General features: G+C 45.2%; 50 protein-coding genes and 1 tRNA gene (2 of these 51 cut by a window edge). 18 read left to right on the top strand and 33 right to left on the bottom strand.

Annotation, left to right across the window (positions count from 1 at the left end):
* Together LI091_RS04790 and LI091_RS04785 are read left to right on the top strand one after the other, a co-directional pair.
* Positions 1-305: the 3' portion of an RNA polymerase sigma factor gene (locus tag LI091_RS04790; protein ID WP_005333389.1), read on the top strand. 289 nt of this gene lie to the left of the window's left edge; only the last 305 of its 594 coding nucleotides appear in the window; its start codon lies beyond the left edge, outside the window; its stop codon occupies positions 303-305.
* Positions 277-1,083, top strand: a complete 807-nt coding sequence (locus LI091_RS04785; protein ID WP_005333388.1) for a hypothetical protein — start codon at positions 277-279, stop codon at positions 1,081-1,083. Before LI091_RS04790 ends, LI091_RS04785 begins: the two co-directional genes overlap by 29 nt.
* 577 nt (positions 1,084-1,660) lie before the next feature.
* On the opposite strand, the gene LI091_RS04780 is transcribed toward LI091_RS04785, so the two are convergent.
* The 8 genes from LI091_RS04780 to LI091_RS04745 form a co-directional block, all read right to left on the bottom strand.
* Positions 1,661-2,077, bottom strand: coding sequence for a hypothetical protein (locus tag LI091_RS04780; protein ID WP_265190898.1), 417 nt, complete (start codon positions 2,075-2,077; stop codon positions 1,661-1,663).
* A 62-nt stretch (positions 2,078-2,139) separates the two neighbouring features.
* Entirely contained in the window at positions 2,140-2,922 is a 783-nt protein-coding gene (srtB, locus tag LI091_RS04775; RefSeq protein ID WP_265190897.1) for a class B sortase, read from the bottom strand.
* The gene (locus LI091_RS04770) at positions 2,919-4,139 is read right to left on the bottom strand and encodes a CHC2 zinc finger domain-containing protein (protein ID WP_117537025.1); all 1,221 of its coding nucleotides are present in this window, start codon (positions 4,137-4,139) and stop codon (positions 2,919-2,921) included. The genes srtB and LI091_RS04770 overlap by 4 nt, the downstream gene beginning before the upstream one ends.
* Before the next feature lie 54 nt (positions 4,140-4,193).
* Complete coding sequence (locus LI091_RS04765) at positions 4,194-5,141, bottom strand: hypothetical protein (RefSeq protein WP_117470434.1); 948 nt, start codon at positions 5,139-5,141, stop codon at positions 4,194-4,196.
* 83 nt (positions 5,142-5,224) lie between these two features.
* On the bottom strand, positions 5,225-7,462 hold the full coding sequence (gene recD2 / locus LI091_RS04760; RefSeq protein ID WP_265190896.1) for an SF1B family DNA helicase RecD2: 2,238 nt from the start codon (positions 7,460-7,462) through the stop codon (positions 5,225-5,227).
* Between the two features lie 51 nt (positions 7,463-7,513).
* The gene (locus tag LI091_RS04755) at positions 7,514-8,572 is read right to left on the bottom strand and encodes a lambda-exonuclease family protein (RefSeq protein WP_265190895.1); all 1,059 of its coding nucleotides are present in this window, start codon (positions 8,570-8,572) and stop codon (positions 7,514-7,516) included.
* A complete protein-coding gene (locus LI091_RS04750) occupies positions 8,566-9,705 on the bottom strand; it encodes a hypothetical protein (RefSeq protein WP_005333353.1) in 1,140 nt (379 codons plus the stop codon). Before LI091_RS04750 ends, LI091_RS04755 begins: the two co-directional genes overlap by 7 nt.
* Before the next feature lie 397 nt (positions 9,706-10,102).
* Complete coding sequence (locus tag LI091_RS04745; RefSeq protein WP_425458801.1) at positions 10,103-10,291, bottom strand: 2-ketoisovalerate ferredoxin oxidoreductase; 189 nt, start codon at positions 10,289-10,291, stop codon at positions 10,103-10,105.
* Positions 10,292-10,483: 192 nt separating this feature from the next.
* Between LI091_RS04745 and LI091_RS04740 the strand changes: the two genes are divergently transcribed.
* The 3 genes from LI091_RS04740 to LI091_RS04730 all read left to right on the top strand — a co-directional run bounded on the left by LI091_RS04740 (position 10,484) and on the right by LI091_RS04730 (position 12,593).
* A complete protein-coding gene (locus tag LI091_RS04740; protein ID WP_005333350.1) occupies positions 10,484-10,801 on the top strand; it encodes a helix-turn-helix domain-containing protein in 318 nt (105 codons plus the stop codon).
* Positions 10,802-11,182: 381 nt separating this feature from the next.
* Positions 11,183-11,377: a DUF3173 domain-containing protein gene (locus tag LI091_RS04735; RefSeq protein ID WP_005333349.1), complete on the top strand. Its 195-nt coding sequence runs from the start codon at positions 11,183-11,185 to the stop codon at positions 11,375-11,377.
* 34 nt (positions 11,378-11,411) lie between these two features.
* A complete protein-coding gene (locus LI091_RS04730; RefSeq protein ID WP_265190894.1) occupies positions 11,412-12,593 on the top strand; it encodes a site-specific integrase in 1,182 nt (393 codons plus the stop codon).
* A gap of 77 nt (positions 12,594-12,670) precedes the next feature.
* On the opposite strand, the gene guaA is transcribed toward LI091_RS04730, so the two are convergent.
* From guaA to trmB, 6 genes are all read right to left on the bottom strand, one after another.
* Positions 12,671-14,248, bottom strand: coding sequence for a glutamine-hydrolyzing GMP synthase (gene guaA, locus LI091_RS04725; RefSeq protein ID WP_021652384.1), 1,578 nt, complete (start codon positions 14,246-14,248; stop codon positions 12,671-12,673).
* A gap of 100 nt (positions 14,249-14,348) precedes the next feature.
* The gene (locus LI091_RS04720; protein ID WP_044962034.1) at positions 14,349-15,911 is read right to left on the bottom strand and encodes an alanine/glycine:cation symporter family protein; all 1,563 of its coding nucleotides are present in this window, start codon (positions 15,909-15,911) and stop codon (positions 14,349-14,351) included.
* Between the two features lie 812 nt (positions 15,912-16,723).
* Positions 16,724-16,796: transfer RNA gene (locus LI091_RS04715), tRNA-Lys, on the bottom strand.
* Positions 16,797-16,890: 94 nt separating this feature from the next.
* Positions 16,891-17,064, bottom strand: coding sequence for a hypothetical protein (locus LI091_RS04710; RefSeq protein ID WP_156906934.1), 174 nt, complete (start codon positions 17,062-17,064; stop codon positions 16,891-16,893).
* A gap of 114 nt (positions 17,065-17,178) precedes the next feature.
* Entirely contained in the window at positions 17,179-18,507 is a 1,329-nt protein-coding gene (locus LI091_RS04705) for an MATE family efflux transporter (protein WP_022426539.1), read from the bottom strand.
* Between the two features lie 10 nt (positions 18,508-18,517).
* A complete protein-coding gene (gene trmB, locus LI091_RS04700) occupies positions 18,518-19,174 on the bottom strand; it encodes a tRNA (guanosine(46)-N7)-methyltransferase TrmB (RefSeq protein WP_021652379.1) in 657 nt (218 codons plus the stop codon).
* 612 nt (positions 19,175-19,786) lie between these two features.
* On the opposite strand from trmB, the gene LI091_RS04695 reads away from it, so the two are divergent.
* The 10 genes from LI091_RS04695 (at position 19,787) to LI091_RS04650 (ending at position 30,496) form a co-directional block, all read left to right on the top strand.
* Complete coding sequence (locus LI091_RS04695) at positions 19,787-20,107, top strand: hypothetical protein (RefSeq protein ID WP_021653134.1); 321 nt, start codon at positions 19,787-19,789, stop codon at positions 20,105-20,107.
* A 19-nt stretch (positions 20,108-20,126) separates the two neighbouring features.
* Positions 20,127-21,170, top strand: coding sequence for a V0D/AC39 family V-type ATPase subunit (locus LI091_RS04690; RefSeq protein WP_021653135.1), 1,044 nt, complete (start codon positions 20,127-20,129; stop codon positions 21,168-21,170).
* 18 nt (positions 21,171-21,188) lie between these two features.
* Complete coding sequence (locus tag LI091_RS04685) at positions 21,189-23,129, top strand: V-type ATP synthase subunit I (protein ID WP_265190893.1); 1,941 nt, start codon at positions 21,189-21,191, stop codon at positions 23,127-23,129.
* A 67-nt stretch (positions 23,130-23,196) separates the two neighbouring features.
* A complete protein-coding gene (locus LI091_RS04680) occupies positions 23,197-23,628 on the top strand; it encodes an ATP synthase subunit C (RefSeq protein ID WP_015525392.1) in 432 nt (143 codons plus the stop codon).
* 1 nt (position 23,629) lies between these two features.
* The gene (locus tag LI091_RS04675; RefSeq protein ID WP_021653137.1) at positions 23,630-23,938 is read left to right on the top strand and encodes a V-type ATP synthase subunit F; all 309 of its coding nucleotides are present in this window, start codon (positions 23,630-23,632) and stop codon (positions 23,936-23,938) included.
* 12 nt (positions 23,939-23,950) lie between these two features.
* Positions 23,951-24,538 (top strand): V-type ATP synthase subunit E, encoded by a 588-nt coding sequence (locus LI091_RS04670; protein WP_092072620.1) that lies wholly within the window; start codon positions 23,951-23,953, stop codon positions 24,536-24,538.
* A complete protein-coding gene (locus tag LI091_RS04665) occupies positions 24,531-26,300 on the top strand; it encodes a V-type ATP synthase subunit A (RefSeq protein ID WP_265190892.1) in 1,770 nt (589 codons plus the stop codon). The genes LI091_RS04670 and LI091_RS04665 overlap by 8 nt, the downstream gene beginning before the upstream one ends.
* A gap of 15 nt (positions 26,301-26,315) precedes the next feature.
* Positions 26,316-27,698, top strand: coding sequence for a V-type ATP synthase subunit B (locus LI091_RS04660; protein ID WP_015525388.1), 1,383 nt, complete (start codon positions 26,316-26,318; stop codon positions 27,696-27,698).
* Positions 27,699-27,710: 12 nt separating this feature from the next.
* Positions 27,711-28,334, top strand: a complete 624-nt coding sequence (locus tag LI091_RS04655; protein ID WP_173741135.1) for a V-type ATP synthase subunit D — start codon at positions 27,711-27,713, stop codon at positions 28,332-28,334.
* An 830-nt stretch (positions 28,335-29,164) separates the two neighbouring features.
* Entirely contained in the window at positions 29,165-30,496 is a 1,332-nt protein-coding gene (locus LI091_RS04650) for an MATE family efflux transporter (protein WP_173732888.1), read from the top strand.
* 237 nt (positions 30,497-30,733) lie between these two features.
* Here LI091_RS04650 and nagB read toward each other — a convergent pair whose 3' ends face one another.
* The 6 genes from nagB to LI091_RS04620 form a co-directional block, all read right to left on the bottom strand.
* The gene (nagB, locus tag LI091_RS04645) at positions 30,734-31,477 is read right to left on the bottom strand and encodes a glucosamine-6-phosphate deaminase (protein ID WP_015525385.1); all 744 of its coding nucleotides are present in this window, start codon (positions 31,475-31,477) and stop codon (positions 30,734-30,736) included.
* Positions 31,478-31,580: 103 nt separating this feature from the next.
* A complete protein-coding gene (locus tag LI091_RS04640) occupies positions 31,581-32,891 on the bottom strand; it encodes an alpha-L-fucosidase (RefSeq protein ID WP_265190891.1) in 1,311 nt (436 codons plus the stop codon).
* Positions 32,892-32,921: 30 nt separating this feature from the next.
* The gene (locus LI091_RS04635; protein ID WP_243004449.1) at positions 32,922-33,767 is read right to left on the bottom strand and encodes a carbohydrate ABC transporter permease; all 846 of its coding nucleotides are present in this window, start codon (positions 33,765-33,767) and stop codon (positions 32,922-32,924) included.
* A 20-nt stretch (positions 33,768-33,787) separates the two neighbouring features.
* Complete coding sequence (locus LI091_RS04630) at positions 33,788-34,708, bottom strand: carbohydrate ABC transporter permease (protein ID WP_265190890.1); 921 nt, start codon at positions 34,706-34,708, stop codon at positions 33,788-33,790.
* A 90-nt stretch (positions 34,709-34,798) separates the two neighbouring features.
* Positions 34,799-36,154 (bottom strand): ABC transporter substrate-binding protein, encoded by a 1,356-nt coding sequence (locus LI091_RS04625; RefSeq protein WP_021653147.1) that lies wholly within the window; start codon positions 36,152-36,154, stop codon positions 34,799-34,801.
* A 64-nt stretch (positions 36,155-36,218) separates the two neighbouring features.
* Positions 36,219-37,583, bottom strand: a complete 1,365-nt coding sequence (locus LI091_RS04620) for an alpha-L-fucosidase (RefSeq protein ID WP_265190889.1) — start codon at positions 37,581-37,583, stop codon at positions 36,219-36,221.
* A 243-nt stretch (positions 37,584-37,826) separates the two neighbouring features.
* On the opposite strand from LI091_RS04620, the gene LI091_RS04615 reads away from it, so the two are divergent.
* On the top strand, positions 37,827-38,891 hold the full coding sequence (locus LI091_RS04615) for a LacI family DNA-binding transcriptional regulator (protein WP_265190888.1): 1,065 nt from the start codon (positions 37,827-37,829) through the stop codon (positions 38,889-38,891).
* Between the two features lie 3 nt (positions 38,892-38,894).
* Complete coding sequence (locus tag LI091_RS04610) at positions 38,895-39,911, top strand: LacI family DNA-binding transcriptional regulator (protein ID WP_015525383.1); 1,017 nt, start codon at positions 38,895-38,897, stop codon at positions 39,909-39,911.
* Positions 39,912-40,096: 185 nt separating this feature from the next.
* Here LI091_RS04610 and LI091_RS04605 read toward each other — a convergent pair whose 3' ends face one another.
* The 13 genes from LI091_RS04605 to trxB form a co-directional block, all read right to left on the bottom strand.
* The gene (locus tag LI091_RS04605; RefSeq protein WP_265190887.1) at positions 40,097-42,580 is read right to left on the bottom strand and encodes a transglutaminase domain-containing protein; all 2,484 of its coding nucleotides are present in this window, start codon (positions 42,578-42,580) and stop codon (positions 40,097-40,099) included.
* Entirely contained in the window at positions 42,580-43,326 is a 747-nt protein-coding gene (locus tag LI091_RS04600) for a copper homeostasis protein CutC (RefSeq protein WP_015525380.1), read from the bottom strand. The genes LI091_RS04605 and LI091_RS04600 overlap by 1 nt, the downstream gene beginning before the upstream one ends.
* Before the next feature lie 28 nt (positions 43,327-43,354).
* A complete protein-coding gene (locus tag LI091_RS04595; RefSeq protein WP_015525379.1) occupies positions 43,355-44,116 on the bottom strand; it encodes a DeoR/GlpR family DNA-binding transcription regulator in 762 nt (253 codons plus the stop codon).
* A gap of 420 nt (positions 44,117-44,536) precedes the next feature.
* The gene (locus LI091_RS04590; protein WP_265190886.1) at positions 44,537-45,850 is read right to left on the bottom strand and encodes a M28 family metallopeptidase; all 1,314 of its coding nucleotides are present in this window, start codon (positions 45,848-45,850) and stop codon (positions 44,537-44,539) included.
* Positions 45,851-46,057: 207 nt separating this feature from the next.
* Positions 46,058-46,747: a C40 family peptidase gene (locus LI091_RS04585; protein WP_265190885.1), complete on the bottom strand. Its 690-nt coding sequence runs from the start codon at positions 46,745-46,747 to the stop codon at positions 46,058-46,060.
* A 964-nt stretch (positions 46,748-47,711) separates the two neighbouring features.
* On the bottom strand, positions 47,712-48,569 hold the full coding sequence (locus tag LI091_RS04580; RefSeq protein WP_265190884.1) for a YitT family protein: 858 nt from the start codon (positions 48,567-48,569) through the stop codon (positions 47,712-47,714).
* Positions 48,570-48,747: 178 nt separating this feature from the next.
* Positions 48,748-49,590 (bottom strand): Cof-type HAD-IIB family hydrolase, encoded by an 843-nt coding sequence (locus tag LI091_RS04575; RefSeq protein WP_022426921.1) that lies wholly within the window; start codon positions 49,588-49,590, stop codon positions 48,748-48,750.
* Between the two features lie 160 nt (positions 49,591-49,750).
* The gene (locus tag LI091_RS04570) at positions 49,751-51,430 is read right to left on the bottom strand and encodes a glycoside hydrolase family 13 protein (RefSeq protein ID WP_265190883.1); all 1,680 of its coding nucleotides are present in this window, start codon (positions 51,428-51,430) and stop codon (positions 49,751-49,753) included.
* A 199-nt stretch (positions 51,431-51,629) separates the two neighbouring features.
* On the bottom strand, positions 51,630-52,460 hold the full coding sequence (locus LI091_RS04565; protein WP_118607943.1) for a PTS system mannose/fructose/sorbose family transporter subunit IID: 831 nt from the start codon (positions 52,458-52,460) through the stop codon (positions 51,630-51,632).
* Positions 52,457-53,272, bottom strand: a complete 816-nt coding sequence (locus LI091_RS04560) for a PTS mannose/fructose/sorbose/N-acetylgalactosamine transporter subunit IIC (RefSeq protein WP_021976997.1) — start codon at positions 53,270-53,272, stop codon at positions 52,457-52,459. Before LI091_RS04560 ends, LI091_RS04565 begins: the two co-directional genes overlap by 4 nt.
* A 104-nt stretch (positions 53,273-53,376) precedes the next feature.
* Positions 53,377-54,408 carry a PTS mannose/fructose/sorbose transporter subunit IIAB gene (locus LI091_RS04555; RefSeq protein WP_265190882.1) on the bottom strand — a complete coding sequence of 344 codons (1,032 nt, stop codon included), beginning with the start codon at positions 54,406-54,408 and terminating at the stop codon, positions 53,377-53,379.
* A 420-nt stretch (positions 54,409-54,828) separates the two neighbouring features.
* Positions 54,829-55,866, bottom strand: coding sequence for a LacI family DNA-binding transcriptional regulator (locus tag LI091_RS04550; RefSeq protein WP_265190881.1), 1,038 nt, complete (start codon positions 55,864-55,866; stop codon positions 54,829-54,831).
* On the bottom strand, positions 55,853-56,791 hold the full coding sequence (gene trxB, locus LI091_RS04545) for a thioredoxin-disulfide reductase (protein ID WP_265190880.1): 939 nt from the start codon (positions 56,789-56,791) through the stop codon (positions 55,853-55,855). The genes LI091_RS04550 and trxB overlap by 14 nt, the downstream gene beginning before the upstream one ends.
* 168 nt (positions 56,792-56,959) lie before the next feature.
* Here trxB and LI091_RS04540 point away from each other — a divergent pair, with 168 nt between their 5' ends.
* Positions 56,960-57,671, top strand: partial view of a DUF885 domain-containing protein gene (locus tag LI091_RS04540; RefSeq protein ID WP_244094823.1) — the 5' end (the start) only. The gene runs 1,061 nt beyond the window's last position; only the first 712 of its 1,773 coding nucleotides appear in the window; it begins with the start codon at positions 56,960-56,962; its stop codon lies off the right edge, out of view.

Genomic DNA, 57,671 nt, shown 5'->3' with positions numbered 1-57,671 from the left:
AGATGCATTTTGAAAATTACGAAGATGCGTTTCAGGTTGGAACGAACGAACATATTGAATACGGGCCGTTAAAAGAAGAAGTAATCAAATGCTTAAAAGAAAGCATATATGAACTATCAGTTGACGAAAGAAAATGTTTTATCTCGTACTACTATTACACTAAGACAATCGCTGTAATAGCAGAAGAAACCGGATTAAAAGAATCTACAGTAAAATCCAAACTGTTACGCGGACGTAAAAAATTAAAACTAAAAATGGAAAAGAAGGGATTTAGATATGAAGACTGTAAAATTTTCTTTGAATGAGTTAATGAGTGAAATTGATGAATCTTTTATTGAGGAAGTGTATTTTCATGATTGCAATAAAATACTGAAAAAATATTCCAAACAAAAGATACGTCAAAATGTATTTTGTAAAACAGCTTCAAAACATAAGCCTTTAAAGTTCACTTATAGAACTGCAATTATTGTAACTGTGGTTTCAGTGTTTTTGTGTATGCCTGTATATGCTGCAATCAGTCATCTGTTAACATCGGCTTTAATTGATGACAGCAATCGACATTTAATCGGGACAGAAACCAATGATAGAAGCTACATCATATTAAAAGACGGTGTATATACCAATGAAAAGGGGAAAGTTGTTGATATTGAGGAATTAGCCAAATCTTCATCAGAATTTCCTGAAAGCAGAATTGTTAAAAGCAGTCTGATGCCTAATTTCATACCATCATCAATAGTAGAGATTCCTACTGATAAATCAGATGAAATGTATATCATTCCAGAAATAATTCTAATCAACAATTCACTTTGTGTACTTACACAAGACAATGGAAAGGGATGGGAACTAACTGATAAAGATAATATAGTCATTTCGTTTGATAAATATAAATCAGACATTACAGTATCCCAAGATTTGATTATCGGTTATGTAAAAGACGGGATAATGTATGAAGGAGAAGTGTTCGATGAACTGAGTGGAAAATATAGTTTCTCACCAGATGAAAAAGGGGAATATTTTTTCTATCTGCTTAGCGGAAGTTCCGATTATCTATCTCTTAAAAGCGGTAATCTGGAGGTAAATTAAATGTTGCTTTTGCGGGACTTCAGCATACCAATTAACTTTAGTATAAGGACAGGAAGACCTCTTCCGTACAGGAATAGGTCTTCTTGCTGTCTCCGTGCATGCTTTAAAGTATAAATAGGCTTTAATCTGGATACAATTTCAACTGCATCGTTGATACACGCTGTGTTTATCTCGTTTACTGTATCATTCATAAGAATTTAATTGGTTATGTTTATTGTGATGATAGAGTAGCCTTTGTTTTGAACATCTTCCTTGAAAGATTTGTAAACGATACTGTAGATTATCATATTCATTATGTCGGCGTAGATTCTTTAGATGAAGAATGTATTGAATGCAGAAAATACTCTGATTATTGTGAACATATTTTACCTGCTTTCTGGATAGATGACGATTTTTGTGAATAATGAAACACTGGTGTTTGGTTATTCAAAATTTAAGCTGATAGATACTGGTGTTAAGTATATTAATCCGAAGCATTTTTCCGTAAAAAACTTTGTAAAGTATTGCAGATTCAATAAAGAGTGAAATTACAGTAAAATAAAAGATAGTTTTTTCGTTCCTTTGTTATGCCATTGTTCTACGCCGGAATCTTTTCTGCCATCTCCGGCAGGCACTTCTCAAATAATTCCCGATATCTTCGATACCCTTCATCCCGGAGTGGACCTTGCAGTGATGTCAGAGGCCAAAGGAGAAGCTCTTCCTCTTCCACAGCATACGGAGAGGTATAGACAAATTTTTTCCCGTCAAAATGCGGTTTTGATAACTTCAGTATTTCCGTAATCTCTCCTTTTGTTTCCGCCTGCATAATCATTTCCACTTTCTTCCGATGGAACTCGCAGACGATGCTCTCCAGAAATCCCTGCTTCAGATAAAATTCCGCCCTTCTATAAAGTTTTACAAGAGCCTCCACTCTTTCATCAAATAACTTGTCCTTTTCACTGACTATCATCTGTGCCAGTGCGTTTGCATGTTCCATAACCAATGCTGTTCCCATTACATTTCCTCCCATAATAAAAGCTGGCATAAGAAATTTCTTCTCACACCAGCACGATTCTTTTATTCCTCTGTGATGATCTCACTGCTTAATTTTCCATGTACCAGATAGCGATAATTCCGTCTGGAATTGACACAGGTAGACAGCGTAACTATCCGATCCGTTACCGACAGCTCGGTGCCGGTATCATAATCCCCATAAGAAGACACCGTATCCAGAAATATCTGAAAATCTTCCTCTTCCGGGAAATGATACCTATATCCCTCACTCCCGGTTCTTCCCGCATAGCAGGAAAAGATTTGATACTTGAGGATCTTTCCCGGCAAATAGAGATAAAACTCCGGATGTTGTTCAAATAGCTCTTGGTCTTGGTACTTATCCAGAGTTCCGAACATGCTCCCGTTTTTCATATTATGCCCGTACACAATCGTATTCTGATCCGTAAAGTCCGGCTGATTATGACAGTCCACAAAGATACTCCCATTGATATTGGATTCTCCTGAAAAAAGGTGATGGAGATAATATGCATTATCTTTCCCCTGTACCACCGGATAACTAATGTCCAGTGCCGGAATCTGAATCCACGCTATAACATCCGGATTAACCGCTTTTAAACCTGCAAAGTCAATTTCCAGATACCTGCTCTGAGGTTCCTCCTTCTCTTTCTCAGGCTCCGGTGATTCTTCTTCCTCTGGTTTCTGAACATATTCCTGCAGTTTCTCGTAACTTACGTCCCCTTTCTGATACTTCAGATAAGCACCAAAGAGTTTTCCTGCCGCTGCGAGAAAAACAAACAACAGGCAGATAATGAGTCCTGCAAGCACCGTATTTCCTTTTTTTCTCATGATTGTTCTCCTTTCGGAAGAGCCGAAGTCTGTGCTCCGGCTCCTTCCTTCTGTTTGATGGCAGCTAAATAGTCATCAATCCCCTTGAGTTTCCCGTTCCACTCCCCGTTCTCGTCCATATCCCAGACCATCCGGTTCATCGGCAGGGAAAGCTCCCGGCAGATTTCATAGACCTTATTGCAGCCGTTCTGGATAATCCTCCGCTTCTCCGCCTTATGCCGGCAGATAACAGGAGAACGCTCAAAACAGACCGCACACTTACTGTCATGGTGATTACAGGTTACTTTCATCTTCTTATCCATGTCATACGCCTCCAAAAGCTGTTTCATCCCATATCCTTTCATCCGCTCCAGCACCGGTTTCAGATTCCGGTACTGGTTCACTCCGGCAACGCACACAAAGGTAGCGCCGGACAGATAATGGGCTATGGTCCCTTTTAAGGCTCCTTCGGTCAGATAGACACGTTCTGCAGCAAGATCACCGATCACATGTACCGGACTTCCGGAGGAAACTCCCTGGTCATAATTGACACTGGACAGCCAGATATATTTTTTCGTGTCAGTCACATGATCTACCCGGATCTGAAAACCCTGGATGAACCCGTCCAAAGAAACTATGGGAATCAGGATTCCTGAGTTTTCTGCTTTGAAGTTAATCGTCCAGTTTCCGTCTGTATCCCGGTAGAATCCCGGCACGCCTTTCACCATATATCCTTCTTCTGCCAGCCTTTTGACCAGCTTCTTCATTCCAAACAGCGGGACACTCCGGTAACGCTGTGCTTCGATCTGTTCCGGTTTTAATCCCCGTCTTTGCAGATCCTCCTGATGCTTCCTGTTAAGCGTGAGCATGGACAGCATTCTCTGATACGTCCGATGGATTTCCTCTATGGGTGCAAGCTCTGCCGTTGCCTTTTCTTCCTGTACCGGCGTTGCTTTGATATAATCCGTCCGGTATTCTCCTTTTCCTAATGCTTCCCGGATCTGCTGATTTGCTTCGGAGAGTGTAACATTGTGCAAATCCGCATAAAGCTTCAGCATCCCCCCGGACGCATCACAGCGGTTGCACCGGAATACATTCTTTTCCACATTGATATTGAGTTTTCCATGCGTCTCTCCACAAAACGGGCAGTCATAATAGTTTCCCCGCCGCTTTCTGAGATGCAGCACCTGCACCACATCCAGTATTCCATAATCAAACCCAGACATATCATAATACATCCCGGTATATTCCTCCTTTCCCCCGCAGAAAAAAGCTCTCTGCGGGGTTCTTCCTTAACCAGCCATCGGCATTGCTTTTTGTAAAATTACCTTTGCTGCCGCCGGAACCAGATTGTTCGGTCCGGAATATTGCTCGGCAAACCACTGGATCGTTGACGGGCTTTCAACTGCCACCTGTCCCATGGTCTTTCCGCCGTATTTTCCCTTTCCCGGAATCACAGTCCCGACTGCCATTTCATAGTTCATGCGTTTCATCAGTTCTTCTACCGGAAGGGACGTATCCAGATTCTGTAATGCTCCCTGCAACATCTGTCCGGTCTTTGGCGGCGTAGGGGCAGCCGGAGCAGAATCGTAACCAGGCATTTGTCCACTGCCATGGTAAATGGTGCTTCCAGCCGCCTGTGCCTGCTGATAGAACTGATTCATCATCTGCTGGCCTGCATATTCCGACTGGCCTGGCATCTCTCCATAAGTTGGCATAGGGGCATTTGGCATGACACCCGAATCCGGCATGGCAGCATTTTCCATAACACCTGTATCTGGCATCTGTGGGTTCTGATATGGAATTCCGGCATCTACCTGTGCAGGATCATTTTCCTCTCCCACATCCGCAAACTGCACACCATATCCGGCATCCGATAATGCCCTTCCTACAGCTGCTGTTTCCGCCATTTCCAAAAATTTGTCTCCAAACTTCGGATCATCGCTCCGGAATTTCTGCGAAAAGGAATTGGCTACATAATTGTCTTCCTGATCACATTTATCCAAATAGATACGTGCTTCCACAACTGCCATGTTCTCTGTGAAAGTGATAATCCGGCTGATAATCTTTCCTGCCGGATTGACCAGACGAAACCAGAGCTTCCGGTATTTCACATCCAGATAAAGCTGCTCCTCCTGCCCTTCTTCTCCAATCTTTCTTGCCAGTTCCATCGGATGGAAGCCATCCACACGGTTTAAAGCGGCAACTGCCTCTGATTTCTTATACAATAATTCTTTCATTCTCTGCTCCTTTCATTTAGAAAAGCAGACGTTCCCCTATATAAGAGTAATAGTCCGCTTATTTCAAAAGTTGAAAAATATTTTTAAACAACAAGTTTTAACTGCTCCATTTCCGGTTTCTGTTCACTCTGATACTGATCGTAATACTGTACGATCCGCTCACTCAGAATGGTGTTCCTTGTCCCGCTGTCATCCGTATGGATTGCCTGACAGACTGCAGCCCATTCCCCTACCAGATAAACCTTGCTTTTCGCTCTGGTCACTCCGGTATAGAGAATATTGCGCTTCAGCATCATGTAAAAGGCTTTCACCCAAGGGATGATGACAACCGGACATTCGGAACCCTGTGCCTTATGGATGGTTGTTGCGTTTGCATGTTCGATCATTTCCATCTGGTCAGCTTCATATTGCACCTGCCGCCCGTCCGAGAATCCGATCACTGCCCTGGCATTTCCATCCTCATCCGTGATACAGTCCAGTATCCTGCCCAGATCGCCGTTACTCGCCATCTCGGTATTTTTATTCTGTAAAATCTTATCGCCAACCCGGAACACCTGACTGCCGATATGCAGTTCCTTCTTCCCTGCGATCGGCGGATTTACAAAATCCTCCAGAGATTTGTTCAATTCATCCACTCCGGCAGCACTGCGTTTCCGATACGGAGTCAGGATCTGTACCTGATCCATGCCGTTTTTTGCAATCTCGTCCAGATAAATCCTCCGGACAATTTCTGCCGCTTTATCTGCTCCTTTACAGGCAATGAACTGAAAATCCTCCCCAAAGCTCAGATTAGTCTTATTCTCCTGCATCAGTTTTGCATTATAAGGGATGCTGCTCAAAGCGCCCTGCCGGTAAACCAGATCCAGTACCGTGACCGGAATCAGCCCGCAGGCAATCAGTTGCCGGAACACATCCCCGGCTCCTACGGATGGGAGCTGGTTCTTATCCCCGACTAAAAGGACTCTGGCATGTCTGCTAACCCGCCGGAAAAATTCATAGGCAAGATGCATGTCCACCATGGACACCTCATCTACATTTAGAAATCCGGCAGACAGGTACTCAAAATCCGGTTCAAAATCCGTATCATCTCCCAAAAGCCCCAGGGCCAGATGCATCGTGGATGCATTTTCACAGCCGGTACTCTCCACCATACGTCTTGCCGCACGTCCGGTCGGAGCCATAAGCTGTACCTCTGACCTGCATAACGCCTGATGGATATAGAGAATCACCTTGAGAACCGTTGTCTTTCCGGTTCCGGGACCTCCGGTAATAATACTGATGGGATGTGCAAACACCATTCGCACTGCCTGTTTCTGTGTTTCTGACAGCGTGATCCCCAGTGTCTTCTGTGCCTTTTCCAGCTCCGGTTCAATGGACAGCAAAACCGGCTTCTCCAAAAGCCGTCTGGCTATCATGGAAGCGGTCTGTGTTTCTTCTTCATACTGCCGGATAGAATAGATCCGTTCTTCCTCCACAACAATGCTTTTTTGCAGCACCAGCCGGTAAAGCACCTGACTGACATCCTGCTCCGATACTGCCATGACCTGCAGATCCCGGTTCAGCATTTCCAGAGCTTCCTTCATAACCTCCTGACGCTGCTTAAACAGATGTCCTTCTTTCATTGCCTGATTCATGATATGTCCGATGCACCCGGATATCCGCATGGGATCATTGAGTGCACAGCAGCACTGTCTTCCGATCGCATCCACAGTCAGAAACCCGAAGCCTTTGACTGCACTCAGCATGTAAGGGCGGTGCCGGATAATATCCACCGATTCATTTCCGAATTTCTTCAGAATCATATTCACTTTTTTGGGTGTTACCTTAAAAGGCGCCAGAAACGTCATCAGTTCCCGGAACACCTGGTTTTTTCCATAGGACTCCACAATAGCAGCCAGCTTCTTCTCGGAAATTCCACGGATCTTCAAGAGTTCCTGCGGGTTGTTTCCCATGATTTCCAGTGTCTGAAGCCCAAACTTCCGGAAAATAGTATCTGCCATCTTGGGACCGATACCTTTGACTGCACCGGAAGAAAGGTATCCTAAGATACCCTCCTTTGTCCGTGGTACAACCTCCATGAAATTTTCCACCTGATACTGAGTTCCATGCTCTCCGCTCTCCCATCTGCCTTCCATCTCAAGCTCAATCTCGTCTGTAAGCGGAAGACCGAATCCAATCGCTGAGAAGCCGATGATATTCCGGGATGCCAGATATTTGTCTCTGGCTGACAGGGGGACAGACGTATCCTGTGTGGTGAATATGGCAATCGTATACCCATTCTCCTCATTCTGGAAAATCTTATGTTTAAATCTGCACCTCATTGTTTATATCCCTCCAGCTTTTTATCCGCATCCGTTCATTTGGTTTTCTCATTACGCCGCCTCCTTCTTAATTCGGAAAGTACGGCTCTCCGTTGTTTTTGTATATTCCTCATAGATATCCGGATGCTGGTTTTTCAGCTTCTCCATCTGGTCTTTCCCAACCGAAGTACGTCTGGTCGGATTATAGGTAATACGGTAACGGTTCGTACCGTCCTCCAGCACTGCCTTGCAGCCCTGCCCCAGCTGTTCCACAAAAGGAACACTGATTGCCCGCTGTTCTGCTTCGATTTCCTTTTTCCGTTTTTCCAACTGTGACTTTTCCTCCGAAAGGGTAAGATACTTCTCAAGATTTTTTGATTCCAGACCGGAAAGCACAATTTCTGGAATAGATTTGTCTGCAAAACCACCATAATTACGGATATTTGCCAGAACCAGATCGGAATTCCCGTTATGCGGCGGTACTACATTTTTCAATACATGTTCCTGCCAGAAATACGTTTCCTGATCAATGATGTCTTCTTCCTCAATCAGATCACGCTCAATGGTGCGATACACAAACTCATTCTCGTTATTTCCATACAGGCATGCGATAAAGGCTTTCTGCATATTCATCACAGACAGATAATGCCTTACCTGCAGCACATAATGAGCTGGAATACCCTCATCAGCCCACTTATCTTTCGCATTATAATTGCAGGTTTTACATTCCAGAATCGAAAATTTCCCATCCGGCATACGAACAAAAAAATCCACATCTGCAAGCATGAACGGATATAATGGATGCCGGAACATGACACGTACCGGAAATACTTCCAGTCCGGTCTTTTTGGAAAAGATTTCTGCCACCAGATCTTCCAGCCGGTGTCCGACTTCCTTGGCAACCCAGTTGCTTTCCTCTTCCTCCTGAATGACCGGCTGCACACCTGTTTTGTTGTAAAACAGATCCCGGATAGTGGCAAATGGAGAGATCCCCATGATTGCCGCTACATCACTGCCGCCGATTCCTTTTTTGCGGTATTCCAACCAGTCTTCTCTTGACAGGTTACTGATATCCACAACCTTTTCCGGTGTATACTCTGCTTTGTTATTCATTCCAATTCCTCCTAACATTTGACTGCTCCATAAACGTCATATTTTTTCCAGTCTTTTATAAGCGCCTTCGTAATATCCTCCTCCAGCTTCAGGATGCCCTGTCCGGACATTCCTTCACAGGCTGCAAAAAAGGAGGCTTCATTCATGGCATAATAAAGATCATGTGCCGTACAGGCACCTTCCCCGTTCTGGGATACAAATAGCTCCACCACCTCATTCCGGATCTTCTGTTTAATGCCAAGTTCCTTCATCAGCAGCTTCAGGCAGTTCACCGGATTACGGATCTCAATGTCCATAAGCTGAGTAAGATTCTTCATCGCATCCACATAGCGGGCGCATACCTGCTCCAGATTTTTCCGGAAGTCCAGAATCGTTGCCCCTTTATCGTGAGCCAGCTTGATTGGACTTCCCAGACTGATAACGCCGTTTGGTCCGTCTGTCAAAAGCATCGGATACAGATTTGCACCGCTCGCTGCCACGTCAGATGTGGTAAAACGAAGTGCCGGTGACAGGATCTTCTCATCCATTCCGTGTGCATCCAGTGCTTTTCGGTAAGTATCCAGAAGTTCCTGACTTCCTCCGAGCTTCCACATGGCAGATACAATGGAATGGTCATAGATACCAGAGCCCTCCATGTAAACACTGCCTTTGAAATTCAGATTCAGATATTCGCAAGTTGTCTCAAACATGGCTTTCATATCAAGGATGCAATAATCATGTTTATCCCCGCCATGTACTGCGGAAACCTTTCCGTCCGCAATCTTAATCAGGGCATCCCCTTTTGCAACCCGCAGGCAGTAATTGACTACCTTCGCATATGTTGCCTTATCCAGCTTGCGAAGCCCGTCTCCATTGACACCTGCGCGGCTTAAAATGGTGCGGATGGCACAGTCACGTACCGGATAGGATTCTCCTCTCATTTTCAGTACAAGCTGCGTATTCTTCTCTGTATCCTCCAAAATTTCTTCCATGGATGCATCTGCCGCATCCAGATTTTGAGCCTCCTTTTCCAGTGGTGCCAGCCGTAACGTATTCGTTGGCTTTCTGATCCATTTGGCATTTCTCCCTCTCTCTGCCAGAAACTCCAGCAGATCTTTTACTTCTGCAAAGGATCTCTCAAATCCATCTGCATACACTCTTGCTTCATTCATATTCTTATCCACCTTTCTTAAAATAATATTTATCCATCAACAGCCGAAGCTGGTTGTGGCATGCAACTATGCCGAAACCTAAATGTAAGCACAAAAAAAGAATGAAAAGAGATTCTTTTCTCTGTTCATTCTTAAAAGTCTGGTTTCTTCCTGAAAAAACAAAAGTGCCACGCAGCCAAAAAAGGCATACCGTGACACTCACTACAAACATAAACAACTTATGCCAGGAATCAGCTCCTGCTGTTTCCTGTAAGTTTGGAGATTCTTATGAATCCCGAAACTCCCCAAAAAGGGTGTGCATAAAATAAACTATATCAGTATACTAGCACAAGATATTCCTCATGTCAATTCAGGCTTATACTATATATGGTGTTTATATTTGTTCAAAATACTACATCTATTTTTCTACTACGAATTCAATCTTCTCTTTCAGATACTCCCGGCAGCCAAACCGAACCGTTCCACACTGCTTTGACTCCTCTTTCGCCTTTTCATTACAGCAGTCCAAGTAGGGACAATCGTTACATTGATTCCGCAGTGCTTCCTTCGCCCATTCAATTTCCTGCTCATTTCCTATAATCCGCACAGACATCCACTTCCTTTGCTATCATCATACCCCAAAATCCATTTTCTATCATCCATAATTTCTTTTTTTGTATCATTTTAGTAAATTACGGTTATATTACGGAATAATCACTATATTTCAAATATATCTCTATTTTATTCCGTAATTTGTTGTAAGTAAATAGTTTAAAATGTGGAAGAGAGGTGTAAATGTATGGATAAAAACTTTATTGGAGAACGCATCAGCGAACTGCGTTTAAAGAAAAATGTATCTGAATATCAGATGAGTCTGGATCTTGGCAAAAATAAAAGCTACATCCAGTCCCTCACTTCCGGACGTTCTCTGCCTACCATGCAGAGCTTTCTGGATATCTGTGACTATCTGGAAGTCACTCCTCAACAGTTCTTCGATTCAGAGCTGCACAATCTTCCTCTGATTGACAAAGCAACTGATCTGATGAAACAACTCGATGACGAGGATATGCTTGCGCTCATTTCCATGCTGAATCGTCTGGCTCTAAAACGCAAATAGATTTCCGTGGCTGCCAAATCAAGGCAGCTTTTATTTTTATCATTTTTTCTTAAAATTTTTCAATCTTAAAGGAAAAGCCCCTATTACTCAATTGAATGGGTAATATATCCATTCGTCGTACCTTGAAAACAAAAGAAATCTTTCGGGAGATTGATATAGGTGACTGCAGATAGTTTGCATCTTCGCACGCCTGCAGCTTAATAGTTACAAAGTAACACCGTTTTACGTGGCCGGAGCGGGCATAGGAACTGGCTTCTGAAAGAATAACATAGACTTTTGGGATTTTAGCTTATAGCGCTTTTATTAGAGAGCTTTTACTCAAAATTTGATATAATAATAGACAGGTATCAAGTTGATTCCCTGTCTGTGGAAAGGAGATTCATGATAACTGTAACAAAAAGGGATTTGATTGAATTAGGCTATGGTCCTTCCTTTGCTGCTGATATTATTAAAAAAGCAAAGGAACTTATGGTAGAAAAGGGGCATACCTATTATCAATCCAGGAAATTAGACAGGGTTCCAAAAGAAGCCGTTGAAGAATTATTAGGGATTACTTTGCCCGATAAGCAAGAATGATCGTGCTTTTTGCATTTTAGTAAGGAGTGAAATCATGGCAAAAGATCCAATTAAAAAAGCAGAAAACGGCACTTATTATTTTCGAGCCAACCTCGGATATCATCCTGTAACCGGAAAACAGATTCAAAAATACCGCAGCGGATTCTCAACAAAAAAAGAAGCCCGTGCCGAGTATTCCAAATTGATTCTTGCATCAACGGAAGAATTAGCTGATAAGAAGGAAGACATTACCTTCAAAAAGTTTATTGAAGAAATCTATCTTCCGTGGTACAAAACTCAGGTGAAAGAAAGTACCTACAAGAATCGTTACTCGACCATTCAAAAACACTTTGCCTATTTCTACAAGAAGAAAGTGTCCGAAATAGAAGCGATAAATGTACAGACCTGGCAGCTCAAGTTGGCAAAACAATTCAGTCCAAACTATGTACGCATTGTTCAGGGAATGTTATGTTTAGCTTTTGACCGGGCGATTATCCTCGGACTTGCAAAGAAGAATCCTGCCCGCATGATCGGCAATATCAAATCTAAAAAAGTAAAGATCGACTTCTGGACTTTGGAGGAGTTTCAGAAGGTAATATCCCTGCTGTACAAAGGTGACTACTACGAGCACTATCTCTTCATCTCGTTCTGGCTTTTATTTATGACTGGAATGCGTATTGGAGAGGCTGCCGCCTTACAGTGGGATGATATTGATTTTGAAACAGGTATGCTGATTATTAGTAAAACACTGTACTATAAAACAATGAATGACTACAAATTCGTTGAACCTAAGACGCAGGCAAGCAACCGTACCATTTATATTGATGCTGATACCATCAAGGAATTACAAGAATGGAAGGCGGTCCAGGCAAAGGTTTTACCAAATTGTGGATTCGTCCTGAGTTATAACAGTACACCCACCAGCAAAACAACGCTTCCAAGAGCATTAGAGAAATTGGCAAATTTAGCTGGTGTCCACAGAATCAAAATTCATGCCCTGAGACATTCGCATGCTTCCCTGCTTATCAGCATGGGCGAAAATCCACTGCTGATTAAAGAGCGTCTTGGACATGAAAAAATACAGACGACACTAGGAACTTATGGTCATCTGTATCCAAACACCAATATTGAGATTGCAAAGAAGCTGACCGGGGTTCTCAGCTACCAGTCAGCTTCTCAAAGTATTGCTAATTATACCAGTAATCAGCATACTGCAATGTATCACAAAAAAATATAAAAATGCAATGATAATGCAATTTCAAACACCCAAAGCCGCAAAGCCCCGTGGTTACGGGCTTTGTAGCCCAGCGTCAACTATTCAAACTCAATTGTTCCAGGCGGCTTACTAGTAAGATCATAGAATACGCGGTTTACGCCCTTAACTTCATTAATAATACGGTTCATCACCTTATTAAGTACTGCATAAGGAATCTCAGCAGACTCCGCAGTCATGAAGTCAATGGTCTTAACGGCGCGGAGCGCCACTGCATAATCGTATGTTCTGAAGTCTCCCATTACACCTACGCTTCGCATATTTGTAAGGGCTGCAAAGTACTGGTTCGGCATCCAGGACGGATCTTCTCCGTGTTCTTTTTTGTAGTCGGCGGCTGCATTGTCGACTTCTTCACGGTAAATGTAGTCTGCATCCTGTACGATGCGTACTTTTTCCTCGGTGACTTCACCGATGATACGGATTCCAAGTCCCGGGCCTGGGAATGGCTGACGGAATACCAGTCTTTCCGGAATTCCAAGCTCAAGGCCAGCTTTACGGACCTCATCTTTGAACAGGTCACGAAGCGGCTCAATAATTTCTTTGAAATCAACGAAATCCGGAAGGCCTCCTACGTTGTGGTGGGATTTGATCACTGCGGATTCTCCGCCGAGACCGCTCTCTACAACGTCCGGATAAATGGTTCCCTGTGCAAGGAAATCTACAGCGCCGATCTTCTTGGCTTCTTCCTCGAAGATACGGATAAATTCCTCACCGATGATCTTACGCTTCGCTTCAGGCTCTGTAACACCAGCAAGCTTGTCGTAATATCTCTGCTGTGCATTCACGCGGATAAAGTTCAGGTCAAACTGACCATTCGGTCCGAATACACCTTCAACCTCATCACCTTCATCCTTACGAAGAAGGCCATGATCTACAAATACGCAGGTAAGCTGCTTGCCGATTGCTCTGGAAAGAAGTCCTGCTGCTACGGAGGAATCTACACCGCCTGAAAGAGCAAGGAGAACTTTTCCATCGCCGACTTTCTCACGGATCTCTTTGATCGTGTGCTCAACAAAAGCATCCATCTTCCAGTCTCCGGCACATTCACAGACACCAAGTACGAAGTTGGAAAGCATTGTCTTTCCTTCTACTGTGTGCAGTACTTCCGGATGGAACTGGATCGCATACAGTTTCTTCTCTTCATTCTGTGCAGTTGCTACCGGACAGTCTGCAGTATGTGCAGCGATCTCAAATCCCGGTGCAGTCTGGGAAATATAGTCTGTATGGCTCATCCAACAGATTGTTTTGTCGGATACATTTTTGAAGATCCTGGAATCTTTCTTATCGATGAGAAGCTCTGTCTTACCATATTCGCTGACATCTGCCTTCTCAACTTTTCCTCCAAGGACATGCATCATAAGCTGTGCTCCATAGCAAAGTCCAAGTACCGGAATACCAAGCTCAAATAATTCCTTCTGGTAAGTCGGTGAATCTGCCTCATAGCAGCTGTTTGGTCCGCCGGTAAGGATGATTCCCTTCGGATTCATCGCTTTAATCTTCTCAAGATCTGTCTTGTAAGAATAGATTTCGCAATATACATTGCATTCTCTGACACGTCTTGCAACCAGCTGATTGTACTGACCGCCAAAATCAATGACAATAACTAATTCTCTTTTCAAGGCTTTCCTCCTGTTTTTTATAACATCTTTAGAATCTGTTACTCATTATAAATGAGTACATGCACTTTTACAATGCTAATTTTATCTCCCGCCGGAATTTTTATTTTCCGGAAAAATTTTTCACTACTTTTTTTGCCTGCTCATCCCAGTAAGCGCAGTCATTTCTTCCAATTACCTCCGATGTAAACGGAGTACCGTCATTCTTCTTATAATGTCTGGTCGCCCGGAAAACATATTTCGCACCGACATAAACGATCGGTACGTTGAAAAATACGATCAGAATATTTCCAAGATCAGAAAATGCCCAGAGATTTCCAAGCTCCAGTCCTGCGATATTACAGAGGATACCAAATGCGGCAACAAAAAGACCGATACAGCGTACAAAATTAATACAGATCTTATCCTTGCGGATACGGTTTGCTGCGATTTCCGAAAAGCTGATCATTCCAAGCAGACAGGTAAATGCAAACAGGCAGAAACATAAGGTTACAAGAAATGTAACGATCCCGTTCATTGCAGTTCCCGGAGTCAGCACAGCAATGGACTCCGTATATTTGGGAAGTTTATCAAGAGCCTGCCAGCTTTCCGCATCTGCTCCCGTCCAACAATGTGCCATAACTACCACAAATCCGGTAAGTGTACAGATCACAATGGTATCAAGAAAAACTCCCAGAGAAGCGATCACACCCTGCTCACATGGATGCTTTGCGTCAGCTGCTGCCGCTGACATGGTGATCGTTCCCTGACCAGCCTCATTGGACATCAGGCCTCGTTTTACGCCCTGTGCAAGAACCGTTCCAAAAACACCTCCAAAAAATGCATCCGGCTTAAAGGCTCCTGCAAACACGCTTCCGAAGAAATACGGAATACGGGTAAAATTCAATATGATAAGAAGTAACACTACTACCATATAGAGCACCGCCATCACCGGCACCATCATATCTGTCCATTTGGATACTTTTTTGATTCCACCAAATGCGATAGCTGCTGTGAGGATTACGATCAGCGTACCTACTATATAATAGAAGGCTGATCCGCTTGGGATGGTTTTTCCGGTTACGATCTCTGCCATGCGTCCTACTGATGAAACAACGTTAAAGCCCTGTGCCGGCAGACAGCAAAGCGCATACAGAATATACAATACCGAAAGAAAAACACCGATCCATACCTTATTTCCAAGAAGCTTTCTCCCATAAAAAGGAAGACCTCCTACGAACTCATCGTCCTTCTTCTCCTTGAAAATCTGAGCAAGGACACCCTCCATGTATGCAACTGCCATCCCGAAAAACGCAGATATCCACATCCAGAACAGGGCCCCCGGTCCACCCACTGCAATAGCACCTGTTACGCCCAGGATATTTCCCGGTCCTACACGCATAGCTGAACTCAGGAAAAACGATGCAAGCGGCGAAATTCCTGTTTCCACAACACGTTTCTCCGTCATGGTCCTGATTCCTTTTTTAAAGTAAGTCACCTGCATAAAACCGATCCTGAAACTGAAAAAAATCCCGGACCCAAGAAGTAGTATGATCGCAAAGGATATATTTCCCAGAATCGGGATACTGCTGTACCAGTCAAAATTCGTGGGGAACTCCCACAGAAAATCAGACAGTGGACCGATAAAGCTGAACACTCCATTGATCGCCTCAAACACTTTCTCCATAGCCATCTCCTCCCTTTTCATCTGAATACCTCAGAATTGAACCATCTTTCCGGATATCACATTTTCCGCTGGACATAAAATATAGATATATTCATTTATACCCCCCAGAAAAATTTCCGCACCTGTTCATATGACGTTGTGTAACACATCCATCATCGTTCATTTCCCCTCCGGATTTTTATGCTATGGTTTATTATACCGTATCGGCTTAGAAAAGTCTTATTTATTTTCACTATTTTTGTACAAATTTCAGAATTTTCCATACTTACAAGCCCCACCGACTGCTATTGCTTTTCGCCCCCCGCAGGGGACTTACTTGATTCGAGTCAAGCGGATATTCGCAATCCGCTTCGCTACGCGGCTCTACACCGAATAACTGCTTCACAGTTTATCAGACTTTATAAGATATTTAGACTTTCCTCACAAATTTTTAAAACGCTTCTCACAGTTCCATCACATTTTGACGGTATATTATTAATCAAATAAAGCACAAAGCTTTTTCATCTTATAGATCATTACTTATTTTTCTTTTCATACTCTGCCGGGTCCCTTCCAAGACCCGGCCCTCCTTTTTATCTTCTTACAAACTCCCATAGTATACCATCCTTTCTTTATTCAAAAGGATCTATACCTATAATCATGGTGTCTATATTAGACATTCTGATTCTATCTGATGATCGACATTTTCATCTCGGTCCATTTCCTCCAGATCACTCCGTCCAGACAAAACCTCAAAACCCCTGAAACCCGCATAAACACAACAAAAAAACACCGTCCCCGCAGCTCTATATCTGCAAAAACAGTGCCTTTAGTGCGTCTTCAGGGGTTCGAACCCTGGACACCCTGATTAAGAGTCAGGTGCTCTACCAACTGAGCTAAAGACGCTTATTTAATTATTTGTCTTTCGTTTTTTGTTTCGTTCGTTCCTCAAGACATGTTGTATTATACGTTATGATTTGAGGAAAGTCAACACCTTTTTTTAATTTTTTTTATTTTTTTCTTTTTTATTTTTTATATCTTCATTTGATGCAATTTTGTTCAGTGATTTTTCTATTTCTGACAGCGAATTTCTGATCTGGGCAGCCTGGCTGTTAATGCTGCGGCTTACCGTATGGAGATTCTGCTGCATGGATCTGAATTTTCTTTTTTTCAAAACTTATGGCCTCCTGCTTTGCGCAAATACCTTTCCAACATCACGGATATTTTATTATATGAAAATATCCTGATCTGTTTCCTGATATTTGCGCAAAGTATTTAAAGCGGACTCTTAGAAATCCACTTTTTTCCACCAGCGCCATACCAGCACCACCGCCAGCACTGCCGTAAGGAAATCCGAGATTGCCTGAGAAGCCAGAACGCCATAATACCCTGCCACCTTAAGAGCGATCATCAGTACAACCGCAAAGACCACTCCCTGTCTGCTCACTGATAACAGAAAAGCTCCCATAGCCTGTCCTGCAGACTGAAACGTACAGGTGCTGATCAGCACGATTCCCATACACAACATTCCCGCCAGCTGCAGCCGAAGCATCAGCGCGCCATTTTCCACAACGGAAGGATCGCTCATAAAGATCTTTACCATCTGCGGGGCAAAAAATCCAAGTACCGCCATCAGTACAAGCGCCATTCCTCCCTCAAGAAGATATGCAAACTTCAAAGTTGCTTTCAACCTTGTGCGGTTTCTCGCGCCGTAATTGTATCCGGTCAGCGGCTGTCCACCAAAGGCAAAACCAACCAGGACCAACGCAGCGATCATATTAATTTTCATAACGATTCCCATAGCTGCAACCTTATCGTCACCAAATCCCAGCAACGCGCGGTTTGTCAACGCAATTCCGATGCTCTGCATCAGATTAGTAACAGAAGCCGGAATACCAATGGCAAAAACCGCTCCTATCTCCGACCTGGAAATGTGAAATCCCCTGGGATCCACAGAAAGATTTTTGCTCTTTTTAATAAGAAACCATACAAAGAAAATATCGGTACAAACATTTCCGATCACGGTCGCTGTAGCTGCGCCGGCCGCACCCCAGCCCAGTACAAAGATCATGATCGGATCCAGAATAATGTTTACAACTGCGCCAAGTACAGAACCAACCATCGAAGCCGTCGCAAATCCTTCTGTTCGTAACTGATTGGACGGTGTCAGCGCAACAATGATAAACGGCGCCCCCAGTGCAATACAGGTATAATACTGTGACGCATACTCCCAGGTGGCCTCGCTTGCACCCAGAAGTCCCAATACCAGACTTCTGAAGATCATCAGTACAGCCGCAACTGCAACACCGCTGACGATCGCGCCATAAAAGCTGAATACGCTGATCCGCTTTGCGTCCTCGTATCTTTTTTCTCCAAAAAGCCTGGAAATAAAAGAACTGCCGCCAAGTCCGAAAATATCTCCCAGCGCGATCATCAGGGTAAAGATCGGTGATCCAAGGGCAACCCCCGCCACCAGATCCGTATTGCCGGTTCCTGCGATAAAATACGTATCTACCATATTATAAACAAGCGAGATAACCATACTGAACACAACCGGAAGTGCCAGCTTAAAATATGCCTTTGGTATAGGATACTTTTCAAAAATTTCTTCCTGCATCTTATTCCCTCTATTTCTGTCTGATCACCATTTTACAGATCGGATTTCCCATAGAAGAAAACTTCTCCTCATATTCCGTCATGACATTTCCCTTCACCAGCTCCTCATCATGATGAAGATCAAAGGTACACACCTCCAGATTCCAATCGGAATCCCTAACCTCTTCCAGGGAAAACTCAAACAGACCACGGTTATCTGTCTTAAACTCTACAGTTCCTTCTTTTTTCAAAATCTTCTCATATCTTGCCAGAAATTCCCTGGACGTAAGTCTTCTCTTTGCATGACGCGCCTTCGGCCACGGATCCGAAAAATTCAGATAGATCCCATCAACCTCATCCTTCTCAAAAATCTCCGGCAGCAATCTTGCATCCACCCGGATAAAAACAAGATTGGAAAACTCCTCTCCTGCCGCTTCCAGTTCCTCTCTCTTCTGCAGCGCCCGAAGAAGCACACTGTCATACATCTCAATTCCCACAAAATTTCTCTCCGGATGAAGTCTTGCCATATCCATCAGAAAACGCCCCTTCCCCATACCAACTTCCAGAAAAAGCGGTCTCTTCACTCCAAAAACCTCATTCCACTTTCCTTTAAACCTCTCCGGCTCATCAATTACCCACTCACAATCCAAAATAGCATCCTTAGCACCCGGAATATTTCGTAATCTCATAAACAACCTCCAATAATCTTTCCATAATAATGTCTCAATGATTCTTATCAAACAACATTCCAATACTCAACTATACATGTAACCCCCACCCCGCCGCAAGCAAAAAATAAAAAAATCCTCAACCAAGCAACAGCAAAAACGCCTCGCCGTCCACCCCAACACCACCGCATCCTCTCAAACCCAACCAACCAGGCGACAGCAACGCGCCTCGCCGTCCACTTCCAACACCATCCGCATCCACTCAAACCCTCTCAACCAGGCGACAGCAACGCGCCTCGCCGTCCGCATCCACATACATCGGCTCAACCTCACACATCCAACACCTCAGCATACATACACAAGTCAACAACCTCACACCGCCACAACCAAGAACTCCTAAAAAAAGCCCGAGGGGTGTGCAGAGGGGCCGTGGCTTTACGGCCCCTTTGCGGTTTTCATTTTTTCCCAAAACTCAATCATCGTCTAATAAACAAATTTCTTTTTTTCGTCTCTTTTTGAACATATTTATTCAATAATTGCAAAAAATTTAACAATTTTTTAGTTGTTTTTACCATAAAAAAGGTGTATCATATAAAAATCAATTATAAACAATAAACAAACAAGGAGGGCGCTATGGAACAAATCCTAAATAAGCTTTCGGAAATCGAAGCTACAGCCAATGCCATCATGCAGGACGCTGCGCGACAGAAACAGGCTCTCTCGGAAGAAGCAGAAAAACAGACGAAGGAATTCGACGCTTCACTTGAAAAAGAAACCAGCGACGAGATCCGGAAGATCCGTGAAGATCTGGCCCGCGAGAAAGACGCCCGGATCAATGAGCTTCGTGCAGAAACCGAAGACCAGCTATCCAGGCTGGATGCCTATTACGAAGCCCATCACGAAAGTCTTTGCAGTGAGCTGTTTCAGAAAATAACAGGCATCACCGAAACCTGAAGGGAAAGGAAGTGATTCAATGGGCTCTGTCCTCTCATACAGCGGACTCTCCACCAAGATCCGCGCCATGCAGAGCAGGCTTGTGACAGATGAGCAGCTGGAAGAAATCGTTCAGCTTCCCAATGTCCCCCAGGTAACAGCCTACCTGAAACGGACTCCCGAATATCAGAATATCTGGTCCGGTCTCGATGAAAATGATCTTCACCGCGGACAGATAGAAAAACTCCTGAAGAAATCCATCTTCCTGAATTTTTCAAGGCTTTACCACTTTGCAAATCAGGAACAGCGAACGTTCCTGTCGCTTTACTCGAAGCGTTATGAGATCCGCGTCCTGAAAGAAATCATGACGAATCTCTTTGACCACCGGGACACCGATCCCGTAGATATTTCTCCCTACCGCGATTTTTTCAGACATCATTCCAAACTGGACATTGACAGACTTACCGCCTGCACTAATATGGATGAATTCATTGCGGCACTGAAGGGAAATGATTTTTTTATTCCGCTGTCTCAGGTCAACGAACGTGGAAATGCCACGCTTTTTGACTTCGGCATGGCACTTGATCTTTCGTATTTTTCACAGATCTGGAATGTGCGGAAGAAGCTTTTCAAAGGTAACGATCTGAAACAGATCACCAAGGCTTACGGTGAAAAATTCGATATGCTGAACCTGCAGTTCATCCAGCGCTCCAAACGCTGCTTTCAGATGGAACCGGCTGCTATTTACGCATTGCTGGTCCCCATGAACTACAAGCTCCGCAAAGAGGAGATCACCACCCTTGTGGAGGCCCCTACACCAGAAGAGTTCCGTCGTATCTTCAATGGAACTTATTATGGTAAGAAATACGAACAGCTGACCGTCGCCAGTCTGGAAGAATTTTATAACTATATTCTTCGCAGCATACTGGAACAGGAAGCACGCAAGGATCCCTATTCCGTAGCAGTCATCTATTCCTATTTATATCACAAAGAACATGAAGTCAACCGTCTGACCATTGCCCTTGAATGCGTGCGCTATGGCGTGGACCCAGAACAATCCCTGCGTTATATACGCAACGGTTAATAACCAGGAGGTAGCAACGTGATTGAAAAAATGAATTTTCTGAGCATCACCGGTCCCAAGGCAGATATCGACCGGGTTGTAAACACCTACCTGTGCAAGTACGAGATCCATCTGGAAAACGCTCTCTCAGAGCTGACCACAGTAGAAAGTCTGACGCCTTTCCTGGATGTCAACCCCTACAGAGATGCCTTAAATTCCATCAATACCATTTATGAGGAGCTGAAAACTCCTCCGTCCACTTCCAACAGAAGCCCGGGTATTGAAACAGCACTTTCCACAGTAAAGGAGATCCGCTCCCAGGCGGATCAGCTCCAGAAGGAACAGTCCGAACTGGAAGAAAAATGTTCCTCTCTGGAAGAGTCACTGCGGATCATACGTCCCTTCCGAAATATTGATTATGATATTTCATCCATACTTCATCTGAAGTATATCCATTTTCATTTCGGACGTATCGAGAAACAGTATTATGAGAAATTCAAGAAATATATTTACGACAATCTGAACACGATCTTCCTTAAATGCGATGAAGATGACCAATACGTCTGGGGCGTCTACTTCGTACCGAAGCATGATGCGCACAAAATTGATGCCGCCTACTCTTCTATGCACTTTGAAAAGATCTTTGTGCCGGATAATTATACCGGAACTGCCCAGCAGGCATTTTCAAGCGTAAGCAAACAATACGAGGATGCTCTGAAGCATCTGGAAGCACAGAAACAGAAATACCAGAGATTTCTTGCGGATCAGGCAGAAACCATCGTTACCGCCAGAAACACACTTCTTCAGTTTTCCAGAAATTTCGATGTCCGGAAAGCGGCAGCCTGTACCGGAAAGCACGAGAATTTTTATATTCTCTGCGGATGGATGACAGAAGCCGATACCAGAGCTTTTCAGGCGGACATTGCTTCCGATGAACGGATCTTCTGTCTGGTGGACGGCGAAGATACCAACACACCGGAACACGATCCGAGCCATCAGCCGCCAACCAAACTGAAAAATCCAAAACTTTTCAAACCATTTGAAATGTATGTAAAAATGTACGGACTTCCCGCTTACGGCGAAATGGACCCCACCTGGTTCGTTGCCATCACCTACTCCTTTATCTTCGGAGCCATGTTCGGTGATGCAGGACAGGGACTCCTGCTCTTTATCGGAGGATTGCTCCTGTACAAGCTGAAGCATATCGATCTTGCCGGAATCATCAGCTGCGCCGGAGTCTTTTCCACATTTTTCGGTCTGATGTTCGGAAGTATCTTTGGATTTGAGGATGTCATACCTGCTCTGTGGCTGCGGCCTGTGGACAGTATGACGACCATACCTTTTATCGGAAAACTGAATACCGTATTTATCGTTGCCATCGGATTCGGCATGGGAATCATCCTCCTGTGTATGGTTTTCAACATCATCAATTCCTTTAAGACGCATGATGTTGAAAAAACCTGGTTTGACACCAACGCTGTGGCAGGACTTGTATTTTATGGCTCCGCAGTTCTCTGCATCGGACTCTTTGTATCCGGGCATGCAGTTCCGGGTGGTGCAGTCCTTGCCATTATGTTTGGTTTACCGCTGCTTCTTATTTTCTTCAAGGAGCCTCTTACAAACCTGGTAGAAAAAAAGGCCGAGGTTATGCCAAAAGAAAAAGGCATGTTTATCGTACAGGGTATCTTTGAACTGTTCGAGGTTATCCTGAGCTACTTTTCCAATACACTCTCCTTCGTGCGTATCGGTGCTTTTGCAGTCAGCCACGCAGCTATGATGGAGGTTGTACTTATGCTTGCAGGCGCGGAGAACGGCAGTCCGAACTGGATCGTCATCATTCTCGGAAACCTATTCGTATGCGCTATGGAGGGCCTGATCGTAGGTATCCAGGTACTCCGTCTGGAATATTACGAAATGTTCAGCCGTTTTTACAAGGGCAGCGGACGGAAATTCGAGCCGTTCTGCTCAAAAAACAAATAAAATGCCAGAGTCGGAACGCATTCTGATCCGGGCATTCAATTAAACGAATATTAAGGAGGTCATCATCATGACAGTCATTACACAGATCACAATCGCAGTTGCACTTGTACTCAGCATCATTCTTCCATTTGGTTATTATCTTCTCGGCGAAAAAAGCCGCGGCCGCTACAAAACAGCTCTTGGTGTCAACGCCTTTTTCTTCTTCGGGATCATGCTTGTTGCCATTGCAGTAACATTTGCAGGCGGAGCTTCCGTACAGGCTGCTACAGGCGCTGACGCAGGCCTTGCAACAGGTATGGGTTACATCGCAGCAGCACTTGTTACCGGACTTTCCTGTATCGGTGGTGGTATTGCCGTTGCCAGTGCGGCAAGCGCAGCACTTGGAGCGATCAGTGAGGATCAGAGCATCCTTGGTAAATCTCTTATCTTCGTAGGTCTTGCCGAAGGTGTTGCTCTTTATGGACTGATCATCTCCTTCATGATCCTGGGTAAACTTTGATATGAAAATGTATCTGATCAGTGACAATATTGATACTCTGACAGGAATGAGACTGGCCGGTGTAGAGGGTGTGATCGTTCATGAGCACGACGAGCTGAAAGAAGCTCTGGAGCGCACCATCGCAGACAAAGAGATCGGAATCATACTCCTGACCGAAAAATTCGGCCGGGAGTTTCCTGAGATCATTGATGATGTCAAACTTCATCACAAAACACCTCTCATCATTGAAATTCCTGACAGACATGGTACCGGCCGCAGACCTGATTTCATTACATCTTATGTAAATGAGGCCATCGGATTAAAATTATAGGCAGGTGATATTATGACAATTGAAGAGAAGCTTAAACACTTCTATGACACCTCCGTGGACGAAGCACGCCGTCAGGCGGAAAAAGATGTCCGGGAACACAAGGAAGCCCTGGATGCCGCATTGGAGGAACATAAAAAAATGTCTCTGGGAAATGCTGCCAGTTCCCGCAAAGCCGAGATCGCAAACGCAAAGCGTGAGATCAACAAGGCACTTTCCGCAGAGCAGCTTCACATCCGGCGAAACTGGACTGCCAGACAGAGCCGCTTAAAAGAAAAACTTTTTGCAGATGTCCGGGTACAGATCCTGAAATTCATGGAATCTCCCCGCTATGAAGAATATCTTTGTACAAAGATCGAGGAAGCTGTCTGCTTCGCGGAACACGATGAGATCCAGATCTATCTTTCAAAAGAAGATGAACCCCGTCTGAAGTCTCTCACTGTAAAGACCGGTTTCCCGCTGAAGGTTTCCGATGAATCCTTTATCGGCGGGATCAAGGCGATAATCCCTGAAAAAAATATCCTCATCGACAATTCCTTTGAGGAAGGCTATCAGGCAGCTTACAGAGAATTCAAATTTGACGGAGGTCCAGCACATGAGTAAAACAGATATTATCTACGGTGTTAACGGTCCTGTTATCTACCTCAAGGGCGACACCGGCTTCAAGATCTCCGAGATGGTCTATGTAGGCCCCGAAAAACTGGTTGGAGAAGTCATCGGTCTTAAGAAACATATGACGACCATACAGGTTTTTGAGGAAACTACAGGGCTGAAACCCGGAGAAACTGTTATCGGAACAGGAGACGCTATTTCCGTTCTCCTTGGTCCGGGAATCATCCACAATATTTTTGATGGTATCCAGAGACCTCTGGCAGAGATTGCCCAGGCCTCTGGAAAATATATTTCCCGTGGTGTCAGCGTTGACTCTCTTGACACAGAAAAAAAATGGGAAACCCACATTACCGTAAAGGAAGGTGACGTCATCGGTGCAGGCACGGTTATTGCCGAGACACAGGAAACCGCCTCCATCCTTCACAAATCCATGGTTCCGCCCACGATCACACACGGAACCGTTATCCATGCAGTTCCTGACGGTGCCTATACCGTTCTGGAGCCCATTGTTACCATCCGCCTTGATGACGGAACTGAAAAAGAACTGGCACTTGCCCAGAAATGGCCGATCCGTGTTCCACGACCGACCTACAAGCGTTTCCCGGCCAGCGTTCCTCTCCTTACCGGTCAGCGAATCCTGGATACTCTTTTCCCTATTGCCAAGGGAGGCACTGCCGCAGTTCCCGGTGGATTCGGAACAGGAAAAACCATGACACAGCACCAGATCGCCAAGTGGTCTGACGCAGATATCATCATCTATATCGGCTGCGGCGAGCGTGGAAACGAGATGACACAGGTTCTCGAGGACTTCAGCAAACTGATCGACCCGAAATCCGGAAACCTGATGATGGACCGTACCACACTGATCGCCAACACCTCCAACATGCCGGTTGCAGCCCGTGAGGCTTCCATCTACACAGGTGTTACACTTGCGGAATATTACCGTGATATGGGTTATGATGTAGCGATCATGGCAGACTCCACATCCCGATGGGCCGAGGCTCTCCGTGAGCTTTCCGGACGTCTGGAGGAGATGCCTGCAGAGGAAGGCTTCCCTGCATATCTGGCAAGTAAGCTTTCCGCCTTCTATGAGCGCGCAGGAATGATGCAGAACCTGAACGGAACAGAGGGTTCCGTATCCATTATCGGTGCAGTTTCCCCTCAGGGTGGTGATTTCTCCGAGCCGGTCACACAGAATACCAAACGTTTTGTCCGCTGTTTCTGGGGACTGGACAAGGCTCTTGCCTATGCCCGTCACTTCCCTGCCATCCAGTGGCTGACCAGCTACAGCGAATATCTGGAGGACCTGACTCCCTGGTACAGAGAGCATGTCTCCCCGAAATTCGTTTATGACAGAAACCAGATCATGGCTATCCTCAACCAGGAAAGCTCTCTTATGGAGATCGTCAAGCTGATCGGAAGCGATGTTCTTCCGGATGATCAGAAGCTGACGCTGGAGATCGCCAGGGTTATCCGTCTGGGCTTCCTGCAGCAGAACGCTTTTCACCAGGAAGACACCAGTGTTCCTATGGAAAAGCAGTTCCTGATGATGGAAACCATCCTCTATCTCTACGAAAAGTGCCGTGCCCTTATAAACCGTGGCATGCCGGTTTCCGTGCTGAAGGAGGATAAGATCTTTGAACGTATCATCGCCATCAAATACGAGGTTCCAAATAAAGAGCCGGAGCGTTTTGATGAATATCATAAAGATATCGACCGCTTCTACGACAATGTACTGGAAAGAAACGGTTAAAGGAGGGATCAGTTTATGGCAATCGAATATCTTGGCCTGAGTGAAATAAACGGCCCTCTTGTTGTCCTTGAGGGTGTAAAAAACGCATCTTACGAGGAGATCGTGGAATTCCACATGGAGGACGGCACTCAAAAGATCGGCCGTATCGTGGAAATCTATGAGGACAAGGCCGTTATCCAGGTTTTTGAGGGAACTGACAACATGTCCCTCGGCAATACACACACACGTCTTACCGGACATCCTATGGAGATCGGGCTTTCTCCTGAGATCCTGGGACGTACCTTTAACGGTATCGGCCAGCCCATTGACGGGCTTGGCGAGATCACACCGGAGGTCAGCCTGAACATTAACGGGCTTCCGCTGAATCCGGTAACACGTGAATATCCACGAAACTATATCAACACCGGTATCTCCGCTATTGACGGACTGACCACACTGATCCGCGGCCAGAAGCTGCCGATCTTTTCCGGTAACGGTCTTCCACATGATAAGCTGGCTGCACAGATCGTTCAGCAGGCTTCCCTGGGAGCAGACTCCGATGAAAAATTCGCCATTGTTTTTGCAGCAATGGGTGTGAAATACGACGTAGCGGAATTCTTCCGCAGGACCTTCGAAGAAAGCGGTGCGTCCGACCACGTTGTGATGTTTTTGAACCTTGCAAACGATCCGGTTGTAGAGCGTCTTCTGACACCGAAGATCGCCCTCACTGCCGCTGAGTATCTTGCTTTTGAAAAAGGCATGCATATCCTGGTAATCCTGACTGATATCACCTCCTTCTGTGAGGCCATGCGAGAGGTTTCCTCCTCCAAGGGTGAGATCCCTTCCCGAAAGGGTTATCCCGGATATCTGTACAGTGAGCTTGCAACCCTTTACGAGCGTGCGGGAATCGTCCGTGGCGGCACCGGTTCTGTAACCCAGATTCCGATCCTGACCATGCCAAACGACGACATCACACATCCGATCCCCGACCTTACCGGATATATCACAGAAGGCCAGATCGTACTGGACCGCCAGCTTCACGGTCAGGCGATCTATCCGCCGATCAATGTTCTGCCATCCCTGTCCCGTCTGATGAAGGACGGTATCGGTGAAGGCTTCACACGTGCTGATCATCAGGATGTTGCCAACCAGCTCTTCTCCTGCTACGCAAAGGTAGGCGATGCCAGAGCTCTTGCATCCGTTATCGGTGAGGATGAGCTTTCTCCGCTGGATAAGCAGTACCTTGTATTCGGAAAAGCCTTCGAGGCAGAATTTGTAGGACAGTCAGAAACAGAGAATCGAAGCATCATCGAAACTCTGGATAAGGGCTGGGAGCTTCTTGGCCTTCTTCCAAGAGAAGAGCTCGACCGTATCGATACCAAAGTTCTGGATCAGTATTACAGAGAAACCGTCCGTTAGTGAGGTGATTTTATGGATCCGAATACCTTTCCCACCAAGGGAAATCTCATACTTGCAAAAAACTCTCTGGCTCTTTCCAAACAGGGCTATGAGCTTATGGACAAAAAGCGTAATATCCTGATCCGTGAAATGATGGAGCTGATCGATCAGGCAAAGGATATCCAGTCCCAGATCGATGAGACCTTCCGTACCGCTTACGCGGCTCTTCAGAAGGCAAATATGGAAATTGGAATCGCTTTCGTAGACCAGATCTCTCATACCGTTCCTGTGGAAGATTCCATCCGGATCAAAACCAGGAGTGTCATGGGAACCGAGATCCCTCTTGTGGAATATGACAAAAAAGCAGGCAACATGCCGACTTATGCCTACTACAGCACCAAGCTGTCCCTAGACGAGGCCAAGGCAGCCTTCGAGCGTGTAAAGGAGCTGTCCATCCAGCTCTCCATGATTGAAAACGCCGCCATCCGTCTTGCCACCAACATCAAAAAAACCCAGAAGCGTGCCAATGCGCTGAAAAACATCACCATCCCCAGATACGAAACTCTCACCCGAGATATCACCAATGCTCTGGAAGAAAAAGAGCGTGAAGAGTTTACACGTCTGAAGGTGATCAAACGTATGAAACAAAACAGTTAAAAAAATCCTCCGCAGATCTTTCCGGTTCTGCGGAGGATTTTTGGGTTATCCACATTTATCCACACCTGAAAATGACTTTTCAACACCTTGCAGTGATCGTTTTAACTGGGCACTGTTCTTTTTTATCCTCATTTCCATACATCCGATAGTCCCCCTTTTAAATAGATTAGTTTTTCAAGAATTCATTTACTATTATCTGATTATTTGTTTTTATTCTTTTATATTATGTCTTTTTTGCAATAAATTTTATGATATTTAGAATTTAAAAATGTCAATAGTTTTAAAAACTTTTTTCCCATTTTTTACAATTTTATCATTTTACACAAAACATATGTTTAAATTTATTTATGTAAATCAGGTCATCCACATGGTTATCCTTGTGGATAATGTGGATAAATTTGTGCATAACTTGATTATTGGCGGATTTGCGGATTTTTGTCATGTGGAAAACTTTTTGGAAAGTTTTTCACTTATCCACCATGGTTCGACAAGTTTTGTGCATATTGCCAGAACGACCTTTTCAGGGCTGATATTGCCCTTATCCGCACGCACCTGTCTAATGTTGCCAATCCTCTCCGATTTTATATCAAGCCTTTCTTTTTGCAGCTTTTTATGGTATTTCTCATGCGTGCGGTCTTGACATCAGCACTGTTTTTTGTTAATGTGAAAACACTAAAACAACGTGTGGATTTTTCAGTTTTGAACTTTTTTCGCCACACAATCTGTCCGATTCGAAAAGACAGATTGTGTGGCTTTTATTATGCACAAAAAACACGCTCTGTTTTCCGCACCTGATATTCTTACGATTCTGATATAAAGGGGGATTTTTCATGAACAGCACATTTATGAAGGAAAAGCCTGTCGGCCCGCTGCTGGCATCCATGGCTCTGCCTATGGTCTTTTCCATGCTTGTAAACTCACTATACAACATTGTGGACAGCTTCTTCGTGGCACAGATCAGCGAGCAGGCCATGACCGCCCTGTCCCTTGTCTATCCGATCCAGAACATGATCAACGCCGTTGCCATTGGCTTCGGAATCGGAATCAACGCCAGAGTTTCCTATCACCTTGGCGCAGGGGACAAAAAAATGGCAGACACTGCCGCAACCCACGGATTTTTTCTGTCTGTGATCCACGGGATCCTGATGACCGTGATCAGCATCGCTGTTATGCCCGTATTCCTTCAGATGTTCACCCAGGATGAAACCGTGATCCGGATGGGGCTGGAGTATTCTACCATCGTTTTCCTGTTTTCCACAGTAATTGCCATCAGCCTTTTCTTCGAAAAACTTTTCCAGGCTGTAGGACGGATGAAAGTATCCATGCTCGCCCTACTTGTGGGATGTATCAGCAACATCATCCTGGACCCGTTCCTAATCTGGGGAATCGGCTTTTTCCCGAAGCTGGGTATCCGGGGCGCAGCTCTGGCTACTGGCATCGGCCAGGTGCTCACCATTGCGGTCTATATGGTCTTTTATATCCTGAAGCCTATTCCTGTACGTGTAACGCCCAAAGCCCTGAAAACAAGCAAAGTAACGGATCTGAGCCTGTATGCCATCGGTGTTCCCGCGATCCTGAACCTTGCACTGCCATCGTTTCTGATCTCTTTTCTGAACTCCGTGCTGGCCGCTTACTCGGACAGCTATGTGGTGATCCTTGGCATTTATTACAAACTGCAGACCTTCCTGTATCTCCCGGCCAACGGAATCATCCAGGGAATGCGCCCGCTGATCGGTTATAACTTCGGTGCCCGTGAGATGAAGCGTGTGAAAAAAATCTTCCGGCTCACCCTGGAATCCAGCTGTGTGATCATGCTCTTTGGAACCGTTATCTGCCTCCTGGCTTCCGGACAGCTTATGGGACTTTTCACAACTACCCCGGAAACCATTGCCGCTGGCTCCAGAGCACTGAAGATCATCAGCGCCGGCTTTCTTGTTTCTGCTGTATCCGTTACCACTTCCGGTGCCATGGAAGGCCTTGGAAAAGGCACGCAGTCCCTTGTAATTTCCCTTTTCCGCTATGTGGTCGTTATCATGCCCACCGCATATCTTCTGTCCCATTTTATGGGTCCTGATGGCGTGTGGAACGCATTCTGGATCACAGAGGTGTTTACAGCCATCGTTTCTGTCATGATTTATCACAAAACGTTGAAAAAAGCCTGAGAATGCAAATGTCCGGCCCACCGGTCTGTTTGCAGCCACCTGCAGGTTTACGTCCCGAAAGCACAAAAAGCTTCGATCCACTCTCTGAGCACATCGCTCATCGATGAGAGTTAGATCGAAGCTTTCTTTATTAACCAAACCGGGAAAATCCCATGAGTGATCGCTGATATCCTCTTGACTCAAACGGATATCCGTGATCTGCGTTCATTTAATTCGCGGAAATTTCCTCTGTATCTCTTACAGAAGTCCCTTCTCACGGATCAGCTTTAAAGCGCCTTCATCGGCCACTACCGTCACATCCGGGTGAAGCTGCAGGATAGATGCCGGCACGTTGGGCGTGATCGGTCCGTAGAGAGATTTGTAAAGAGCATCTGCCTTTGCCTCTCCGGTAGCGACCAGAAGGATTTTCTTTGCAGTCATGATGTTTTTGATACCCATGGTATATGCCTGCTTCGGCACATCATCCATAGTCTCAAAGAATCTTGCATTTGCCTTGATGGTGCTCTCCGTAAGGTCTACGCAGTGAGTCTCCTTCTCAAATGCTGCACCCGGCTCGTTGAAGCCGATGTGGCCATTTCCGCCGATTCCAAGCAGCTGCATATCGATACCACCCACGCTGCGGATGATCTCATTGTAATCCGCACAGGCTTTCTCACTGTCCTCTTCCAGTCCGTTTGGCACATAGGTTCTTGCCTTATCGATATTTACATGGTCAAACAGATTTGTGTTCATAAAATAACGATAGCTCTGATCGTTATCTCCGGAAAGTCCTTTGTATTCATCAAGATTTACGGATGTGATCTGCGAAAAGTCCAGATCTCCTTTTTTGTACCACTCGATCAGCTGCTTGTACATTCCCACCGGTGTGGAGCCTGTAGCAAGTCCAAGAACGGCATTTGGCTTCATGATGATCTGTGCAGACATGATATTCGCTGCTTTTCTGCTTACGTCATAGTAATCTTTTCCTGTATAAATGATCATAATCTTTTCCCTTCTCCTTATGGTAAAAAAGAACAACCGGATAACTAAGATTCACATATCTCCTGCTTTTCCTGTTGTTCTTTTTTATTATTGATTCGTTTTTTTACTCAGCCATCTCTACTTCGAGAACATAATCTACCGGGTCCGGAAGTACCGGGTCAGGTCCCAGATCAACGAATGCGATATCCGGGTAATCGCTGTGCATCCATGCGTTGGAGATCGGCACCTCATGTCCGTCATCCAGCGCACGCACCTTCACGATCTTATCCTTATCAAATCCCAGAAGCGGAAGTGGTCCCAGTGTATTCTCATAAATATGCACATAGTATTTGTTTCCGTTTCTGGTGATACGTCCGTAATCCGGCTTCGGAATGTTTTCAGCCGGTACACAGCCGTAGATACTGTCATGATTCTTATCCATCCAGCAGCCGATCTCAGCCAGGATCGCAGATGATTCCTTCGGGAATTTACCTTTGGCATCCGGTCCTACGTTCAGGATCATATTTCCGCCCTTGGAAACACACTCTACCAGCTTCTTGATCAGCATGGAAGCCGGTTTGTAATAATGATCGTTTGCACAGTATCCCCAGTTGTTGTTCATGGTGAAGCATGCTTCCCAGACCATCGGGTTGCCTTCCTTATCGCAGATTCCTTCCGGCGGGATGATCTGCTCAGGGCTTACGAAATCGCCATGGTACGGTGTCGGATCACACTCATACAGGGATCCTCTTCCCTCTCCGCTGGCTTCCAGACGGTTATCGATGATAACCTGCGGCTGTAAGCTGCGCACCATGTTGATCAGCTTGGTTGCGCCCCATTTTTCCCCTCTCATATCGTCGTAGGAGAAATCAAACCAGATGATATCGATCTGTCCGTAGTTTGTACAGATCTCTTCTACCTGATTATACAGATATTCTGTATAACGTGAGAAATCACGGTTCTCATTTTCGCACTCTTTGTGGTTTCTCATCGGATGGATACGGTCTCCGTAATGCGGATAATCCGGATGATGCCAGTCAAGTAGTGTGAAATAGATTCCAACCTTAAGGCCTTCCTCACGAAGTGCCTCTACATACTCCTTGATCAGGTCTCTTCCTGCCGGTGTATTTGTTACCTTGTAATCTGTGTATTTACTGTCAAATAAGCAGAAGCCGTCGTGATGCTTCGCTGTCAGGACTACATATTTCATACCTGCAGCCTTGGCCTCTTTTGCCCACTGCTTCGGATTGTAGTCTCTTGCATCAAATTCTTTCATAAACGGAAGATATTCTTCCTCAGGTATTTCCTCTACGCTTCGTACCCACTCGCCTCTTGCAGGGATAGAATATAATCCCCAGTGGATAAACATTCCAAAGCGGGCATCCTGGTACCACTCCATACGTTTTTCATATTCTTTTCTGTCAAACTGATACATGATTTTTTCCTCCTGTTTAGATTAAAAGCATCAGCCTTTGATAGCTCCGGAAAGCATACCTTTTTCAATCTGTTTATGGAACACAATGTAAATGATAAGCATCGGAATTACGGACATTACTACATATGCAAACTGACTTCCGATCTCCTGTGTATGTGCAGAAGAGAAGTTCAGCATCGCACGTGAAACTGTGAAATATTTGGTATCTGTCATCAGGATCATGGAGAATACAAGTTCACTGTATCCATAGATGAATACGAAGATCGCCTCTGTTGCGATGATCGGCTTGCAGACAGGGAAAAGGATCTTCCACAGCAGCTGCCAGTTGTTACATCCATCAATGATCGCCGCCTCATCCAGGTTCCTGGAGATTCCATCCATGAATCCTGTATAAAGGAATATCGCCTGGGACATACCAAACGCAACATAGATCAGGATCAGGAAGAACAGGTTGTTCTTTGCATTTAATGCTGTTGCAATGTTGTTGATCGGGATCAGTGTACAGTGGACCGGAACCATTACTCCGATCATGAAGAATACATATACCCATTTCAGGAATTTGTAATCTTTTCTTGATAAGATGTATGCTGCCATCATTCCGACTACAGTATTAAATACAGTTGTCAGAGTCGCTACAACCAGGGAGTTCTTGATGGTATTCAATGCATCCGCTGTTTTGTTTGCGCTGATATAGTTCTGGAACATAATCTTCTTAGGGAAGCTTAACAGGTTCAGGTAAATCTCTGAGTTTGTTTTGAAGGAAGCCATTACGGTCACTACTACCGGAAACAGTGTAACAACTGTCCACAGGATCGCAATAACGTACAGCGCTATCTTTCCTCCATGCATTTTCTGTTTATTAGCTGTTTTTTCCATATCGTCTCTTCTCCTTCCGCCTACATTGCAAGATCTTTATCTTCACGGAACAAATGATTGGTTATAAGACTCAGTGCAACACCCAGCACTAACAGAATAACACCGTATGCACTGCTTCGTCCGAACAGCTTATAGGAGAATCCCTGTGTATAAAGCATAATTGAAGGCGTGGAGCTGATATCGTTCGGGCCTCCTCTTGTCATCGCCCAGATAATATCGAATACTTTCAGACATCCTGTGATACACAAAATAGAGAATACCTTGAAGGAGTTTTTCATCAGAGGCAGGGTAATGTAACGAACTCTCTGCCATCCGGTAGCTCCATCCAGTGCTGCTGCCTCATTTAACTCATCCGGGATCGCTACCAGACCAGCTGCAAAGATCAGCATGTTATATCCGGCATACATCCACTCATTTACCAGGATAACGATCCAGACGTTTACAGTCTTTATCGTCAGCACATCAGGGATCGCACCATGAAGGCCGAAAATATTTTCAATGGTATTAAAGATACCAAAGTTCGGATTTAACATAAATGTCCACATCAGGGCTACTGCTGTTGTTCCTAACATATTCGGAAGGAAGTAGCAGGTTCTGAAGAATCCGGTTCCCTTGATCTTTGTAGTTACCAGCATTGCGAGACCAAATGAAAGCGGCATCAGGATAACGAAACCACCGATCATAAAGTACACACTGTTGAGCATTGCATTCCAGAACAGCTTATCTGAAAAAATCTTCTGATAGTTCTCAAGTCCTACCCATTGCTTTGCCGCACCAAACATACCGTTCCATTTACGGAATGATAAGCCTACGGTATCAAAAACAGGGTAGATGACAAAAATAACAGTTATTAAAATTGCCGGAAGAAGGAACGCTAAAGAAAGCGTAAGATCTTTTTTATCCAGCTTCTGTTTTACCTTTGGTACAGATTTACCTGCCATATGTATACCTCCGTAATAAACAAGGGGAAGCAGATGATGCTCCCCCCTGTTTCTCTTATCCACACATCATGCGTTCAGTCAAAATTCTCTTTATTCGTAAGCAGACATTTTGTCAACGATATCGTCTCCAACTTCCTGTGCACTTGCGCCTGTCGCTAATGCCTGAAGAGAATTACGGATTGTATCCATAGCTGCTGTGTTGCTGTCATATGTAGGAATCTCAAGTTTAGACTCTGTATTCTCAGCCATGATCGCATTTACATCGTCAAGCAGATAGTTACCTGTATCGATCGTAACCTTCTCAGCATATGTTGTCGGGCTGGATTTGCACATTTCGTTGATGGAATCTACACTTGTAAGATACTTGATGAATTTAACAGTTGCTGCGATTTCCTCATCGCTCTTGTTTAATGTGGTGATGTAGTATGTATCAGAGCCGCCGCCCATCTCTACAGTCTTGTTTGCTTCGTCGATATAAGGAATTCTTGTAACACCGATCTTCTGAGCATCGAAGAGAGTTGTATCGGAGTCATTCTGGAAGTTACCGCAGTTCCATGTTCCGTCAACTGTGAATGCAGCTTTTCCTGCCTCGAACATATTTCTCTCTGTGTTGAAGTCTGTGCTAAGGATTCCATCTCCCCAGTATCCTGCATCGATCATATCTTTCATCTTCTGATAGATTGCAACCATCTTCTCGCCGTTGTAAGCTTCTTTGTCGCTTGCAAGATCATCTGCGATGCTTGTTCCGTAAGCTTTCAGAGCAAGAGCACTCATCAGATGCTCGAAGTGATAGTTATCTTTGTCAGAGTAGTTGAATGGCTGGATTCCTGCATCTTTTAATTTCGCGCAGGCATCAACAAGATCATCCCATGACTCCGGAACATCTACACCAACCTGATCAAGGTAATCTTTGTTGTAGTAGAGGCAGAGCTGATAAGCAGACCACGGAATACCATAGGTTCCCTCAATGCCGTCAAACTGTGTTGTCTCCCATGCAAAATCCTGAACTCCCTCTTTCCATTCCGGATACTGCTCAAAGTATGGTGTCAGATCCAGTATATATCCTGCATCTACATACTCTCTTGTACGGCTTCCGCCATACTGAAGGAACGCGTTCGGTACATTACCGGAAGCAAAATCTGTTGTAAGCTTCTCTTCATAATCAGACTCCGTAGAAATACTCTCATCTGTTACATGGATCTTTCCTTCGTTCTCTTTGTTGAACTCATCAAGTGCTTTGTAATACCATTTAGCCTGTCCGTCTGTATCAGATCCGTTGTTAAATCTGAATGCTACACGAAGCTCAACGTTTTCAAAATCCATATTGTCTACATCGTAGTTTGTGTCACCTTTTGCAAATACGGCGCTTCCTGTTACGCCTACTGTTGACATTGCTGTTACACCGGCGAGACACAGTGTTGCAACTTTTTTCATTCGTTTCTTCATGAATAAATCCTCCCTTAATATGATTTTTTATTATATAGTTTTCCCATTGATGTTCATAAATTGATCAATCGATGATCGCCTCAAAGATCGGCTCTTCTTCCTCAAGTTCCAGGCATACACAGTAGTTCTTTGCCCCCTGAAGCTTCTCCGGAAGCTCTACCTCTATCATCGAGTTTCCTTCGCAGCACTTTAATGCGCGGCACGGAAGCTTTTCTCCTGTGCTTACCACATATGCACCCTTTAACTGATTACCGATGTTCAGCAGTTCAACTCGATATCTCGGTGCAAGTACGTGTACGTAAAGCTTATGTGGTCTCTTTGTAAATTCAATGCTCGGGATCTCATATGGATAGATACCAACATTCTTGGTTCCGTAAATTGCTTCCGCATTCTCAGTCACGTATTTACCAACCTCATTCATAACCTCGACACAAGCTTCCGGAACAGTTCCGTCTGCCATTGGTCCTACGTTCAGCAGGTAATTTCCGCCTCTGCCGACGATCTTGAGAAGAAGGTTCAGGATATCATCCGGATTCTTCCAGTTTGTATCGTATTTATTATAACCCCATGTATCATTTACAGTTGCCGGTACTTCCCAGTCACCGTCGTATGGAAGACGTGGGATAAAGTTATCACCGGTGGTCATATAATCGCCCTTCTGGTGTCCGATACGTCCGCTGATGATGCAGTCAGGCTTAATACCCTTAACCCAGTCTCTTAATTCCTGAGCTTCGTCTGCGGTCATTCCCATCGGAGTATCAAACCAGATCAGGGAAATATTATCGTAATTCTCAAGAAGCTCTTTTAACTGCGGCTTGCATTTCTCATCGAAGTATGTACGGAATTCCGGCTTCCATTCGTTCTTGTCTTCGTAATCCTTCTTATAGGCATTGTCATCATCCCAGTCCTGAGCCTGTGAATAATAGATACCCATTGTCATGTCATATTTCTTACAAGCATCGGAAAGCTCTCTTAAGATATCTCTTCCTGTAGCCTTCACTACATTAAAATCACTGACTTTGGAATCGTACATTGCGAATCCCTCGTGATGCTTGGAAGTAAGAACGATATATTTAACACCCCACTGTTCTTTCGCTCTTTTCACAAACATATCCGCGTCAAATTTGTCCGGATGGAACTCATCTTTCAGCTTTCTGTAATCTTCCTTGTCAATGTTGAGATTGTTCTCGATCCACTCTGCGATACGGTCTGTCTTGGTGACCTCGCCGGTCTTCGGATCTTTCCACTCTCCTGCAAGGATGGAATAAAGTCCCCAATGGATGAATAATCCGTATTTGGCATCTTTATACCACTGCTGCTTTGTGTCTGCCATAACCTTCTCCTTGTTTCGTATAGCTGATTTTCTTGTTACGTAAAACGTTTCGTTTTTTGTTAAGACTATCTTACCGCATCCGAAGCAGCTTTTCAAGTAAAATCATAGGGCAAAAATCATTTTTCCTATTTTTTACAATTATTCCGTCTTGTTTTTGTGCACTTTTTCGTATTAGGTTTTGTTAAACGTTTCATTTTTATCAATTTTCTGTACAATACGCTCGTTTTTTCTGATACTTTATGTGTAAAAAATGCCATGTGTATTGAGGCATTTTCTTTTTCATGATATAATATGAAAATACTCTATTATCTGTAAATGTATCAGAACCGGAGGTTTTACATGAACGTTACGATCAATGATATCGCCCGTGCGACAGGCCTGTCCACCGCAACGATCTCCAAATATATAAACCACAAAAAAATACGGGAAGAAAATCGTATCCTTATAGAAAAGGCAATTCAGGAGCTTGGATATACCCCAAACCGGAATGCCCAGCTTCTCCGTGCCAAAAACACACATACCATCGGTATCCTGATCTCAGATCTTGGTAATTATTTCTGGGGCGAGCTTGTCAACTCCATTATCAAGCATTTCACGGATCATGGCTATACAGTTATTGTCTGTTCTTTCTTTTTTGAAAATCAGAAGGAGATCGATACGATACAGGATATTATCTCCCAGCACTTTGACGGAGTTATCATGCTCCCATCCTGCTGGCATGATGACCTGTACCAGCTTTTACAGAATGCCGGCATACCGGTTGTAATGCTCGATCAGATTCCTGCTTCCATGAGACATTTTCCTGTAGACTGTGTTATTTCTGATAATTACAGAGGCGGTGCACTGCTGGCAGAGCACCTTTTGGAAAAAGGCCACACAAAGGTCTGGATCATGGAACAGTATCTGGACTCCTACACCATCGAGCAGCGGATCCAGGGCTTTGTGGATGTATATCAGAAAAATGGCATTGACCTTCTGAAACAGCAGGATTCTTTTCCCCCTGTTTCTTTTGGTTCCACTGCAGAAACGATCACCCAGAGCAACCTGCATTTCCAGAAGCTTATTGATTCTTCCGATCCCCCTACTGCTGTTTTTTTTGACTGCTATCTCTCCGCAATGGGCGGTTTAAGCGCTGCCAGCCAGGCACGGATTTCCGTTCCTCAGGATATTTCCTTTGTGTGCTTTGATGATGATCCGCTTTTCAAGACCATGAGCGCGACTATGACCTGCGTCTCACAGGATCTGACAAGCATGGGGAAATATGCTGTGGAATTACTTTTAAAAAGGATCCATGGAGACTATACGGATTTTCCCAAAATAGACATGCTGGATGTTGTATTCCACCCGCGGCGCTCCGTAAAAGACCTGTCCGAACACAACAGTACAGCATCCGGAAAGGATTGATTTATGAGTGCAACCATCAAGGACATTGCCAGAGAAACCGGTCTGGCATTGGCCACCATTTCAAAATATATCAACGGCGGAACTGTACGGCCGCAAAACAAAAAGCAGATCGACGAAGCGATCCGAAAACTGAATTACGTTCCACGAAACACGGCCCGGGGACTTCGTTCCTCCAAGACTTACCGTATCGGTCTGGTATCCGGTCCTCCCAATACTCCGCATAATGCTTTTCTTCTGAGCAAAATAGAAAACACCATGCGCGCTCACGGTTATTCTCTCACATTTATGAGCGGCGACAAATATAAGGATCATGTCAATAAATTCGTCCCTCACATGCTCCGCTCCGGGATCGACGGCCTTATCATTACCTCTTTCAGTCTGAACCAGGACATCTGTTCTGCTGTGGAACACGCCAAAATCCCTGTTGTGGAGCTGGAAGAACACAGCCATTTCCACCGTACAGACTGTGTACAGACCAGCTGTACCTCCGGAGCCTACGAGATCGTGGAGCATCTGATAAAAATGGGGCATCAGAAGATCGCCCTTGTCACCGGTTCTCCTGCATCCTATACTGCATGTGAACGAAAAAAAGGCTATCTCCGGGCACTGGAAGACTACGATATTCCGGTTAACCCCGATTATATCATCGCTGAAAATTACACAAACGACTTTGGATATCAGGCAATGCAGAAATTATGGAATCTTCCGGAACGTCCGACTGCCGTATTTTCTGCGAACTATACACTATGCCTCGGTATTTATGAAGCGATCTACAGCCTTGGCATCCGGATCCCGGAAGACCTGTCTGTTGTCTCCTTTGATGATTTTGAACTGTCCATGCTGCTTTCTCCTCAGCTGACCGCTGTCCGTCAGCCGCTGACCGGTCTGGCAGAGCAGGCCTGTGATCTGCTGCTTCGCAGAATGAACGGAGACTACAGTGATTTTCCAAGGACGATACGCCTGAAGCCAGAATGTATCTACCGGGATTCCGTGCGTGATCTCTTTTCTGATGCTAAGTAATGCAAAGCAACTTTTATTACGGCAATTTCGGGAAGCACAACAGACATTTTCATTCCAATCTGCCCGCATATTCTGAGCATCTGAACCACTGCAATAATTTCACAACTTTTACAAAGGGCACAGACCGTCACCGACACAGTCGATGATACGGTCTGTGTTCCTTCTGTATATATCCGTTATATCTGTCACAGCAGTCTCAGCAGCATATCTCCGGTTCCCACATTGTATCCGCTGGTTGCATAGATCCCATTCAGGCTTCCGTTTGTCACAATGATCAGCGGAAGCTTATCCGGATCTACGTACATTCTTCTTCCCAGTGTATTGATGATCTCTGAAAAATCATCGTATAAGATCTGAACATTTCCAAGCTTGCCCAGTGCTCTTGAAAGGGTAGGGGTCTCCAGCGCTTTTTTGCTTTTTACTACAAAAATGATCCTCTTCGCATATCGGGAAAAAGCTTCTTCCTGCTCCATCATCTCATTTAAGATATGCTCCGTCGGTTCTTTCTCCTCTTCCAGAAACGCCAGGATATGCTTCCCATCTGCCGTCAGTTCTGACGCCTTCACGGTGCTTCCATCTTCTTTTCTGAGAGTAAATTCCGGTATGGAGATATTCTCCAGCATGTCTTCCAGGTTTGCATTCCGAAATGCCAGCTCCACCCTCTTCATTTCTCCGATCTGAACCTCAAAATAATACTCCGCTGCAAATATATTTCCATTTGGCAGTCTGTTTGAGGTAAGGATCCTATAATTTCCCGCTTCCAGCGGCAGCTTCATCACCTGATCTCTGAAATTTTCGGCTTCCAGCTTCCGTGTGATATATTTTCCGGCTTCCAGTTTTGCGATGCTCCAGTTCTGGAAATATTTCCAATGTGTATCCGCACTTGCCTTCAGAAGGATCGATGCCTTTTTCTCCGTTTCCGCAGATACCGGGATGAATTTTCCGTTTTTCATATACTCCATGGAACGGTCATGAGGGTTCAGGCGTGCCGGAATCCCCAGTGTTCTCGCCATTGCCACAAAAAGGATCTTCTTTGACAGAAGACTTCCTGTTCCCGTTTTCAGACATCCGGACGGCGTGGTGATCACACTGCTGCGTTCTTTCTCCGGGCTGGAAACGATCTTATCCTCAATCCACTTCCAGATCTTCGCCGGCTCCTTTTGCAGCATATTTTTCTCTTCTTCCGACAGCTGCTCAAGGATCGCTTTTCTGTATTTCTGCAAAACTTCATCGTCAACTCTCGGGTTCAGTACATATGGTACAAAAATATCTGCATCCATGTTTTTTTCATACGGTAATGCAAATTTCAGGTGCTCCTCCAGAACCTGGCTGATACAGTCTGTTCTGTCTTTCTCTGTGAGGACTTCAAGGAGTTTTTTTCTCATTGAAGAATCTCCGGTTTCTTTTTCCAGGAATTTCCGACACTCCAGATTGCTCAGGTTTCTTACCTTCTGTTCCCTGTAAGCGTTTGCCTCTGCCAGACGTCTGCTACCTCTTTCCTTCTGCTCCGGTGTTGGCATATCTTTATTTACAGGTGCATCATGAGGTGCGATCATATCGATCTCCGTCCACTCCTCATAAAAAATACCCTTTTCCTTTCCTACGGGCATCAGACAGATCTCACAACAATCCTCTGTTTTTGTATCCAGGCTGTTTTCTGCATGCAGCCATTCTCCCTCTGCATACATCCTTGCAGAAATATGGATACTTCCAAGCCCTGTTGTCAGGCTGACTTTTCCCAGACTGTCGGTTTTCAGTTCTGCGATCGGGGCATATTCCGAATAATTCAGCACCTCAAAAGAAACTTCTGCACCTTCTGCCGGTTTTCCATGTGAATCCTTTACGGACACAGTGATCTCTTTTGTCAGTGCATATCGTTTCAGCTCGTTGAGCATAGTCACCATACCATCTTTGCCGATCACTTCTCCCTCCGGGATCATGGTATCAAAAACTCTTGAATGGACCATCATGGCCCTTGAGGAAGCGTTGGTAAACCATCCCTTATTCAGGATCTCCTCCGGCTCACAGGCTCCCAGAAAATACCAGCTTCCATCGCACCAGATTTCCACCCAGGCATGATTGTCATCACAATGAGACCACTTTGGTGCATATACCTGACGGGCAGGTACACCAACACTTCTCAGTGCATTAACGGTAAATACAGATTCCTCTCCGCATCTTCCGTTTCCTCTGCGGTATACGGCAAGTGCAGACAGGGTACGATCATCTGTACAATGATAGGTAGCCTCCTGTGCACACCAGTAGTTCACCTCCAGGGCAGCTTCCCGGAAACTCATTCCCTCAGTTCTCTCTCCGATCTCCCTGCGGAAAAATGTACGGCAGGGTGCGATCTCCTCCTCATTTACTCTATGAAACAGCACATAATTCAAAAAGATTTCCTCCGGCAGCTCTGCCACCCCGGAGTTTTCCTTCCATAAATATACGCCATTCTCCGCATAATCCAGGAATACTTCAAACGCGTAATTTCCGATATCACTGTACGGCATGAACGCATATAAATATTTGCACGCCAGAGCCACTTCGTCTGTGCATTCCGCAAGCTTTTTATCAATCTCCGCAAAAACCTGCGGTAACCCCATCATCTGCTCCCGATATTTTTTTTCGATCCGATCACGGTTTTCTTTCAGAAAAATCTTCCCCTCAGCCATTATAATTCCTCCAGAACTTTCTTTGCAGCACGAACATTTTCAATATCTGTACGCCATATCTCATATTCACTGAATGTCGGAAGTCCCATATTGACACCTTCCTTGCGAAACTGCATCGCACTGTCCGTTACAACCTTGCCGCTCATATGATAAGCCTTGATCCCGGTAAGGGGATAAAGCTGGCGGATCACTTCCGCACCGACGCCACTCCCCGCCTGGATGGTGATACGTCCCTGACTCCTGGTTTCCAGTTCCTTCAAAAGCTCCGCACCCTGAAGGCAGGTATTCTTCTGTCCGGAGGTAAGGATCGTATCGATTCCCAGCGAGATTGCCTGTTCCATAGCCTCGATCGGATCTGCGCACACATCAAAAGCCCTGTGCAGCGTAACAGACATATCTCCCGCCGCATCCATCAGTTCTTTCATCTGTTCCATATTCAAGGTGCCATCCGGTTTCAGGATACCTACCACAACACCCTCCGCTCCCATTTTGCGGAAATCCTTTACGGCATTCCTTATCATAGAAAATTCCGCATCTGTATAACAGAAATCTCCAAACCGCGGACGGATCAGCGCATGGATCCGGATATCTGAACGCTTCCTTATTTCCTCAAAAAGCCATGGACCGGGAGTTGTCCCCCCGATGATCAGATTGCTGCAAAGCTCCAATCTGTCCGCACCACCCTCGGCTGCTGCCATGGCGGATTCCACAGAATCCACACAGGTTTCCAGAATATAGTCTTTCATGTAAAAATCCCCCTTTATTACTGTCTGCTCAGAGTAATTTCACTCCGGTATTCCTCAGTATGTTCACAATGGTATCATCCGGAAATTCATCGGTAATGATCCCGCTGATATCATCAAAATGTGTATATTTATAAGATTCGTTAAAATAAAACTTCTCTCTCTCCATAACCACATATTTATGTCTGCTACTCTGCACTGCCGCCTTCTTGGTCAATCCATCCTCCACTCCGGATGTAGTAACTGCAAAATCTGTCATATCCACGCCACAGCTTCCCAAAAATGCCCGGTCAAAGCTGTACTGCTTGATCACCTCAATGGCCGCAGCTCCCATAAATCCATTCACCGAACGGTACATAGTTCCCCCTGTGCCTATGGCCGTAATGGACGGATTCGCAGCAAGGATCTGCAGGATATCGATCATATTGCTGACAACCACAACATGCATACCCGACGAAGCGATAAGCCTTGCCAGCTCTATATTTGTAGTGGAAACATCCAGAAAGATCGTTTCGTTATTTTTGATCAGCTTGAAGGCTTTCGCAGCGATCACTTTCTTCTTATCAAGATTGTACATACGCCTGTCTACTACATTTCTCTCCAGAGGATACTCCTGTGACAGGATCGCTCCGCCGTAAGTCCTCTTTAATCTGCCTGCATTTTCAAGGATCTTGAGATCCTTGCGGATACAGTCCTCCGTAACCTGAAACATCTCGCTTAATTCTTTGACCCTGACTTTTCCTTTTTCGCGGAGACATTTCTCTATTGCATTCTGTCGTTCTTCTGTAAACATGGTCCTATCTCCTCATTCCTGATTTTTCTGTGATAAAAGTTCCAGAAATCAATACTCCGCAAAACAATATCCGGCGCATTGATCCCTGGAAAGCCTGTGATTTCAGTATAACAGTTCGATATCTTACTGTCAATTATTTTGTATTATTTTTTATTGTTTTATCGTATTTTAATCAAATCAAGTAATTCCACTGGTTCAATTGCGAACCTCCGCTTGCCCCCTGTTCCGGGAATCCCTTACAAAGCTGCAAATATCCCCCTGACTCAAAGCCACATGTTCCCTTGCGGAATTATAAAGGTCAATAAACATTGAAAATATTGAATAAATTATGAGGACTTGTCTGTACTCTTCCCGAAACAGACAAGTCCCCACAGTTCCATAACAAATATCCAGTTATGAGCAGATAAAATCAGATTTTTACTATCTGCACATATATTCATCCAGCTCTCTGATAAATTTCTCCGGCATCTTTCTCTCAAACGGGAAAACCTCCGCATTCCCAAGCGCATCCGCAATACATCCCAGAAGGATCGCACTTCTCTCCAGCGACCAGGCAGACAGCAGATCAATCGTATCATAACGGGTATGCATGCCAAAACCATCCCGGTTCAGAGTCATGGCCGGAATTCCCTTCCATGCAAAAGAATTGGAATCACTTCCCCAGATCTGATTCTTCACAGACGCTCCGATCCCTGCTCCGTCAGCGATCTCAAGAAGCTTATTACAAACAGAAGCCTCTCCCGTCACTCCCAGAACATTTCCTCCGATCAGCTGCCCGGCCAGATCTACATTCATATTAAAACGATGCGCTCCAAGCTCACTCTCATGAACTCTGATATAATCCCGGCTGCCCAGCAAGCCCTTCTCCTCAGCACCAAACCACACAAATTCCATAGTCCTGCGCGGTCTATACTGCTGAAAATATCTGCAAAGCTCCATGATGATCGCTGCCCCAGCCATATTATCATAGGCCCCCGGTCCCTCCGGCACCGAATCATAATGCGCCGTAATCGTCAAGATCTCATCTTTCTTATCCGTACCTTCGATCCTCGCCACTACATTACGGGATCTGCACGCCGTCACATCCTGTTCCACAACCAGGCACACCTCAGACGCACCCTCCGTCACCAGCTCCACTGCATCCTTATAATGAAGATTCGTCCCCGGAATCCTGCCACTATATTTTTCCTGCATCTCGTGAATATCCTCTGCAGACTCCGACAATCCTTCTGTCTCTTCTGCTGCATCCCCCGGAAAGATCATCGGCAGGCTGCGCTGACAGGGAACCCTGTCCACTCCTTCATCCAGCGGAGAACCCTCCACACTGATAAAACCAACAGCTCCGACGCTCACCAGTCTCTGATACACATCACCACTCACCCGGCCATTCACCATAACGATCTTACCCTTCGCCCGTGAAAGACTGACAGCATCTCCATTCTCCACATACAAAAAATCCGCTTTCAGACCTTCTGCCCCAGTATTTCCACATCTTCCATACCCGGTCACCACATACTCCTTCTGATAAGGCTCCACAACCTTAAGCACCGCTCTGTTGATCCGAAAACCCCAAAAATCAAACTCCTCCATCCGATTCTTCACTCCGAAGCTGTCCAAAGTATCCCGGATCATCTTCGCCGCCTTCACTTCCCCAGCAGTACCCGCTTCTCTGACAAAATCAAACCCGGCCAGAAACTCCATCTGCCGCTTACCACTGATTTCCTTCGTATTCATAACCCCACAACCTTTCTGAATTTTATCTAAGTCCCCACCCACTGCTTATTGCTTTTCGCAACCCCGCAGGAGACTTACTTGATTCGGTTAAATTATACACTATTTTTCTTCAAAAAAACTGCCCGCAGCTATTTTTCAGCCAACCCAACCAAAAAATCTCCGCAGACAGTTTATATTTCATATCAGTAAATCATTTATATCTATATCCTAAGCCACAAACGAACCAACCGCAGCCGGAGCCCGGTAATCATAGTCGGAAACCTTAATCCCTGTAGCTGCTGTACTGGCGTGAACGATCTTGCCATCACCAATATAAAGAGCCACATGATCAATACCACCATCACCATAAAAAACCAGATCACCAGCCTCAATATCCGCAACACTCTTCTTCTCAGAAGCCGCACACTGAGCTGCAGCAACACGAGGAAGCTCATACCCAAACTCCGCAAACACAGACATCACAAACCCCGAACAATCCGCCCCGTTAGTCAGACTCGTACCACCATAAACATAAGGATTCCCCACAAACTGCAGCGCAAAATCCACAATCCCCTGTCGCATCTCCAGACGCGCCTCCTCAGCAGCCTTCCGCTCCTCTTCCGCCTTACGCGCAGCCTCAGCAGCCGCTTCAGCCTCAAGCCTCTCCTGTGCGATCACCTCAGCCTCAGCCTTCGCCTCCTGATACCCCTGAACCTCAGAAACCGTCTTATCCGCCAGAGCACTGGCAAAAGCAGAAATAGAATCCGCTCCATCCGAAAAACCATCCTCAATGGAAAGCACCTCCACATCCCCATCAGACACAGCACTGACACCATCCACATCCGCAAAAACAACAGAAGGAACCACACCCACAAGAACAGCACTCAGAACAACAGCAGCAAATTTCTTATAAAACATAAACAATAAAACTCCTCTCAGAAAACCACGCAGCAACACAATCCATCCATTCAGACAGAGATTCACAATCCACTTCGCCACGATCCTCGCTCACTAATTTGTTACAATTTTATTAATTTTGTTACGTAAGTGTGTATCCTACCATAAAAATCCCCACCTGTCAAACCCTTTCACAAAACCTTCACACACCAATCAGCCATCCAGCGCAGCGATGATGGCTCATCCCTCACCTTCAGGCCACAGGAAACTCAGCCTTTCCTCCCAGCCATCCAGCGCAGCGACGATGGCACATCCCTCACCTTCAGGCCACAGGAAACTCAGCCTTTCCTCCCAGCCATCCAGCGCAGCGACGATGGCACATCCCTCACCTTCAGGCCACAGGAAACTCAGCCTTTCCTCCCAGCCATCCAGCGCAGCGACGATGGCACATCCCTCACCTTCAGGCCACAGGAAACTCAGCCTTTCCTCCCAGCCATCCAGCGCAGCGCTGATGGCTCATCCAACTCCCGGGAATCCACTCAATCCTCCAGCCCTCATCAATCCCCACTTCCGCCAGTCGCCCCACACACCCATCACTACCTCCCGCCCGGAATCGAACAGCCGGGGAGACGGGTGCCGGTTGGCTACGACTCTGCAGGAGGGGAGCTGATTCTTGGCTGGCGGAAATCTGCGTTGTTTTTAAAAAGTCCGCTGTCTGAGCGGCAGCAAGCCGCGAGTTCGGACTTTTTAAAAACGGTTTTAGCAGAATTCCGGCAGCCTAGAAGCCAGCCCCCGACGAAGCCCGGAGCCAACCGGCACCCGTCTCCCCGGCGTCCGTCATCCGCCATCCGCCCTCCACCCTCCACCACAAAAAAAGAGCGCCCCGCAGCCCATCCAGACCACAAAGAACGCTCTCCTAATTCCATCAGCTTACAATCATACACAATCACCTACGATCAGCATACAATAATCCCATACGATTGCATCAAATATAACTCATAAACCCCTTCCCAACAACCTCACTACTCTTAGTAACCATCAAAAACGCCTGCGGATCCACCTCATCAATAAACCTCTGCAGCAACACCGCCTGCCTAACATCAACAACCGTCAAAATAATCTTCTTATCCTTATGCGAATAAACCCCCTCCCCATGATAAACCGTAGCACTCCGCTCCAACCCATTCATAATAAACTCACAGATCTCATCCGGCTTACTGGAAATGATCGTAAAATACTTATTCAGCTTCATCCTCTCAATAGACTTATCGATCATCAACGTCTTAGCCATAAGCCCCAGCACAGAACAAAGCCCCGTAGTAAGATCAAACACCATAAACGAAACAACAACGATCACACAATCCACCACAAACAACGCACCCGAAATATTCATCGTAGAATACTTCTTAATGATCATCGCCACAATATCCGTGCCACCACCCGAAGCATTCTCAAAAAACAGCAGCGCCGCAGCCAACGCCGGCAAAATGATCGCAAAACAAAGCTCCAGCATAATATTCCCCGTCAGCGCCCTGTTCATAGGAAAAACCTTCTCAAACACATTCAGAAGCAAAGAAGAAACAACCGTAACATAAGCCGTCTTCACTCCAAAATCCCGGCCAAGAACAATAAACCCGATCACCAGCAAAATCAGATTGATCACCAGGTTGATCTGCGCAGACGTCATCGGAATAAAATGCGAAAACACAACCGCCATACCCGAAACACCACCAAAGGAAAAATTATTCGGAAACTTAAATACATAAATTCCCACATCCATCAGAACAACGGCAAATGTGATAATGATATACTCCATCACACGCTTTGGTATCAGATTTTTCATTAAAAAATATCCTCCTGATCTCCTCAAATAATTTTCACCGGTAACTACCAGTCAAAACCAGCAATCCCCGTACCCTCTTCGTTTATCATACCTTATATCACCAAAAATGCAAATAAAAAAAGACAGAGAAAAATACATTTCCCTGTCCCTTATATCAACGATCACGATCAACCACCGCTTACAGCCCGAAAAACCTCTCCAGAAATTCCGCCACACCATCATGATCGTTATCTCCGGTCACCTCATTCGCTGCATCCTTTACATACTGTTTGGAATTGCCCATAGCAACACCGATACCTGCACCCTCCAGCATTTCCAGATCATTCTCATTATCTCCGAAAGCGATCACATGCATCCGGTCAATACCAAGCTTTGTGCGAAGCATGGCAAGACCCACACCCTTGTCCACGCCTGCTGCATTAAACTCCGCATTGCCGCTGATGGAAGTAGTCACTGCCACATCATCCAGATCCTGCCATTTCTCACGAAGTGCCCTGCTGGTCTCCATATCATCAAAATAAATATTGATCTTCTCTGCCTGATCCAGAATATCTTCCTGATGATAAAAATCCTTAACATATACATGTCTGCTGAGAAAATAATCTACAAAAGTTTTTTCCAGCAGATCTTTATCCACTACAGATGCCACATAATCTCTGGCATCCGCATCAGAATAGGCAATTCCGTTTGCATAAGCCTCTGCGATCCAGCCTTTTGCGTCGCTGTTTTCCACATCCTTCAGGATTTTGCTTACCATTCCCTTGGGCATGGTTTTTCGCCAGATCATCTCATTTTTATCGTAATCCCAGACAACACAGCCGTTTTCCACGATTCCCCATTTCACACCCCGGAGCACAGAAAACTCCCGAGGGATCAGCTCTCTGGTCCTTCCGGTTGCCGGCACCACATAATGTCCGTCATCGATCAGACGCTGCAGAACATTTCTGTTCCTTTCAGAAATCTTATTCTCACTGTTCAGAAGAGTTCCGTCCATATCCACTGCAATGATATATTTTTCCATAAATTCCTCCTGTTTGTCTTTTCCCCACAGGCAAAAAGCGCATCTGCACTGCACCCGGATATCCTTTGGCAGTACAGATACGCACAAATACTCATACCTGCTCTCTGTAAAGCGGAGACTTTTCTTCCACTTTACTACTACATATACAACAGCTCAGGAATTACCGGATCCTCATCATAAACGCCTCGTACGGTCTTAAGTCCACTTTGATCCCTGTTCTGTCCTTATAGTTTGCAATCTTAATATCCTCTTTATCGGACACATATTTTGCAAGACCTTCTGTACTTACCGTATCCTCAGAAAGGTTTGCCACCACGATCCACTGCTCTTTGTCGGAAGTTCTTAAATATGCAAAGATCTTCTCGTCTTCCGGAAGAAGGAGCTGATAGTCACCTTCTGTGAGAAGCTCTTCCTCATGACGAAGACAGATCAAATCCTTATAATAATAAAACACGGAATCATTTTTTTCCAGAGCTTTTTTTACATTGATCTCCTGGTAACGATCAGAAAGGCGGAACCATGGCTTACCGGTTGTAAATCCTGCATTTTCGCTGTCATCCCACTGCATCGGAACCCTGGCATTGTCACGACTCTTGTTCCATACTGCCTTGCGGAAATCATCCTCAGAAATGGTTTTGTTCTTAACGACAAGATCCTGATATGCATTACGAACCTCGATATCCTCGTACTCCTCCAGCGGGAACTGCACGTTTGTCATACCGATCTCCTCTCCCTGATATACATAAGGAGTTCCCTGCATACCATGGAGAACGGTAGCATAAGCCTTTGCACATTCCTCGCGGTAAGTAGTGTCATTTCCCCATCTGGAGATCACACGTGGCTGGTCATGATTTTCAAAATACAGAGCATTCCAGCCCTTGTTATAAAGCTTGTTCTGCCACTCACTCATAACACGTTTCAGATCACGGAGATCAAAAGGCTTCAATTCCCACTTTCGGTTTACAGAGCCCGGAATACGGTCGATGTTCATATGCTCAAATGTGAAGATCATATTCAGTTCCTCACGCTCCGGATCTGTAAACAGTCTTGCAACCTCCGGTGTGGAGCCCGGCGCCTCACCTACCGTCATACAGTCATATTTTGAAAGCACCTCCCGGTTCATCTCATGGATAAACTCATGAAGTCTTGGTCCGTTGCTGTGATATTTTCCTGTATAATACTTGCGACCATCCGTTTTCGGGTAATCCGGGAAGGACTGATCCTTGGAGATAGATGCGATCACATCCATGCGCCATCCGTCAGCACCTTTGTCCATCCAGAATTTCATCAGATCATAGATTTCCTTACGGACGGTTTCATTTTCCCAATTGAGATCCGGCTGTTTTCTGCTGTAAAAATGAAGGTAATACTGGCCGCGCTCTTCATCATATTCCCAGGCACTTCCACAGAAGCTGGAGCCCCAGTTGTTTGGCTCACTGCCGTCTGCTTTCGGATCCTTCCAGATATAATAATCACTGTATTTGCTGTCTTTTGATTTCCGGCTTTCCACAAACCATGCATGCTCATCGGAAGTATGGTTGACAACAAGATCCAGAATGATCTTGATACCATGCTCATGAGCTTTTCCGATCAGCTCATCCATGTCCTCGTTACTTCCGAAGCCCGCGTAGATCTTCCGGTAATCACTGATATCGTAACCGTTGTCGTCCTGTGGGGAGTCAAAAACAGGGCTGAGCCAGATCACATCGATCCCAAGGTTCTGAAGGTAGGGGAGCTTTTCAATAATACCCTTGAGATCGCCGAAGCCGTCTCCGTTGGAGTCCTTAAAGCTTCTTGGATAAATCTGATATACAACGGAATTCTTCCACCAATCTTTCATTTCTTATGTCTCCTTTATTTTGCATTGAGCAGATATTTATAATCCGTATTTGCTGCTTATTTATATCCGGTCAGGTGTTCTTCAACTGCCCTTTTTGCGGTCAGTTATTTCGATATAACTTTTTTTAGGCTTTTTTATAGGCGGACCCTATACGGCCCGCCTTTTCATAATTCTGATCTTTATTCCTTATCCTTAAGGCTTATGCAATTCCAAGAAGAGAGAGAAGGATGCTCAGGATGATAACACCGATGATCAGAACTGTGATGCTGACATTTTTCTTTTTCAGCAGATAGTAACACAGAAGAGTCAGTCCAAGGGGAACAATGCCGATAAAAATCTGGTCCAACATGTTCTGTAGATTCAGAACAGATTCACCCTTCATGGTGAGTTCATAAGTGGAGTTAAAGGTTACCATGCTGGCAGTCATACCGCCGACCATGATCAGACCTACAATGCTGGCAGCCTTTGTCAGGATGTTCATAAGACCGCTTGCATAAACCTTCTGAATATATTCAGAACCAAGCTTGTAGCCCAGGAATGTTCCGTAATATTTCACAAGAATAGACGGAATGTTGAAAAGAAGCAGGAACACGATCGGTGCCAGAACGTTTCCGGATGCACCAAGTCCTACTGCGATTCCGGCTGCGATTACACGGAGAACGCCCCAGAAAATGGAATCACCGATACCGGCCAGAGGTCCCATCAGGGAAGATTTCACCGCATTGATGGAGCTTGCATCAAAATCCTTCTGCTCGCTGTTTTTCTTCTCCATGGATGCCACAAGACCCATGATGAATGTAGATAAGGTGATGGTTGTATTGAAGTAAGACATACTTCTTGTGAGGGCAGCTTTTTTGCCTTTCTCATCGTTTTTGTAAAATTTATTGATAAAAGGCATCAGGGAATAGCAGAAACCGGAAGCTCCCTGTTTTGCCGGGCTTACTGCCGCATACAGAGTGAAGGAACGCCAGAACGCTTTTCTCAGCATTTTTCTTTCATCTGCAGGAATGGATTTCGTTAAATTACTCATGAGAAAAATTCCTCCTCTTCTTCGTCAAGATATTCGTCAGCGCTACCGGCCGGTGAAACTGCTACTCTCTGTGCTGCAAGCTGATTCAGCTTGTAATCGTTCATACCAATGGAAATGGCAATGATCACACCGATCACGGCAAGGGCGATCAGCGGAAGGTTTAAGTATGCTGCAAGGACAAAGCCCAGGAAATAAAACATACAGATCTTGTTATCCCAGAGCATCTTCATCAACATTGCCATACCTACTGCCGGAAGAAGTCCACCGCAGACGGTCAGGCCGTTCATAACAACATCCGGGATCGCATCCAGAAGTGCGCTGACTGCGTCAGATCCGAACAGGATTCCGAAGAATGCGAACAGGGAATACAAAAACCAGTTTACAGCCCAGAGTCCGTAATGAAGGGCGATAATCTGTTTCTCCTTGCCCTCTGCTGCCAGACGGTCGAAAGTTTTTGCAAACATACCTACAATAAAGATGTAGAGAACGGTCTTGATCTGAAGACCAAGGATACCAATTGGAAGTGCCAGTGTCAGGGCTACCTCAGAACCTTTGCCCAGCATGATGGCAAAAGCAGTTCCTACGGCTGTGGCGATTCCGGGTTCTGCCGCGGAAGCACCTCCGATGTTTACAACTCCCATAAATACGGCTTCCAGTGAAGCTCCGATGATCACTCCTGTATGAAGATCTCCAAGAAACAGACCTACCAGCGGTCCGATGACGATCGGACGGTTCAGCATGGTAAATCCGATCAGCTCTGCACCGCCGACACAAATAAATACGGCAAGTGCTACAAGAAATGCGTTTAACATTTTTTCTTTCCTCCCTTTTTTGTTACGTTTTACTTATTCAGTGGATACTCACATTCCACGATCTGCATTCAGATAATTATTACGTTCATTCTTTTTGATATGCGTCAGTTTAATTTATCCAGCACATCCTTCACAAGCTTCTGCTCATCATTCGGTACCTGCTGCATACAGGTCTTCGGTTCAAGGGCAACCAGGTCTTTCAGTGCCTGCTGCTCTGCTTTTGTCAGCATGATGGTCGGTGTCAGGACAAGTTTCTCGGAAACATCGATTCCGTCGAAACGTCCGGTATTTCCTACATTGAGGAATCCGATCTCACCAACACTTTGTCTTATCTTCAGAGCATCCTTTACCGTTCTTGTCAGAACCAGGATACGCATCCTGGATGCCTTCGGATTGTTTAAGATACGAATGGCTTCATCCACCGGTTTGATCAGCGATTTGATTCCGCCCGGTACGGCCATTTTCAATGCCATCTTCTGGGTGTTATCGTTAGCTGCCTCGTCGTTAGCTACCACGATTCCCTGTACAGCCAGCTGTTTGGTCCAGGTCATGGCAACCTGTCCGTGGATCAGACGGTCATCTACACGAAGTGCGGTGATCTTTGCTGTGGAATTGTCATAGGACTGGGGAGCCAGAGCTTTTTTCGGTGCGGATTTTTTTGCATGCGATGCAACACCTTCTGAAATCTGCGCAGTATTTTCGATACCCTGTGCAGTATCTTCTTCAGCATTTTTTTCAGATGTGGATTTCTTTCCACCGCCAAGGTCTACCATCTGAAGCTCTTCTCTGGCATCATCGATAAACTCCTGGATCTCCTCCTCTGTCACATCGTCATCCGCCATCATGACCTGCATCAGGACCGGAAGGTTGGTTCCTGTGATCAGCGTAACATTTTCTTTCTGGCTGTATCCCAGAAGCTTCTGATTTACGCTTCCTCCCATCAGATCTGTAAAAACGAAAATCCTGTCGTTTTCATGCTGTGCGAAATATTCTTCAAACTTTTTCTCCACATTGTCTTCCGGTGTCACATAAGCGTCGATGGTTGTAATCTCATCCATTTTTCCAACGATCAGCTCTGCTGTATAACGAATGCCGGAGGCCATTTTTCCATGTGTGGCGATCAGAATCTGTTTCATCTGGTATTCACTCCTTCTGTACTCTTTCCCTTTGGTTATGTACCTAACCTTTGTGCTCACACTATAGCATCAAAGTTAGGCTATGTAAATAGGTTATGTACATAACCTATCATTGTAACAAGTTCAAAATCATAGTTTTGTGCAGGTTTCACATAGAACAGCAAATGCTTATTATCCACATCTTCAGCACGAACCTACACAGGATAACTCTTTTACGATTTCAGGTAAATTTACAAAAAGCCGAAAATACTCTGACTGTCAGACACTGACAGTTCCCGTATATTTCGGCTTTTGATATCTTTATATATCAGATTCTCTGTACTCTTACTATATTGAAAGTCCCGATTTTCTATTTTTCACAGTTCTGCAGTGACTTCTCGTATCTACCCCCTGATCAGATCAGGTACACTCTCTGCAGACTTACTTTTCCTCATGCTGCGGCTGTACAGATCTCCTGGGGATCAGCGTGACCGGAAGCATGATCTCATTTTCACGCTCTTTTTCCACTCCATTGATCCGTTCCATCAGAATTTCCACTGCAAGAGACGCCTTCTGCTCCACATTCTGGCTGATAGTAGTCAGACGAGGCACGGAAAATTCCGCATAGCTGATGTTATCGTATCCTGCAATTCCGATCTCCTCCGGAATCTTTACTCCACGACTGCTGAAAAAGCTGATAGCCTCCAATGCATAGAGGTCCGACAGGAAAAACAGTGCGGCCTTTGGTTTTTTCCGCTGGAGCAGCCACGCATAGCTTTCTTTTCGTTTGGCGTAGTTCATTCCAAGAGCAGTAAACTGCACCTTCTGCTTTTTCTTTGCAAAATCCTTCGCCGCCCGCTGAGCGCCCATGTAACGAAGATGATCCACACCATTATCACGGCCTGCACAAACCTGGATATGCTCATAGCCGCATTCCAGAAGATATTTTGTCATAAGATAGCCGCCACTTTCGTCGTCCAGTCCGATATTCAGGACATGGTTTTCCTGGCCTGCATCAAGCTCACCATATGCATCAATAGAAACGATCGGTTTGTTGATCAGCTGATAGATTTTTTCGCAGTTGCTTTTGCTGAAGGAAATGGCAATAACACCATCTACATCCCAGCCCATGACCATCTGGAATATCTTATCTGTATCCTTTGCGGAATACAGCATCAGATAATATCCCAGTTCCTGCACGTATTTCTCGATAAAACCGATGATCTTTCCATAAAAAGGATTTCCGATGATAGAATCCTTGAAGTCTTTATGATAATTGATCACAACTGCGATCAGCTGGGATTTTTCTTTATTCAGAACTCTCAGTCCCATTTTCTGGACATACCCCATCTCTCGGATAAGATTCTCGATCTTCTGAATATTGGCAGGAGATACTTTTTTTGTTTTTCCATGTATGACGTTGGAAACAGTTGTTGTACTCACGCCTGCTCTTTGCGCGATTTCCTTAATCGTTGCCATTATCTTTCCTCCAGAGATATTTCTGTGCGGAAGCCACTGCATTGGCTCCGTCTGAAACAGCAGTTACTATCTGGCGAAGTGCCTTGGTACGAATATCCCCCGCTGCAAAAACCCCAGGTGCGCTGGTAACACCCTCTTCTCCTGCACAGATATATCCATTTTCATCCAGCTTGAGCTGGTCCTTTACAAGTGTCGTATTAGGAACGATCCCCACAGCAATGAAAACACCTTCTGCGGTCAATTCCCTCTCTTCATTTGTTTTTATATTACGGATCTTAAGACCGGTCACTTCATCCTGTCCCAGGATCTCAAGGGGAACACTGTCCCACACCATTTCTATATTCTCACAGGCAAAGACTTTCTCCTGAAGTGCCTGATCTGCTCGAAGCGCATCACGGCGATGAACAAGATATACCCTTTCACAGAGGCCGGAAAGAAAAACTGCATCCTCTGCTGCCACGTTTCCTCCCCCCACTACCACTGCGGTCCGATCCTTATAAAAAGCTCCGTCACAGGTAGCGCAGTAGGAAACACCAAGGCCGCTCAGATCATCCTCTCCCGGGATATCCAGCTTCCGGTGCTCTGCCCCAAATGCAAGGATCAGAGTTTTCGCCTGATATTCATGCTTTTTTGTACGAATCGTCTTGATCTCTCCGGAAATATTTTCCAGGGAAAGAATCTTCTCTCGCTGCGGTTCCAATCCCAGCTTCCGGGCATGCGCCCCAAAGGCTTCTCCGAGATCCATGCCCGATATCCCCGGCATTCCCGGATAATTATCCACCGCATAGGTAGCTGTGACCTGGCCTCCCGGTGCAAAGTTTTTATCGATCCATATGGTATTTAACCTGGCCCTGGACGCATAGATCGCTGCCGTGATCCCTGCCGGACCTCCGCCTAAAATTGCAAGATCATAAATATCACTCATGTTATTTCTCCATTTTTGTATATTTCCGCTCACATAATATCATAGATTCCGTAATTTTCCAATATGATAGAACAAAGCGCCACTCTGAAAGGACGTTACTGTTTGCTTCGAGACCATCAGCACTCTCCACATGGTATATGTCTGTAAACAGTAATGAAAGACTGTCTTATGTCTCTTAAAATCAGGAAAAATAAATCTCCTATTATCATCACTCTGCTTCTTATCCTGGCACTTCTCACCGGCCTTACTGCCGGTTATTTTTCCACTCACGGGATCACAGAAAACGGAAAATTCGAAGCCTTTTCCGGAAAAGTTTTTCAAAATGAAGTTTCCGGCAGCACCCTTACCCTCCATTATACCCTGGCACATCCGGAAAAACAGGGTATCCGGCGAAAAAAAGCTTCTCTTGGCACTGTCCCCACAGATATGAAAAATACATACCAGATCTGCAGCCAGTACGAAAAAAAGCTGAAATCCTTCCGCTACAGCCGCCTTTCCACGGAAAATCAGCTGACGCTGGACTCCATGCTCCTCTATTACCACACGGAAAAATCACTGGGCGACAATTATCTGCTTCAGGAGCCTCTTGGCCCAAGTCTTGGTATTCAGGCTCAGCTTCCGGTTCTTCTGGCGGAATATGCCTTTTATGAAGATCGTGATATCACCGACTATCTCACTCTTCTCACCACCATCCGCCCATACTTTCGGAGCATCCTGGAATTTGAAAAAAAGAAATCCGAAGCTGGCTTCTTTATGAGCGATACTACCCTGGACCGGGTCCTTGCACAATGCAGTGCTTTTATCCAGAATCCCGACAACAATTATATGCTGGAAATTTTCCAGAAAAAGCTATCCGAATATGGAAAACTTCCTTCCTCAG

The sequence above is a fragment of the Blautia sp. MSK20_18 genome (assembly GCF_020553125.1).
Lineage (GTDB): Bacteria > Bacillota > Clostridia > Lachnospirales > Lachnospiraceae > Blautia_A > Blautia_A fusiformis.
Note: the sequence above shows the minus strand (reverse complement) of the source record. Positions and strands in the feature narration are given on the sequence as shown.

Coding starts and splice junctions, on each gene's coding strand:
- LI091_RS04740 (WP_005333350.1), top strand. CDS start 10,484: ATGGATAAAAACTTTATTGGAGAACGCATCAGCGAACTGCGTTTAAAG.
- LI091_RS04675 (WP_021653137.1), top strand. CDS start 23,630: ATGAAAATGTATCTGATCAGTGACAATATTGATACTCTGACAGGAATG.
- LI091_RS04665 (WP_265190892.1), top strand. CDS start 24,531: ATGAGTAAAACAGATATTATCTACGGTGTTAACGGTCCTGTTATCTAC.
- LI091_RS04610 (WP_015525383.1), top strand. CDS start 38,895: ATGAGTGCAACCATCAAGGACATTGCCAGAGAAACCGGTCTGGCATTG.
- LI091_RS04670 (WP_092072620.1), top strand. CDS start 23,951: ATGACAATTGAAGAGAAGCTTAAACACTTCTATGACACCTCCGTGGAC.
- LI091_RS04550 (WP_265190881.1), bottom strand. CDS start 55,866: ATGGCAACGATTAAGGAAATCGCGCAAAGAGCAGGCGTGAGTACAACA.
- LI091_RS04690 (WP_021653135.1), top strand. CDS start 20,127: ATGGGCTCTGTCCTCTCATACAGCGGACTCTCCACCAAGATCCGCGCC.
- LI091_RS04585 (WP_265190885.1), bottom strand. CDS start 46,747: ATGTTTTATAAGAAATTTGCTGCTGTTGTTCTGAGTGCTGTTCTTGTG.
- LI091_RS04695 (WP_021653134.1), top strand. CDS start 19,787: ATGGAACAAATCCTAAATAAGCTTTCGGAAATCGAAGCTACAGCCAAT.
- LI091_RS04635 (WP_243004449.1), bottom strand. CDS start 33,767: ATGGAAAAAACAGCTAATAAACAGAAAATGCATGGAGGAAAGATAGCG.
- LI091_RS04735 (WP_005333349.1), top strand. CDS start 11,183: ATGATAACTGTAACAAAAAGGGATTTGATTGAATTAGGCTATGGTCCT.
- LI091_RS04720 (WP_044962034.1), bottom strand. CDS start 15,911: ATGGAGAAAGTGTTTGAGGCGATCAATGGAGTGTTCAGCTTTATCGGT.
- nagB (WP_015525385.1), bottom strand. CDS start 31,477: ATGATCATTTATACAGGAAAAGATTACTATGACGTAAGCAGAAAAGCA.
- LI091_RS04655 (WP_173741135.1), top strand. CDS start 27,711: ATGGATCCGAATACCTTTCCCACCAAGGGAAATCTCATACTTGCAAAA.
- LI091_RS04590 (WP_265190886.1), bottom strand. CDS start 45,850: ATGAATACGAAGGAAATCAGTGGTAAGCGGCAGATGGAGTTTCTGGCC.
- LI091_RS04595 (WP_015525379.1), bottom strand. CDS start 44,116: ATGTTTACAGAAGAACGACAGAATGCAATAGAGAAATGTCTCCGCGAA.
- LI091_RS04575 (WP_022426921.1), bottom strand. CDS start 49,590: ATGGAAAAATATATCATTGCAGTGGATATGGACGGAACTCTTCTGAAC.
- LI091_RS04785 (WP_005333388.1), top strand. CDS start 277: ATGAAGACTGTAAAATTTTCTTTGAATGAGTTAATGAGTGAAATTGAT.
- LI091_RS04660 (WP_015525388.1), top strand. CDS start 26,316: ATGGCAATCGAATATCTTGGCCTGAGTGAAATAAACGGCCCTCTTGTT.
- LI091_RS04625 (WP_021653147.1), bottom strand. CDS start 36,154: ATGAAGAAACGAATGAAAAAAGTTGCAACACTGTGTCTCGCCGGTGTA.
- LI091_RS04750 (WP_005333353.1), bottom strand. CDS start 9,705: ATGAATGAAGCAAGAGTGTATGCAGATGGATTTGAGAGATCCTTTGCA.
- LI091_RS04765 (WP_117470434.1), bottom strand. CDS start 5,141: ATGAAAGAATTATTGTATAAGAAATCAGAGGCAGTTGCCGCTTTAAAC.
- LI091_RS04570 (WP_265190883.1), bottom strand. CDS start 51,430: ATGAAAGATTGGTGGAAGAATTCCGTTGTATATCAGATTTATCCAAGA.
- LI091_RS04640 (WP_265190891.1), bottom strand. CDS start 32,891: ATGTATCAGTTTGACAGAAAAGAATATGAAAAACGTATGGAGTGGTAC.
- LI091_RS04705 (WP_022426539.1), bottom strand. CDS start 18,507: ATGCAGGAAGAAATTTTTGAAAAGTATCCTATACCAAAGGCATATTTT.
- LI091_RS04770 (WP_117537025.1), bottom strand. CDS start 4,139: ATGTATTATGATATGTCTGGGTTTGATTATGGAATACTGGATGTGGTG.
- LI091_RS04650 (WP_173732888.1), top strand. CDS start 29,165: ATGAACAGCACATTTATGAAGGAAAAGCCTGTCGGCCCGCTGCTGGCA.
- LI091_RS04560 (WP_021976997.1), bottom strand. CDS start 53,272: ATGTTAAACGCATTTCTTGTAGCACTTGCCGTATTTATTTGTGTCGGC.
- LI091_RS04780 (WP_265190898.1), bottom strand. CDS start 2,077: ATGGGAACAGCATTGGTTATGGAACATGCAAACGCACTGGCACAGATG.
- LI091_RS04600 (WP_015525380.1), bottom strand. CDS start 43,326: ATGAAAGACTATATTCTGGAAACCTGTGTGGATTCTGTGGAATCCGCC.
- LI091_RS04630 (WP_265190890.1), bottom strand. CDS start 34,708: ATGGCAGGTAAATCTGTACCAAAGGTAAAACAGAAGCTGGATAAAAAA.
- LI091_RS04730 (WP_265190894.1), top strand. CDS start 11,412: ATGGCAAAAGATCCAATTAAAAAAGCAGAAAACGGCACTTATTATTTT.
- LI091_RS04580 (WP_265190884.1), bottom strand. CDS start 48,569: ATGAAAAATCTGATACCAAAGCGTGTGATGGAGTATATCATTATCACA.
- LI091_RS04605 (WP_265190887.1), bottom strand. CDS start 42,580: ATGGCTGAGGGGAAGATTTTTCTGAAAGAAAACCGTGATCGGATCGAA.
- trmB (WP_021652379.1), bottom strand. CDS start 19,174: ATGAGATTACGAAATATTCCGGGTGCTAAGGATGCTATTTTGGATTGT.
- LI091_RS04615 (WP_265190888.1), top strand. CDS start 37,827: ATGAACGTTACGATCAATGATATCGCCCGTGCGACAGGCCTGTCCACC.
- LI091_RS04555 (WP_265190882.1), bottom strand. CDS start 54,408: ATGAAACAGATTCTGATCGCCACACATGGAAAAATGGCCTCCGGCATT.
- LI091_RS04755 (WP_265190895.1), bottom strand. CDS start 8,572: ATGTTAGGAGGAATTGGAATGAATAACAAAGCAGAGTATACACCGGAA.
- recD2 (WP_265190896.1), bottom strand. CDS start 7,462: ATGAGGTGCAGATTTAAACATAAGATTTTCCAGAATGAGGAGAATGGG.
- LI091_RS04680 (WP_015525392.1), top strand. CDS start 23,197: ATGACAGTCATTACACAGATCACAATCGCAGTTGCACTTGTACTCAGC.
- LI091_RS04565 (WP_118607943.1), bottom strand. CDS start 52,460: ATGAGTAATTTAACGAAATCCATTCCTGCAGATGAAAGAAAAATGCTG.
- trxB (WP_265190880.1), bottom strand. CDS start 56,791: ATGAGTGATATTTATGATCTTGCAATTTTAGGCGGAGGTCCGGCAGGG.
- srtB (WP_265190897.1), bottom strand. CDS start 2,922: ATGAGAAAAAAAGGAAATACGGTGCTTGCAGGACTCATTATCTGCCTG.